52 protein-coding genes and 2 pseudogenes (2 of these 54 running past the window's edge) are annotated in these 55,132 nt (G+C 71.1%); 17 read left to right on the top strand and 37 right to left on the bottom strand.

The features are described from left to right. Positions 1–302: the 5' portion of a VOC family protein gene (locus LJ657_RS29750; protein WP_232651923.1), read on the bottom strand. Its footprint begins 91 nt before the window's first position; only the first 302 of its 393 coding nucleotides appear in the window; the start codon lies at positions 300–302; its stop codon lies off the left edge, out of view. A gap of 291 nt (positions 303–593) precedes the next feature. On the opposite strand from LJ657_RS29750, the gene LJ657_RS29745 reads away from it, so the two are divergent. Both LJ657_RS29745 and LJ657_RS29740 read left to right on the top strand, forming a co-directional pair. Beyond that, on the top strand, positions 594–1,691 hold the full coding sequence (locus LJ657_RS29745) for a bile acid:sodium symporter family protein (RefSeq protein ID WP_269787082.1): 1,098 nt from the start codon (positions 594–596) through the stop codon (positions 1,689–1,691). Positions 1,692–1,739: 48 nt separating this feature from the next. Further along, positions 1,740–2,198, top strand: a complete 459-nt coding sequence (locus LJ657_RS29740; protein ID WP_232651921.1) for a pyridoxamine 5'-phosphate oxidase family protein — start codon at positions 1,740–1,742, stop codon at positions 2,196–2,198. A gap of 46 nt (positions 2,199–2,244) precedes the next feature. On the opposite strand, the gene LJ657_RS29735 is transcribed toward LJ657_RS29740, so the two are convergent. The 6 genes from LJ657_RS29735 to LJ657_RS29710 all read right to left on the bottom strand — a co-directional run bounded on the left by LJ657_RS29735 (position 2,245) and on the right by LJ657_RS29710 (position 7,428). After that, positions 2,245–3,150 carry an aldo/keto reductase gene (locus LJ657_RS29735; protein ID WP_232651920.1) on the bottom strand — a complete coding sequence of 302 codons (906 nt, stop codon included), beginning with the start codon at positions 3,148–3,150 and terminating at the stop codon, positions 2,245–2,247. Positions 3,151–3,297: 147 nt separating this feature from the next. Next, positions 3,298–3,963, bottom strand: coding sequence for an SRPBCC family protein (locus LJ657_RS29730; protein ID WP_232651919.1), 666 nt, complete (start codon positions 3,961–3,963; stop codon positions 3,298–3,300). Beyond that, positions 3,960–4,322 (bottom strand): ArsR/SmtB family transcription factor, encoded by a 363-nt coding sequence (locus LJ657_RS29725; protein WP_232651918.1) that lies wholly within the window; start codon positions 4,320–4,322, stop codon positions 3,960–3,962. The genes LJ657_RS29730 and LJ657_RS29725 overlap by 4 nt, the downstream gene beginning before the upstream one ends. A 101-nt stretch (positions 4,323–4,423) precedes the next feature. Next, the gene (locus LJ657_RS29720; protein WP_232651917.1) at positions 4,424–5,746 is read right to left on the bottom strand and encodes an aldehyde dehydrogenase family protein; all 1,323 of its coding nucleotides are present in this window, start codon (positions 5,744–5,746) and stop codon (positions 4,424–4,426) included. A 129-nt stretch (positions 5,747–5,875) separates the two neighbouring features. Continuing rightward, entirely contained in the window at positions 5,876–7,072 is a 1,197-nt protein-coding gene (locus LJ657_RS29715; protein ID WP_232651916.1) for an RNA polymerase sigma factor, read from the bottom strand. Further along, positions 7,072–7,428 (bottom strand): YciI family protein, encoded by a 357-nt coding sequence (locus LJ657_RS29710; protein WP_232651915.1) that lies wholly within the window; start codon positions 7,426–7,428, stop codon positions 7,072–7,074. The genes LJ657_RS29715 and LJ657_RS29710 overlap by 1 nt, the downstream gene beginning before the upstream one ends. Before the next feature lie 98 nt (positions 7,429–7,526). Between LJ657_RS29710 and LJ657_RS29705 the strand changes: the two genes are divergently transcribed. After that, positions 7,527–8,573 carry an acyl-CoA dehydrogenase family protein gene (locus LJ657_RS29705; RefSeq protein WP_232651914.1) on the top strand — a complete coding sequence of 349 codons (1,047 nt, stop codon included), beginning with the start codon at positions 7,527–7,529 and terminating at the stop codon, positions 8,571–8,573. Between the two features lie 106 nt (positions 8,574–8,679). Here the strand turns inward: LJ657_RS29705 and LJ657_RS29700 are convergent, their stop codons facing one another. From LJ657_RS29700 to LJ657_RS49090, 6 genes are all read right to left on the bottom strand, one after another. Continuing rightward, positions 8,680–9,825 carry an LLM class flavin-dependent oxidoreductase gene (locus tag LJ657_RS29700; RefSeq protein WP_232651913.1) on the bottom strand — a complete coding sequence of 382 codons (1,146 nt, stop codon included), beginning with the start codon at positions 9,823–9,825 and terminating at the stop codon, positions 8,680–8,682. 83 nt (positions 9,826–9,908) lie between these two features. Continuing rightward, positions 9,909–11,093 (bottom strand): SfnB family sulfur acquisition oxidoreductase, encoded by a 1,185-nt coding sequence (locus LJ657_RS29695; protein ID WP_232651912.1) that lies wholly within the window; start codon positions 11,091–11,093, stop codon positions 9,909–9,911. Between the two features lie 5 nt (positions 11,094–11,098). After that, positions 11,099–11,653 carry an NADPH-dependent FMN reductase gene (gene ssuE, locus LJ657_RS29690; protein WP_232651911.1) on the bottom strand — a complete coding sequence of 185 codons (555 nt, stop codon included), beginning with the start codon at positions 11,651–11,653 and terminating at the stop codon, positions 11,099–11,101. 76 nt (positions 11,654–11,729) lie between these two features. Further along, the gene (locus LJ657_RS29685; RefSeq protein ID WP_232651910.1) at positions 11,730–12,947 is read right to left on the bottom strand and encodes an acyl-CoA dehydrogenase family protein; all 1,218 of its coding nucleotides are present in this window, start codon (positions 12,945–12,947) and stop codon (positions 11,730–11,732) included. 30 nt (positions 12,948–12,977) lie between these two features. Then, positions 12,978–14,099, bottom strand: a complete 1,122-nt coding sequence (gene sfnG, locus LJ657_RS29680; protein ID WP_232651909.1) for a dimethylsulfone monooxygenase SfnG — start codon at positions 14,097–14,099, stop codon at positions 12,978–12,980. A gap of 110 nt (positions 14,100–14,209) precedes the next feature. Then, positions 14,210–14,287, bottom strand: coding sequence for a putative leader peptide (locus LJ657_RS49090; RefSeq protein ID WP_353962852.1), 78 nt, complete (start codon positions 14,285–14,287; stop codon positions 14,210–14,212). A 144-nt stretch (positions 14,288–14,431) separates the two neighbouring features. Between LJ657_RS49090 and LJ657_RS29675 the strand changes: the two genes are divergently transcribed. Beyond that, a complete protein-coding gene (locus LJ657_RS29675) occupies positions 14,432–15,343 on the top strand; it encodes a LysR family transcriptional regulator (protein WP_232651908.1) in 912 nt (303 codons plus the stop codon). A gap of 11 nt (positions 15,344–15,354) precedes the next feature. Here LJ657_RS29675 and LJ657_RS29670 read toward each other — a convergent pair whose 3' ends face one another. Then, positions 15,355–15,519 (bottom strand): DUF8839 family protein, encoded by a 165-nt coding sequence (locus LJ657_RS29670; RefSeq protein ID WP_505016522.1) that lies wholly within the window; start codon positions 15,517–15,519, stop codon positions 15,355–15,357. Positions 15,520–15,754: 235 nt separating this feature from the next. On the opposite strand from LJ657_RS29670, the gene LJ657_RS29665 reads away from it, so the two are divergent. Beyond that, a complete protein-coding gene (locus LJ657_RS29665; protein WP_232651906.1) occupies positions 15,755–16,198 on the top strand; it encodes an SPW repeat protein in 444 nt (147 codons plus the stop codon). Between the two features lie 76 nt (positions 16,199–16,274). Here LJ657_RS29665 and LJ657_RS29660 read toward each other — a convergent pair whose 3' ends face one another. The 3 genes from LJ657_RS29660 to LJ657_RS29650 form a co-directional block, all read right to left on the bottom strand. Further along, positions 16,275–17,045: an ArsR/SmtB family transcription factor gene (locus LJ657_RS29660; RefSeq protein ID WP_232651905.1), complete on the bottom strand. Its 771-nt coding sequence runs from the start codon at positions 17,043–17,045 to the stop codon at positions 16,275–16,277. Between the two features lie 345 nt (positions 17,046–17,390). After that, on the bottom strand, positions 17,391–17,948 hold the full coding sequence (locus tag LJ657_RS29655; protein WP_232651904.1) for a GNAT family N-acetyltransferase: 558 nt from the start codon (positions 17,946–17,948) through the stop codon (positions 17,391–17,393). Positions 17,949–18,079: 131 nt separating this feature from the next. Then, the gene (locus LJ657_RS29650) at positions 18,080–19,534 is read right to left on the bottom strand and encodes an APC family permease (RefSeq protein WP_232651903.1); all 1,455 of its coding nucleotides are present in this window, start codon (positions 19,532–19,534) and stop codon (positions 18,080–18,082) included. 158 nt (positions 19,535–19,692) lie between these two features. On the opposite strand from LJ657_RS29650, the gene LJ657_RS29645 reads away from it, so the two are divergent. Beyond that, the gene (locus LJ657_RS29645; RefSeq protein WP_232651902.1) at positions 19,693–20,877 is read left to right on the top strand and encodes an ROK family transcriptional regulator; all 1,185 of its coding nucleotides are present in this window, start codon (positions 19,693–19,695) and stop codon (positions 20,875–20,877) included. A 207-nt stretch (positions 20,878–21,084) separates the two neighbouring features. Here LJ657_RS29645 and LJ657_RS29640 read toward each other — a convergent pair whose 3' ends face one another. Further along, positions 21,085–22,539, bottom strand: coding sequence for a M6 family metallopeptidase (locus tag LJ657_RS29640; RefSeq protein ID WP_232651901.1), 1,455 nt, complete (start codon positions 22,537–22,539; stop codon positions 21,085–21,087). A gap of 281 nt (positions 22,540–22,820) precedes the next feature. Here LJ657_RS29640 and LJ657_RS29635 point away from each other — a divergent pair, with 281 nt between their 5' ends. Then, positions 22,821–23,084: a GlsB/YeaQ/YmgE family stress response membrane protein gene (locus LJ657_RS29635; RefSeq protein ID WP_232651900.1), complete on the top strand. Its 264-nt coding sequence runs from the start codon at positions 22,821–22,823 to the stop codon at positions 23,082–23,084. A 364-nt stretch (positions 23,085–23,448) separates the two neighbouring features. On the opposite strand, the gene LJ657_RS29630 is transcribed toward LJ657_RS29635, so the two are convergent. Together LJ657_RS29630 and LJ657_RS29625 are read right to left on the bottom strand one after the other, a co-directional pair. Further along, the gene (locus LJ657_RS29630; protein WP_232651899.1) at positions 23,449–24,369 is read right to left on the bottom strand and encodes an NAD-dependent epimerase/dehydratase family protein; all 921 of its coding nucleotides are present in this window, start codon (positions 24,367–24,369) and stop codon (positions 23,449–23,451) included. 57 nt (positions 24,370–24,426) lie between these two features. Beyond that, complete coding sequence (locus LJ657_RS29625) at positions 24,427–25,203, bottom strand: GNAT family N-acetyltransferase (RefSeq protein WP_232651898.1); 777 nt, start codon at positions 25,201–25,203, stop codon at positions 24,427–24,429. Between the two features lie 416 nt (positions 25,204–25,619). On the opposite strand from LJ657_RS29625, the gene LJ657_RS29620 reads away from it, so the two are divergent. Both LJ657_RS29620 and LJ657_RS29615 read left to right on the top strand, forming a co-directional pair. Continuing rightward, complete coding sequence (locus tag LJ657_RS29620) at positions 25,620–29,915, top strand: aminotransferase class I/II-fold pyridoxal phosphate-dependent enzyme (protein WP_232651897.1); 4,296 nt, start codon at positions 25,620–25,622, stop codon at positions 29,913–29,915. A gap of 7 nt (positions 29,916–29,922) precedes the next feature. Then, positions 29,923–30,651, top strand: coding sequence for a class I SAM-dependent methyltransferase (locus LJ657_RS29615; protein ID WP_232651896.1), 729 nt, complete (start codon positions 29,923–29,925; stop codon positions 30,649–30,651). Here LJ657_RS29615 and LJ657_RS29610 read toward each other — a convergent pair. Together LJ657_RS29610 and LJ657_RS29605 are read right to left on the bottom strand one after the other, a co-directional pair. Then, the gene (locus LJ657_RS29610; RefSeq protein WP_232651895.1) at positions 30,648–31,502 is read right to left on the bottom strand and encodes a GNAT family N-acetyltransferase; all 855 of its coding nucleotides are present in this window, start codon (positions 31,500–31,502) and stop codon (positions 30,648–30,650) included. The genes LJ657_RS29615 and LJ657_RS29610 overlap by 4 nt on opposite strands. 122 nt (positions 31,503–31,624) lie before the next feature. After that, positions 31,625–32,278 carry a chaplin gene (locus tag LJ657_RS29605; protein ID WP_232651894.1) on the bottom strand — a complete coding sequence of 218 codons (654 nt, stop codon included), beginning with the start codon at positions 32,276–32,278 and terminating at the stop codon, positions 31,625–31,627. A 351-nt stretch (positions 32,279–32,629) separates the two neighbouring features. On the opposite strand from LJ657_RS29605, the gene LJ657_RS29600 reads away from it, so the two are divergent. Further along, on the top strand, positions 32,630–34,216 hold the full coding sequence (locus LJ657_RS29600; RefSeq protein ID WP_232651893.1) for an alpha/beta hydrolase: 1,587 nt from the start codon (positions 32,630–32,632) through the stop codon (positions 34,214–34,216). Here the strand turns inward: LJ657_RS29600 and LJ657_RS29595 are convergent. Then, entirely contained in the window at positions 34,150–34,515 is a 366-nt protein-coding gene (locus tag LJ657_RS29595; RefSeq protein WP_372487985.1) for a MarR family winged helix-turn-helix transcriptional regulator, read from the bottom strand. The two genes, LJ657_RS29600 and LJ657_RS29595, sit on opposite strands and share 67 nt — an antisense overlap. Between LJ657_RS29595 and LJ657_RS29590 the strand changes: the two genes are divergently transcribed. Further along, on the top strand, positions 34,496–34,762 hold the full coding sequence (locus LJ657_RS29590; RefSeq protein WP_372487984.1) for a PaaI family thioesterase: 267 nt from the start codon (positions 34,496–34,498) through the stop codon (positions 34,760–34,762). The two genes, LJ657_RS29595 and LJ657_RS29590, sit on opposite strands and share 20 nt — an antisense overlap. A 12-nt stretch (positions 34,763–34,774) precedes the next feature. Here LJ657_RS29590 and LJ657_RS49085 read toward each other — a convergent pair whose 3' ends face one another. The 3 genes and pseudogenes from LJ657_RS49085 to LJ657_RS29575 form a co-directional block, all read right to left on the bottom strand. Continuing rightward, positions 34,775–34,930, bottom strand: coding sequence for an arginine deiminase family protein (locus LJ657_RS49085; protein ID WP_232651891.1), 156 nt, complete (start codon positions 34,928–34,930; stop codon positions 34,775–34,777). 77 nt (positions 34,931–35,007) lie between these two features. Further along, a pseudogene (locus LJ657_RS49080) lies at positions 35,008–35,090 on the bottom strand (hypothetical protein); the annotation flags it as partial. A 281-nt stretch (positions 35,091–35,371) separates the two neighbouring features. Further along, a pseudogene (locus LJ657_RS29575) lies at positions 35,372–35,781 on the bottom strand (arginine-ornithine antiporter); the annotation flags it as partial. A 152-nt stretch (positions 35,782–35,933) separates the two neighbouring features. Between LJ657_RS29575 and LJ657_RS29570 the strand changes: the two are divergent. Then, positions 35,934–37,031 (top strand): baeRF3 domain-containing protein, encoded by a 1,098-nt coding sequence (locus LJ657_RS29570; protein ID WP_232651890.1) that lies wholly within the window; start codon positions 35,934–35,936, stop codon positions 37,029–37,031. A 106-nt stretch (positions 37,032–37,137) separates the two neighbouring features. Beyond that, entirely contained in the window at positions 37,138–37,746 is a 609-nt protein-coding gene (locus LJ657_RS29565; RefSeq protein WP_232651889.1) for a DJ-1/PfpI family protein, read from the top strand. A gap of 18 nt (positions 37,747–37,764) precedes the next feature. On the opposite strand, the gene LJ657_RS29560 is transcribed toward LJ657_RS29565, so the two are convergent. Then, positions 37,765–38,178, bottom strand: a complete 414-nt coding sequence (locus LJ657_RS29560; RefSeq protein WP_232651888.1) for an SsgA family sporulation/cell division regulator — start codon at positions 38,176–38,178, stop codon at positions 37,765–37,767. Between the two features lie 396 nt (positions 38,179–38,574). Here LJ657_RS29560 and LJ657_RS29555 point away from each other — a divergent pair, with 396 nt between their 5' ends. After that, positions 38,575–40,008 carry a PP2C family protein-serine/threonine phosphatase gene (locus tag LJ657_RS29555; protein ID WP_232651887.1) on the top strand — a complete coding sequence of 478 codons (1,434 nt, stop codon included), beginning with the start codon at positions 38,575–38,577 and terminating at the stop codon, positions 40,006–40,008. A 68-nt stretch (positions 40,009–40,076) separates the two neighbouring features. On the opposite strand, the gene LJ657_RS29550 is transcribed toward LJ657_RS29555, so the two are convergent. Beyond that, positions 40,077–41,567: a DNA-binding protein NsdB gene (locus LJ657_RS29550; RefSeq protein ID WP_232651886.1), complete on the bottom strand. Its 1,491-nt coding sequence runs from the start codon at positions 41,565–41,567 to the stop codon at positions 40,077–40,079. 244 nt (positions 41,568–41,811) lie between these two features. Here LJ657_RS29550 and LJ657_RS29545 point away from each other — a divergent pair, with 244 nt between their 5' ends. After that, positions 41,812–42,954: an aminoglycoside phosphotransferase family protein gene (locus tag LJ657_RS29545; protein ID WP_232651885.1), complete on the top strand. Its 1,143-nt coding sequence runs from the start codon at positions 41,812–41,814 to the stop codon at positions 42,952–42,954. Positions 42,955–43,242: 288 nt separating this feature from the next. Then, complete coding sequence (locus tag LJ657_RS29540; protein ID WP_232651884.1) at positions 43,243–45,213, top strand: N-acetylmuramoyl-L-alanine amidase; 1,971 nt, start codon at positions 43,243–43,245, stop codon at positions 45,211–45,213. A gap of 6 nt (positions 45,214–45,219) precedes the next feature. On the opposite strand, the gene LJ657_RS29535 is transcribed toward LJ657_RS29540, so the two are convergent. Together LJ657_RS29535 and LJ657_RS29530 are read right to left on the bottom strand one after the other, a co-directional pair. Further along, complete coding sequence (locus tag LJ657_RS29535; protein WP_232651883.1) at positions 45,220–45,717, bottom strand: hypothetical protein; 498 nt, start codon at positions 45,715–45,717, stop codon at positions 45,220–45,222. A 122-nt stretch (positions 45,718–45,839) separates the two neighbouring features. Beyond that, entirely contained in the window at positions 45,840–48,710 is a 2,871-nt protein-coding gene (locus LJ657_RS29530) for an ATP-binding protein (RefSeq protein WP_232651882.1), read from the bottom strand. A gap of 264 nt (positions 48,711–48,974) precedes the next feature. Between LJ657_RS29530 and LJ657_RS29525 the strand changes: the two genes are divergently transcribed. Continuing rightward, positions 48,975–49,415 (top strand): copper-binding protein, encoded by a 441-nt coding sequence (locus LJ657_RS29525; protein ID WP_232651881.1) that lies wholly within the window; start codon positions 48,975–48,977, stop codon positions 49,413–49,415. 4 nt (positions 49,416–49,419) lie between these two features. On the opposite strand, the gene LJ657_RS29520 is transcribed toward LJ657_RS29525, so the two are convergent. From LJ657_RS29520 to LJ657_RS29490, 7 genes are all read right to left on the bottom strand, one after another. Further along, entirely contained in the window at positions 49,420–50,022 is a 603-nt protein-coding gene (locus LJ657_RS29520) for a CGNR zinc finger domain-containing protein (RefSeq protein WP_232651880.1), read from the bottom strand. Positions 50,023–50,330: 308 nt separating this feature from the next. Then, the gene (locus LJ657_RS29515) at positions 50,331–51,236 is read right to left on the bottom strand and encodes a universal stress protein (RefSeq protein WP_232651879.1); all 906 of its coding nucleotides are present in this window, start codon (positions 51,234–51,236) and stop codon (positions 50,331–50,333) included. Positions 51,237–51,387: 151 nt separating this feature from the next. After that, positions 51,388–51,630 (bottom strand): DUF397 domain-containing protein, encoded by a 243-nt coding sequence (locus LJ657_RS29510; protein WP_232651878.1) that lies wholly within the window; start codon positions 51,628–51,630, stop codon positions 51,388–51,390. 93 nt (positions 51,631–51,723) lie between these two features. After that, positions 51,724–52,890 (bottom strand): thiolase family protein, encoded by a 1,167-nt coding sequence (locus LJ657_RS29505; RefSeq protein ID WP_232651877.1) that lies wholly within the window; start codon positions 52,888–52,890, stop codon positions 51,724–51,726. Then, positions 52,887–53,933: a thiolase family protein gene (locus LJ657_RS29500; protein WP_232651876.1), complete on the bottom strand. Its 1,047-nt coding sequence runs from the start codon at positions 53,931–53,933 to the stop codon at positions 52,887–52,889. Before LJ657_RS29500 ends, LJ657_RS29505 begins: the two co-directional genes overlap by 4 nt. Beyond that, complete coding sequence (locus LJ657_RS29495) at positions 53,933–54,874, bottom strand: Zn-ribbon domain-containing OB-fold protein (protein ID WP_232651875.1); 942 nt, start codon at positions 54,872–54,874, stop codon at positions 53,933–53,935. The genes LJ657_RS29500 and LJ657_RS29495 overlap by 1 nt, the downstream gene beginning before the upstream one ends. A 117-nt stretch (positions 54,875–54,991) precedes the next feature. Beyond that, positions 54,992–55,132, bottom strand: partial view of a crotonase/enoyl-CoA hydratase family protein gene (locus LJ657_RS29490; RefSeq protein ID WP_232651874.1) — the 3' end only. 660 nt of this gene lie beyond the right edge of the window; 141 of the gene's 801 nt are visible here — the last part of the coding sequence; the start codon falls outside the window, past its right edge; the stop codon is at positions 54,992–54,994.

Here is a 55,132-nt window from a genome sequence, read left to right as displayed (position 1 = left end):
AGGAAGGTCACACCGGCGGCGAGCATGCGGGCATGGTCGCGGGCGAAGTCGTCGGTGTGCAGGAAGAAGCCGACGCGCCCGCCGGTCTGGTCCCCGACCCGGCCGCGTTGCGCCTCGTTCCTGGCCCGGGCCAGCAGCAGGGCCGTGCCCGGCGCCTCGGTTCCGGGCTGGACGACGACCCAGCGGGAGCCGTCCGGGCGCGGCGCGTCCTCGACGAGCCGGAATCCGAGTGCCTCGGTGTAGAAGCGGATCGCCTCGTCATAGTCGTCGACGACGAGGGTGACCAGGGCGATGCGTCTCATCGGGGCCTTTCGCGGAGTCGGAGAGGGTGGTTGACGGGTGAGGTTATACGTAAAACCTGGGGTACGCCAGTCGGCCTCTGTCACCGCCTTCGTCTACAGTTCAGAAGACCGTCTACATGGCTGTAGACGCTCGGCTGCGGCATCCCGTCGCGCCCGCGCCCACCACACGAAAGAGGCAGCCCACGATGACCACAGGGCCCCGCGCACACACGCATCAGAGCACCCCCGTGCGCCGATTCGCGATACCAGCGCTCCTTCCTTGCCCCACTCCCACGACGGAAGAGCGCCGCCATGTGCCCCCGACCCGCGAAGACCACAGCCGATCACCAGCCGCGACCGCCGCGGCGACCTCGCGTGTACACCCTGATCCGCCGCCATCTCGGCGCGGCGATCGCCCTGGCCTACGCCGCCGCGGCGCTGCTGCCCGCTCCCGGCCTGTGGCTGCGGCACCCGCACCCGATCGGCGTCCCCGGCCTCGCTGAACTCCCGCTGAGGACACCCCAGTTACTCCTGGCGCTCGTGGTGTTCAGTGCCGGACTCCAGGTGCCGCTGCGTGAGCTGCGGCAGCTGCTGCGGCGCCCGGCCGCTCTGATCGCCGGGCTCGCGCTGCACGTGGTGGTTCCGCTGCTGATCGTCCCCGGGGTCGCGTTCGCGCTGCGGCACTCCCCCGACCAGGACGGCGGCAGCGGCATGGTCGCCGCGATGATCCTGATCGTCGCGATGCCGGTGGCGGCCGGGGCGACGGTGTGGACCGCCAAGGGGGACGGCGACCAGCCGACGGCCGTCGGACTCGTCCTCGCCTCCACACTGGTCAGCCCGCTGACGGTGCCGCTCACGCTGGCGGTGCTGTGCCCGCTGCTGCGCGGCGAGTACGCGGGCCGGCTGGCCGACGCGGCGCAGACCGCCGGGCACGCCTTCGCGCTCACCTCGGTCGTGCTGCCCTGCGGCGCGGGCCTGCTGTGCCGGCTGGTGTTGCCCCGGCCAGCCTCGGACGGGCTCGTCGGCGCCGGCGTCGCCGTGGCACTCCCTGCCTCGCTGCTGCTGACCTACGTCAACGCCAGTGGCGTGCTGGGGCCGTTCCTGCGTCATCCGCGTCCGGTGCTGCTGGCGGCCGCGCTGGCCGTCGCGGCGACGGTGTGCGGACTGTCCTTCGCGCTGGGACGGATCGCCGCGCACATGCTGGGGCTGGATGCGAGAGCCGGCGCGTCCGTGACGCTGGCCTGCGGGATGAACAACAGCAGCGCCAGTGCCGTGCTCATCACGACGACGCTGCCCGACCGGCCGCACATCCTGCTGCCGGTGCTGGCTTACGGGCTGTTGCAGAAGGTGGCGGCGGGGCGGGTCGTGCGCGGGCCCGGTCCCCGGAGAGGAGGAGGCCGACAGACTTAGGGCTGCGGCCCGAGGTGCGATCCCGGACGGGCCGGTAGCGTCCCGGACATGAAGATCACCGAGCCGTCCCGCGGCCCTGAGCAGCGCAAGCAGGACGTTCTGGGCCGACTGACACGGGAGTCGGACATCTGGGTCGCCACCGCCGACGAAGGCGGGCTGCCGTGCCTGGTGGCGCTGTGGTTCGCCTGGGACGGGGAGTCGGTCTGGATGTCCACCCGGGTCACCAATCCCACGGGCCGCAATCTGTGCGACGGCGGGCGGACCCGGCTGGCGCTCGGCGACACGCGGGACGTGGTGCTGATCGACGGGGAGGTGGATGCGTTCACCGCACAGGGTGCGCCGGCCGCGGCGGTCGACGCGTTCGTGGCGAAGACGGGGTGGGATCCACGCAGGGACAACTCGTCGTACGCCTTCTTCCGGGTGCGCCCGCGCGGCGTGCAGGCGTGGCGCGGGGTGCACGAGCTGCCGGAGCGGCATCTGATGCGGGACGGTGTGTGGGCGGTCTGAGACGACCGGGCAGAGCGGTGAGGGGCCCGGCAAGGGTCTCTCGACCTCAGTCGGCCTTGGTGTGCAGGGTGTTGAGTCGCTCCAGTTCGTCGGCCGTGAGGCGGAGCACACCGGCGGCCACGTTCTCGGCGAGGTGGTCGGCGTTGCCGGTCCCGGGGATGGCCAGGACGTGCGGTCCCTGATGCAGCGTCCAGGCGATGCGGACCTGGCTGGGGCTTGCGTCATGGGCGCGGGCGACGGTGAGCACTTCCTCGTCGTACGTGGTGCTCGCGCCCATCGCCCCGCCCTGGCCCGCGACGGCGAAGAACGGCACGAAGGCGATGCCCTGCTCGCCGCAGATGCGCAGTACCTCGTCGGTGGCGGGGTCGCGGTGATCGAGCCCATAGCGGTTCTGCACGCACACCACCGGCGCGATGGCCTGCGCCTCGGCGAGATGCCGGGGCTCGACGCCGGAGACGCCCAGGTGCCGGATCAGACCCGCCTCGCGCAGCTCGGCCAGCGCGCCGAAGTGCTCGGCTATCGAATCCTGCTCGGTGCGGCGGAAGTTGACGACGTCGAGGTGGTCGCGGCCGAGCTGGCGCAGGTTCTCCTCCACGTGGCCGCGCAGCTGGTCGGGGCGGGCAGGGGAGCCCCACTCCCCGTGGTGGTCGCGGTAGGGACCGACCTTGGTGGTGATGACGAGTTCGTCCGGGTACGGGGCCAGCGCGCCGTTGATGATCTCGTTGGCCGACCGCAGCCGGGAGAAGTAGAAGGCGGCCGTGTCGATGTGGTTCACACCGAGCTCGATCGCCTTGTGCAGCAGGGCGATCGACCGTCCGCGGTCGCTCGGCGTCCCGTGGTGGAACGCGGCGCTGCCCGTCAGCCGCATCGCTCCGAAGCCGATGCGGTTGACGGTCAGGTCGCCGAGTTTCCAGGTTCCCGCGGCGTTGGCGGTGATCGCTTCAGAGGTCATCGGCGGAGTCTCACACGGGAAGGGCGCCCCGCCGCGGGGACTTTACGGATATGTGTATGAGTCGAGGGCGATGGTCGGCAGCGGAGGCGCGGGGAGTCGTCAGGACGCCTCCGGGACGCGGCGGGACCGGGACCGGATCCGCTGGGGTCAGCTCGCGTCCTCCTGGCCCGGGTCCCCGCCCTCCCCCGCTCCCGTGTAGGCCGCCGTGGTCCGGTCGGCCGCCTCACGTGCCGTTTTCTCGTCCTCGCCGCCCGCGACGTTCGCCGCGTACCAGGCTTCGCTACTGGACGTCATGAATCGGCGGCCCTCGTCCGAGCCCATCCAGCCCATGAACTTCTTCGGGTCGACGGCAGCGCCGCCGCTCGCGAGGTGGAGGGAGAGACCGCGGACCATCAGGTCCCATCCCACGCCGACCGCACCCGGGCCGAACTCGGCCCACTTCGTGTCGTCGACGTGGGCGATGTGCTCCAGCTGGAAGCGTGTGCCGCCCTCCTCGGAGGTCAGGCGGAGCTCGATCCAGCTGACCTCGCCGCCGTACTCCCACGTCGCGGAGAAACTCTTGGGCGGGTCGCAGCGCTCGATCACACCGCCCGCATTGCCCTGGAGCTGGTAGCGGCCCCCCAGCCGCAGTTCTCCCGTCACCGGCAGGAGCCAGCGGGGGATGCGCTCGGGGTTCGTACAGGCGTCCCACACGTCGTCGAGCGGGGCGTCGTAGGACCGGGTCACGGTCACCACGCGTGCCTCGCCCGCCTTGAAGGTGCGCTTGCCGACCTGCCGGCGCACGGCGCTGATGTCATGTGTCACGTCGGTCATGGGGTGCTCCTCGGGGTTTCGTCGGCATCCCGGAGTCGGCGCGCGCGCTTGCCGCGAGCCAGCTCGGTGGCCAGGGCGTCCAGATGCGGGGTCCAGAAGCGGCGGAACCGGTCCAGCCAGGCGTCTATGTCCTGCAGCGGCCCGGCATCGACCGCGTACAGCCGCCGGGTTCCTTCGGGGCGCACGGTCGCGAATCCGTTCTCCCGCAGCACCTTCAGATGCTGCGACACCCCGGGCTGCGAGATGCCGAACTCCTCCCCGATGACCTCACAGAGCGCACCCGAGGTCATCTCCCCGCCGGCCAGCAGCTCCAGGATCCGCCGGCGTACCGGGTCTCCGAGCACATCGAAGGCGTGCATGCGGCAACTATATCAGTGAACCCTTATATAAGTGGTAGCCGATATTATGCCGCGGACAACGCCCGGCCGCGTGGCGCGGCCGGGCGCTGTCCCCGCCGGATTCAGCTCAGCGGCTTCTGGAGCACCGCCTTGCGGTGGCTGAACGTCTCGATCGAGTAGCGGCCGTGGTAGCTGCCCATACCGCTCTCCCCCACACCGCCGAACGGCAGGTCGGAGACGGTGAGGTGGGCGAGCGGCAAGCCGTGGCCGAGGCCGCCGGAGGACGTCTCGGCGGCGATCCGGCCGCGGGTCCCCTCGGACTCGGAGAAGACGTACAGGGCGAGGGGCTTCTCGCGGTCGTTGATGAAGTCGATCGCCGCGTCGAGGTCGGGCACGGTGACGATCGGCAGGATCGGCCCGAAGATCTCCTCCTGCATGACGGGCGACTTGGGGTCGACGTCGGCCAGGACGGTCGGTGCGATGTACTTCTGCGTACGGTCGCCGCCACCGCCGACGACGACACGGCCCGAGTCGAGCAGGCCGGCGAGCCGGTCGAAGTGCCGTTCGTTGACGATCCGGCCGTATTCGGCGGACACGGACGGGTCGTTGCCGTACAGGGCCTCGACGGCGCGGGCGAACGCGGGCTCCAGGGCGGCGGCGGTGGCCGGATCGGTCAGGACGTAGTCGGGGGCGACACAGGTCTGGCCGGCGTTGAGGAACTTGCCACGGGCCAGCCGGTCCGCGACGACGTCGAGGTCGGCGTCGCGGTCGACGAACGCCGGGGATTTCCCGCCGAGTTCGAGGGTGACCGGGGTGAGGTGTTCGGCGGCGGCGCGCATGACGATCCGGCCGACGGCGCCGTTGCCGGTGTAGAAGATGTGGTCGAAGCGCTCGGCGAGCAGGGCCGTGGTCTCAGGGATGCCGCCCTCGACGACGGCGACCGCGTCGGTGTCCAGGTGGGCGGGCAGCAGACGGGCGAGCGCGGAGGAGGTGGCGGGGGCCAGTTCGCTGGGCTTGGCGACCACCGCGTTGCCCGCGGCGAGTGCGCCGACGAGCGGGGCGAGCAGGAGCTGGGCGGGATAGTTCCAGGGGGCGATGACCAGGACGACGCCGAGCGGGTCGTACTGCGTCCAGGCGCTCGCGTCCGCGCCGAGGTGGGCCGGGACCGGGGCGGGTTCGGGGCGCAGCCAGTCCGCGAGGTGGTCGAGGGCGTGGTCGATCTCGCGGATCGTGAAGTCGATCTCGGTGCGGTGCGCCTCGGTGGAGCTCTTGCCCAGGTCGGCGTGGAGGGCGGCGGCCAGGTCGGGGCCGTTCTCCGTGAGCAGTTCGCGCAGGCGGCGCAGCTGGGCGGTACGCCACTCGACGGGCTTGGTGCGGCCGGTACGGAAGGTGGCGCGCAGCCGGGCCACAACGTCGGCGGGCTGCTCGGGGATGGAGTGGGTCACGGTGCCTCGCTGCTGGAACGGTCAAGGTCGGGTCAGTCAGGTGTATATGGCAACCTTTCATACACCAAAATAAATTCCGGCGCCGCCGGGCTACTTTCCGCCGTGGACCCTCACCCGCGGGTGAGCCCGTCACATACGGCCGAGTTCCCGCCGCCGCCGTTCGAGGAAAGCACGCTCCTGCGCACTCTCCGAGCGTGCGATGGCCGCCTCGTACGCCCGTACCGCCTCGGTGTCCCGGCCCAGGCGGCGCAGCAGATCGGCGCGGACGGCGTGGAAGACGTGGTAGCCGTCGAGGTCCAGCGCGTCGACGAGTTCCAGGGCTTGGCGGGGCCCCTCGGTCTCAGCCACGGCGACCGCCCGGTTCAGCGCCACGACGGGGCTCGGCGCAAGGGCCAGCAGCTGGTCGTACAGCTGCCGGATCTGGCCCCAGTCGGTGGCATCCGCCGTGGCCGCATCGCTGTGGACGGCCTGGATCGCGGCCTGGACCTGGTACGGCCCCGGCCGGCTTCGGCGCAGACAGCGGCGCACCAGCGACTGGCCCTCGGCGATCAGCTCCCGGTCCCAGCCGCCGCGGTCCTGCTCCGGCAGCGGCACCAGTGCCCCGTGCACGTCCAGCCGTGCGGAGCGCCGGGAGTCCACGAGGAGCATCAGCGCGAGCAGGCCGGTGACCTCGGGCTCGTCCGGCATCAGCTCGGACAGGAGGCGGCCGAGGCGTACGGCCTCCGCGCACAGCTCCGGGGCGCCGGTGTAGCCCTCGTTGAAGATCAGGTAGACGACGGCCAGGACGCCCTGCAGCCGGTCCGGGAGGTCGGCGTCGCGCGGCACCCGGTACGGGATGCGGGCGTTGCGGATCTTGGCCTTGGCGCGGACGAGGCGCTGGGCCATCGTCGGCTCGGGCACCAGGAAGGCGCGCGCGATCTGCGGTGTGGTGAGCCCGCCGAGCAGGCGGAGGGTCAGGGCGACCTGCGCCTGGGGGGCGAGCGCCGGGTGGCAGCAGGTGAAGATCAGGCGGAGCCGGTCGTCTCCCACGGGGCCCTCCTCGGCCGGTGCGTCGGGGGTGTGCAGCAGGGCCGCCTCGGCGTGGCGGGCCTCGCGGAGGGACTCGCGGCGCAGCCGGTCGATCGCCCGGTTGCGCGCGGTGGTGATGATCCAGCCGGCCGGGCTCGGCGGCACGCCGGTCTCCGGCCAGCGCCGCACGGCCGTCATGAAGGCGTCCTGCACCGCTTCCTCGGCGAGGTCGATGTCGCCGAGGAAGCGGACGAGGACGGCGACGGCGCGGCCGTACTCCGCACGGAAGACGGCCTCGACGTCGACGGCAGGAGACATCATTCCTCGGCCTGGTGCATGAACGGGCGCACCTCGACGGGCAGGGTCGTCGCCCGGGTCGCCTTCCTGCCCCATTCCAGGGCCGCGTCCAGGTCGGGGGCCTTGATCAGGCAGATGCCTCCCAGGTACTCCTTGCCCTCGGCGTACGGCCCGTCGGTGACCAGGACGTCACCGTCCCTGGGCCGCAGCACGGTGGCCGTCTCGGGGCCGTGCAGCCCACCGGCGAAGACCCAGGCGCCGGCCTCGCGCAGTTCGGCGTGGAAGGTGTCGAGGTTGCGGACGATCTCCGCCATGGCCTCGGGCCCGGGCGGCGTTCCGTCGGCCGGTGTGATCACGCTGAGCAGGTAGTACTGCATGAGGTCCTCCTTGGCACAGTGTCGTTCTCTCACCTCCTACACGAACGGCGCACCCCCGGATCGACACCGCGCATGACGACATCGGGAGAATCTTCTGCATGGCCGCCGCACCGCACCCCCTCGTCTCCACCGCCCAGTCCCTCGCCGACAGCCTCCTCGCCCCGAACGCGTCGCGAGTCGACCAGGAGGAGGTGCCCGCAAGTCATGTCGAGGCCGTCCGGCGATCGGGGCTGCTGGGCGTGAGCGCACCGCGGGAGTACGGCGGGGCGGGCGCCCCCGACTCGGTGGCGCGGGAGGTCCAGCAGATCCTGGCCGGCGCGTGCTGCTCGACCTGGTTCGTGCAGACCCAGCACCACACGCCGGTGCGCCTGCTGGCGAAGTCCGAACTCCCGGTGCGGGAGCGGCTGTTGGGCCCGCTGGCGTCCGGTGAGCTGCTGGCCGGGATCGCCTACGCCCATGTCCGTGCCTTCCCCCGCGTTCCCGTCCGGGCCACGGCGGAACGGGACGGTTGGCGCTTCGACGGCACGGTGCCCTGGTATACGGGCTGGGGCCTGAACGACGTGATACTGCTCGCGGGCGTGACCGACTCCGACGAGATCGTGTTCGCGTTCGCCGACGCCCGTGAACAGCCGGGACTGCGCGCCTCGGAGCCGATGCGGCTGGCGGCACTCACCGCCGCGCGCACGGTCTCGCTGGACCTGGACGGCCTGTGGCTGTCCGAGGAGAGCGTGGTGCTGCGCACCCCGCAGGAGAAGTTCGCCCTCGTCGACCTGCCCCGGAGCACGAACACGTCCCCGGCCGTCTTCGGGGTGGCGTACGCCGCGCTGCGCGTGCTGGAGGACACCGGAGAGGCGCAGACCGCCCAAGGGCTGCGCGGCCGCCTCGACGAGGTGCGGCGACTCGCGTACGAGCTGGCCGATCACCCCGTCCCGCACGAGCGCGTCGCGGAACGGCTGGCCCTCAAGACGCAGTCCTACGACCTCCTGCGGGCGGCCACGACCGCGGCGGTCGTGGCCGGGGGCGGCCGCGCCATGGACGTACGCCACCCTGCCCAGCGACTGGCCCGCGAGGGGATGTTCCTGCTGGTGCAGGGGCAGACGTCGGTGGTTCGGCGGGCACACCTCGACGCGCTGGCGGGGATCTGAGGGGAGCGGTGGGCTGGTGCTGTGTGACATCCCACCGGCAGTGCCATGTGACATCCCACCGGCAGTGCTATGTCACATTCCACTTGGCGTGGTATATGACATAGCACTAGCTCGCGAACGGCACCTGCGCCAATGGCGCAGCCTCCGTCCCGAACGGATGCCTCCACACCCCCTGCTCCGCCAGTCGCGGCAGAACCCCCTCGCCGAACCAGTAGGCCTCCTCCAGGTGCGGGTAGCCGGAGAGTACGAACTCGTCGATGCCAAGGGCGTGGTACTCCTTGATCCGCTCGGCGACCTCGTCGTGGCTGCCGACCAGGGCGGTGCCCGCACCGCCGCGAACCAGGCCGATGCCCGCCCAGAGGTTGGGGTGGATCTCCAGGCCGTCCCGGTTGCCGCCGCCGTGCAGGGCGAGCATCCGCTGCTGTCCCTCGGACTCGCTGCGGGCGAGGCCGGCCTGAACGGACCGCACGGTCTTCGGGTCGAAGCCGTCGAGGAGCCGGTTCGCCTCCGCCCACGCCTGCTCGGACGTGTCGCGGGTGATGACGTGCAGCCGGATGCCGAACCGCAGGGTGCGCCCCTCCTTGGCCGCGAGCCCCCGGATCCAGGCGATCTTCTCGGCGACCTGCGCGGGCGGCTCGCCCCAGGTGAGGTAGGTGTCGACGTACTTGGCGGCGACCTCGCCGGCGATGGGCGAGGACCCGCCGAAGTAAACCTCGGGGACCGGGTCCGGCACCCTGGCCAGCTTCGCGTCCGCGACCTGGAGGTGCTCGCCGTGCAGGTCGACGGTCTTGCCCTCCCACAACCCCCGTACGATCTCCAGGAATTCGCCGGTACGGCGGTAACGGGCGTCCTTGTCGAGGAAGTCGCCGTAGGCCCGCTGCTCGTGGCTCTCGCCGCCCGTGACGACATTGAGGAGCAGCCGTCCGCCGCTCTGCCGCTGGAAGGTGGAGGCCATCTGGGCGGCGAGGGTCGGCGAGACGAAGCCGGGACGGAAGGCGACCAGGAACTTCAGCCGTTCGGTGTTCTGGCTGACCATGGCGGTGGTCAGCCACGCGTCCTCGCACCAGGCGCCGGTCGGGGTGAGCGCACCCACGAAGCCCAGGTCCTCGGCGGCACGGGCGATCTGGCTCAGATAGGCCACCGTCGGCGGCCGGTCCCGGCCGGAGACGGTGGCGGGGGTGCCGTGGCCGCCGCCGACGACGTGCCGGCTGTCGCCGTTCGTGGGCAGGAACCAGTGGAAGGTGAGGGACACGTGGGGTCTCCGATCAGAGGTGTCGCAGATGTCGCTGGTGTTACTGGTGTCGCTGATGTCGCCAGCTGCTAACGCTGCTGTCGCTAGAGGAGGCCGTGGCGGGGCGGGCGGGTGCCGTTCAGCACGTGACGGCCGATGTGCTGGATCTTCCAGCGGGCCGGGTCGTGCAGGGTGTGCGTGCGGGCGTCGCGCCAGTGCCGGTGCAGGTTCGGAGAGTTGAGTGCTGACCGGGTGCCGGACACCTCGAACAGGGCGCTCGCCACCTCGACCGCCGTCTGCGCCGCCTGGACCTTCGCGGCGGCGACCGCGAGGGACGCCTCGGCCGCCGTGTCGTCGGTGAGATCCGTGCGCGCCGCGTCGACCGCGCGGGCGGCTTCGCGGAGCAGCGCCTCGGACGCCCGTACCTGGACGGCGAGTTCGCCGAACCGCTGGATCAGCAGCGGATCCTCGGCGGCTGTGTCGACGCCGCTCTCGAACCAGGGGCGGCTCTTGGTGCGGACGAACTCGGCGGCTTCGGCGAGCGCTCCCCCGGCGATCCCCGCGTCGATGGCCGCGTGCAGCAACTGGGCGACAGCACCGTGCAGTTGCGGCCCCCGGAAGGTGAGGTGGTGCGGGAACACACGGTCGGCCGGCACCTCGACAGCCTCCAGGCGCACGGTTCCGCTGGCGGTCGTGCGCTGCCCCATGCCGTCCCAGTCGTCGACCACCGTCAGGCCGGGGGCGTCCCGGGGGACGTACGCGACATGGAGGTTGTCGTCCTCGGCGCGGGCCAGGACCGGGATCCAGTCGGCGAAGAGCGCCCCGGTGGAGTAGTGCTTGACTCCGGCGAGGAGGAAGGAGCCGTCCGGCTGGGGTTCGAGGCGGGTGCGGATGTCCTGGACGTGCTTGGTGCCCGCCTCGGACTGGGCGTTGCCGAAGCGGCGGCCTGCGAGCAGCTCGGCGAAGAAGAACTTCCTCTGGTCCTGCGTACCCTGACGGCGGATCACATTGACGTAGGCGAAGTGGCTCTGCGGGATCTGGGCGAGGCTGCCGTCGGCCGAGGCGAGCAGCCGGAAGATCTCGGCGAGGGTCAGCGCTGTGACATCAGCGCCGCCGTGCTCGGCGGGCACGGTGACGGCGAGCAGTCCGGAGGCGGACAGCCGGTCCAACTCCTCGCGTGGGAGCCTGCGTTCGGCGTCTCTGGCGGAGGCGCCGGTGCGGAATTCCGCGGCCAGGGCGGCCGCGGCCGCGAGGGCCTCCGCGTCGTCGGCGATGACGTGGGCGGACATGGCGCTCAGCTCGCCGCGGCCAGGAGCGGGGTACGGCCCAGGGCCGTGGAGAACTGGTCGACGACCTGCGCGAGGGCCTCGGTGGCGGTCGGGGTGACGGTCAGCGAGCCGTCCTCGTGCACGGTGATGTCCTTGTCGAGGGTGAACCAGCCCTGCACGATGTGGCCGGCGCCCATGGAGCTCAGGACCGGGCGCAGGGCGTAGTCGATGGCCAGGACGTGGGCGGTGGAGCCGCCGGTGGCCAGCGGCAGCACGGTCTTGCCGGCCAGGGCGTACTGCGGGAGCAGGTCCAGCAGCGCCTTGAGGACGCCGGAGTAGGACGCCTTGTAGACGGGAGTGCCGACGACGACGCCGTCGGCCCGCGCGAACAGTTCGGTGGCCTCGACGATGGATGGGTGCCGGAAGTCGGCGCCGAGCAGGGCCTCGGCGGGGATGGTGCGGACGTCGAGCGGGATCACCCGGTGGCCCTGGGCGATCAGCCGCTGGTCCAGGTGGCGCAGCAGACGGTTGGTGCGGGAGGAGGCGGAGGGGCTGCCGGAGACGGACAGGACGGTGGCCATGGGTCCTCTTTCGGGGGTGCGTCCTCTGTGGAGGAGGCGGGGCGCCCGTGCGTGGCGGGCGCGCCGGGGGAAGCGGTCAGGAGTACCAGGTGGGTTCGGGCAGTTCGCCTTCCAGGACCCAGCGGCCGACCTCGCGGCGCTTGTAGGCGACGGGGTCGTGCAGGGTGTGGGTGCGGATGTTGCGCCAGAACCGGTCGAGGCCTTCGGAGGTGGCGGTGGAGCGGGCGCCGGTGACCTCGAAGATGCGGTTCGCGATCTCCAGGGCGACGTCGGTGGCGCGTGCCTTGGCGGCGGCCACCCGCACCTCGAAGTCGCCGCGGGTCTGCTCGGTGACGGCGTCGGGGTCGTCGTGCAGCTTCTGCCCCTCGGCGGCGACGGCGTCGGCGAGTGCCTCGGCTGCCCAGAGCTTCGCGGTGAGGTCGCCATAGGCGTCGATGACGTGCGGTTCGTCGACCGCGCGTTCGTGGCCGCCGTGCAGCCAGGACCGCGCCTTGGTGCGGGTGTAGGTGGCCGCGGTCTCCAGGGCGCCGCCCGCGATGCCGAGGTAGAAGTTGACGAAGACCAGTTGGATGGTGGGGACGTTGAGGGTGTTGTACGTCCGCGGCTGGAACTGCTTGTCGACATAGCCGGCCGCGGAGGCCCACGGTGTGCGTACTCCGTCGAGGGTGACGCCGCCGCTCTCGGTGAGGCGCTGGCCGATGTTGTCCCAGTCGTCGTGGAAGGTCAGTCCCTCGCTGTCGGACGGCACGATGGCGAAGACGTGGTTGTCGGTGCCCTCCAGGACGCCTTCGAGGACGGTGACGTCGGAGACCTTGCTGCCGGTGGAGAAGGACTTGCGGCCGGTGAAGACGAGGTCGTCGCCGTCCTCGCTGACGATCACGTCCTTGTCGCGGGGGTTGACCGCTCCCCCGAAGAACCAGCGGTCGCGGCTCGCCTCGGCCTCCACGTGTTCCCACTGCTCACGGGTGCCGACCAGGCGGGCGGCCCAGAACCAGAGGTAGTGGTAGCCGAGGAGCTGGCCGATGGAGCCGTCGGCCTTGGCGACCTCGCGGACGACGCGGTAGGCGGTGGGCCACTCCTGGCCCGCGCCGCCGTGCTCGGTGGGGCCGAGCAGGGTGACGAGGCCGGCGTCCTTCAGCAGTTGGACCTCGGCGTACGGGGTGGCTCCGGCGCGGTCGCGTTCGGCGGCGTCGGTGGCGAGGACGGCGGCGACCTCGGCGGCGCGGGCGATCCAGTCCTGGGCGGTCCCCGGGGCGGGGAGAGTGGTCCAGTCGGTGGGCGTGGCGGTGCTCATGCTGATGGCCTCTTTCGCGGTGGGGGGCGGTCAGGCGTGAACGGCGACGGGCTCGGGCTCCGTGTCCGGTAGCCCGGCCTCAAGTTCACGCACGAGCGGCAGCACACGCTTGCCGAAGTACTCGACCTCCTCGTGGTAGTGCAGGAAGCCCAGGAGCAGCAGGTCGACGCCGAGCTTCTTGTAGGCGACGATGCGCTCCGCGATCTGCTCCGGGGTGCCGATTAGCCCGGTACGGAAGCCGTCGTTGTACTGGACCAGGTCCTCGAAGGACGAGTCCTGCCACATGCCCTTCTTGTCGGCGGTGGACTGTCCCGCCTGCTTCACCGCGGCGCCGAAGCCCTCGACGGCCTCGGTGTCCGCCTCGGCGACGATCTCGCGGAGCGTCTCGCGGGCCTCGGCCTCGGTGTCACGGGCGATGAGGAAGCCGTTGAGGCCGAACCTCGGTGCCGTACGTCCGACTTCGGCGGCGGACTTCCGTACGTCGTCGATCTGCTCGGTGACCCCGTCGAAGTCCTTGCCGTTGGAGAAGTACCAGTCGGAGACCCGGCCCGCCATCGCGCGGGCGGCGCTGGAGTTGCCGCCCTGGAAGATCTCCGGGTGCGGGCGCTCGGGGGTGTTGAGGGGCTTGGGCTTGAGGGAGAAGTCGCGCAACCGGTAGAAGTCGCCGGAGAGTTCGGTGTGGTCCTCGGTCCAGATCTGGCGCAGGGCGCGGATGAACTCCTCGGAGCGGCGGTAGCGCTCGTCGTGTTCCAGCCAGGGCTCACCCAGGGCGGTGAACTCGCCCTTGAACCAGCCGGATACGACGTTGACGGCGAAGCGGCCGTTCGAGAGGTGGTCGGCGGTGGCGCCGAGCTTGGCGAGGACGCCGGGGTGCCACAGGCCGGGATGGACGGCCGCGATGACTTTCAGGCGCTGGGTGGCGAGGAGCAGGGCGAGGCTGAAGCTGGTCGACTCGTGCTGGTACTCGGCGCCGTAGCTGGCCATGTAGCGGACCTGGCTCAGCGCGTAGTCGAAGCCGTTGTTCTCGGCGAGGACGGCGAGTTCGCGGTTGTACTCGTATCCCCAGTCGGTGCGCTGCTCGATCTTGCTGGTGACGAGTCCCCCGCTGACGTTGGGGACCCAGTAGGCGAATTTCACGGGCGCGGCAGGCATGCGTGACTCCTGTTGCGGAATGTTTCCGGGCACGCCGAATTCAAGAGGTGCGCGGGCACGGCGAATTCAGGCGGAGAAAGGGAAAAGGGCGGCGGATCCAGAGAGGTTGATCAGGCCGCGGGGCAACAGGAGGCGCTGGAGACGCGCGCGAGGTCGACATGGCGTCGCCGCGTGAGGTCCAGTCGCATCTTCATGCCGTCGATCGTGGCAGTCGGCGCCGCGGGCCGTCAAGGAAAACCCGACCGGTCTCGTATCCCGGACCATTGAATTTCACGAAGGTGTGACAGGGAAACCCTTGAACACACCGTGAAACGGGCCGCATTCTGCTGGACGTGCGGACGGAACAACTGGAATACATCGCAGCCGTCACCCGCCTCGGTTCGCTGCGCCGGGCCGCGGAGGAACTGCGCCTTTCGCAGCCCGCGTTGAGCGAGACGGTACGGAATCTGGAACGCGAACTGGGAGTCGACCTGCTGGAGCGCAAGCGGTCCGGGGCGACGATGAGCGCTGAAGGGCAGGAACTGCTGCCGCGCATCATCGATGTGCTGGACGCGGTGGACCGGTTGCGGTCGGCGGCGGGCGAGCAGCACCGCATCAGCCGGATGGTGCGGGTGGGCACGGTGAACGCGGCGACCGTGCCGCTGCTCATTCCGGTGGTCCGCGAGTTCCGGGCGGCGCATCCGCTCACCCAGGTCGAGGTGGTCGCCGCCCAGCAGACGGAGATCCACCGGGCCCTGTCGGAGGGTGGTTTCGACCTCGGTCTGGTCAACCATCTGGACGGCGACGACGTGCCGGCCGGCTTCGAGTCCACCGAACTGCTGAGCGGGCGGCCGGTGGTGTGCGTGCGCCCCGACAGCCCGCTCGCCTCGCTCACCGCCGTGACGGTGGACGACCTGCTCGCCCAGCCCGTGATCGCGATGCGCTCGGGCTACGTCATGCACCGCTACGTTCACCGGCTTCTGCAAGGCCGCGGCCCGTCCTTCTCGTACTCCACCGACGGCGCCGAGATGGGCAAACTGATGGTCGCCGAGGGGCTCGGCGCGACGGTCCTGCCGGACTTCAGCGTCATCGGGGATCCGCTGGAACGGCAGGGCACGATCACCTACCGGCCGATCACCGGCGACACGACGCGTGTGCTGCTGATGCTGCAGCGCCGGCGGGCCGAGTCGGTGCCGCGGGCGGCGCAGGACCTCTACGAGGTGTTCGTACGCAGGGCGCGCGAGTTGGGCGGCTCTCCGCCGTGACCGGGCGCCGGTCAGTCCTCGTCGGCCGGAACCACCACGAGGAACGCGTCCGACTTGAGATCCATGATCACCGTCGCGGGCCGGCCCTCGGCGCGGCACCGCGCCGCGTACTCCTCTGCCGGCCACGATCCGCGCGGAGCTCCCGCAGGAAACCGCCCCAACACCTTCGCGCCCATAGCGGCAGCCACCTCCACCTGCGACATGCGGTTACGTCCCTCTACGGTCCGCATGCCCGCGATCCGCGCAGACATGTACGGGAGACGGGAGGGTGCCCCTCGGGCGCCCTCGCGCCTCTCGCAACCCGCCGACCACTACACATAAAGATGAAATAAGCGCAGAATGTACTTACGCGGCGCTTACCCGCATACCGCAACAGACGCGGTCAGGCCTGCGAGTCAAAGGAGACGAGTCATGGCCAACGTCTCGCCCACCAGCAGGGGGGACATCTCCACCCACCCTGATGTTTCCGAAATGCGGGATCGCTATGCCCGCATGCTTGGCGGTCGCGATGTGACGCTCTTGGACGGACCGGTGTTCCTGCTCGGTCTGTACTGCGCCGTATCCCCGTGGATACTCCACTACACGACGAGCCAGCCCCCGCTCGTGACGCACAACCTCGTCGTCGGCATCGCCATCGGCCTGCTGGCCCTCGGATTCACCCGGGCTCCCGAGCGCATGTACGGCCTCAGCTGGGCGTTCTGCGCGGTGGGCATCTGGATGATCATCGCACCCTGGGTTGTCGGGACCAGTCCGGACGCCGGTGTCGCCCTCAACAACATCATCATCGGCGGGCTCGCCGTGATCCTGGGGCTGATGTGCGCCGGTACGGCGGCGAGGAGCGCCCCCATGCCATAGGAACGGTTCAGGAAAGGACGGCATGGCGGCCGGTCCGCGGTTCTCGCGGACCGGCCGTCCCGCGTTCCGCCGCCCTTCAACGACCTCGGACCGACCAAGGCTCCTGCGGCAGCGGACTGCCCGTCTCCAGCAGCGACTTGAGGTTCGAGAGCACCGCCGGCCAGCCGTCGGAGACATCGGACAGCGCGCCCTCGTCCCAGAGGTCCTCGTGGGTGACGGTGAGGCGGACGATGTCCTCGTGCGGCGTGATGTCGAAGGTCACCCGGGAGTACTTGTCCTCCTGCCCCTCGTTCTCGGGGTCGATCCAGGTGGTGACCAGCCGGGTCGGGTGGTCGCTCTCCACGACGGTGCCGACGACGTCGGCGATGCCGGAGCCGTCCGTACGGACGTGTTCCCAGCGTGAGCCCTGCCGCCAGTCCGATTCGTTGCGGTGGCCCCAGTAGGCGGCGGTCAGGTCCGCGTCGGTGAGCGCCTCCCAGACCTTCTCGGGCGTGCTGCGGATGTAGGTGACGTACACGAATGTGGGCCTGTCGCTCATGGCGGCTTCCTCGGCTCGTCGTTTCACGGCGCTCAGCGCGCTCAGGCGCGGGCGCTCGAACTTGTCGATCCACCGCTCCTGGATCTCGTGGAGCGGGACCGGGTTGAGGTAGTGCAGCTTCTCTCTCCCCCGCCGCACCGTGCCGACCAGGTTGGCGTCCTCCAGAACAGCCAGATGCTGGGTCACCGCCTGGCGCGTCATGGCGATGCGCTCGCACAGCTCGCCGAGCGTCTGGCCGTTCTGTTCGTGCAGCCGGTCCAGCAGCCGTCTGCGGGTCTCGTCGGACAGCGCCCTGAAGACCTTGTCCATCCCGGAGCCACTCCCTGATCGCACACTCAACGTTATGCAGGCAATTACTTGCATGTCAAGGATGACGGAAGCCGGACCGGCTACGGCCGGCTGAACGGCCTTTCCGCCGTCCTTCGGCCGGACGGCCAGCCGTCGCCGTGGGCCGACCAGGTCCGGGCCCCGCAGCCCTGCGACGCGCCGAGGGCTGCGACTGACGCCTGCCGAGGCCGACCCCGTGCGCCGGAGCGCTCGACTCGGTCACTCCCCGGCGCGCACGGGTGCGCCGGGCGAGGGTTCGACTCGCCGCAGACACATGCCGGTTCGCGGGCGATGCCGAGCACCGCGATCAGTGAGCTCCGGCCCTGTTCACCGGTCCCGACGCGACACCTGGCTCACGGAGTCGCCGTGCGGCAACGACTCCCCGGCGGCCGACCCGGCACGGAACGAGATCCACACGTCCGGCGTGTGGTCGGGCCGGTCGGGTACCGGTCGGGTCTCCTCCGACCAGGCGTCCGGGGCGAGTTCGGCAGCGACACGGCGCCAGAAGCGGACCGCGGGCTCGTTCTCGTACTGGAAGGCGATCTCCCAGGATCCGGGGTGCCTGCCCACGATCTCGCGCACCGCCCCGCTACCGAGGCCCTCACGGCGCACACCCCGTACCACGAAGAAGCTGTTCATGACGCGTGTCGGCCCGTCGATCCCCCGGACGAACGCGAACCCGACGGGCCGTTCCTCGCGGACGAACAGGTACGGCACCCAACCGGCCTCGGTGAAGGCCGCGTCGAGGCGCTCACTGCGGAAGGTCCCGTCGGGGTTGGGCAGGACACCCATGAAGCCCGAGAGGTCGTGACGGAACATCAGCCACAGACGCTCCACGGCGGGGCGGTCATCGGCCGTGGCGAGACGAAGGGACATGTCGGACATGATGGTTCCTCTGCAGGGGAGTGGTCGGATTCCGGACATGAGAAAAGCCTCCCTGGCGGACATGTGTCCGGCCGGAGAGGCTTCACGAATGACGAAACTCTAGCGCAGGTACAGTAGTTGCGGCGGCCTTTTCACGCCCCCGCGGGCTCCGCGTCCGACACCTCCGCGGCCAGGTAGTCCTCCGCGATCTCCTTCGGGCCGAACGGCCACACCTTCTCGAAGCGTGCCCAGAGCACGTACGCGATGCAGCCCAGCGCCAGCCAGGCCAGCGACCACTCGATGGGATGGCGGCCAGGAGAGTTCTTGTCCGCATAGCCGTAGATCACGCACCAGCCGACGAAGGCGATGATGCCCGGCACCGGGTAGAGCCACATGCGGTACGGCCGGTGCAGGGTCGGCCGGCGCCTGCGCAGCACCGTCAGCGCGATGATCTGGGCCAGCGCCTGCACGATCACCATCACCGTCGTCAGCAGCTGGATCAGTGTCGCCAGGTCCGTGTGCCGGCCGATCAGGAAGCCCACGGCCGTGATCACGCCCATGGTGGCGAGACCCAGCATCGGGAACCTGTGCCGGGGATGGAGCTTGGCGTAGGGGCTGAAGAAGACGCGCTCGCGGGCCGCGTCGTACGGCACTCGCGAGCCGCCCAGCAGGCCGGTGAAGACGGAGGCGAAGGCCGTGATCAGGATGAGCACCGTGACGGTGTCCGCCGCGCCCCTGCCCCAGGTCTTCTCCAGGACCGCCGAGGCCACCGACGTGGACGCGATGTCGTCCGGGTTGGTCATGCGGTGCCAGTCGATCACGCCGAGCGTGCCGATCTGCAGCAGCAGGTAGATCGCCATGATGCCGAGGATGGAGAAGATGATCGAGCGCGGCAGGGTGCGTCCGGGGTCCTTGATCTCTGCGCCCATGTAGGCCGTGGTGTTGTAGCCGAGGTAGTCGTAGATGCCGATGGTCAGGCCGCCGGCGAAGCCGAGCCAGAAGTGGCTGCCGCCCAGGTCGAAGGCGTGCGCCGGGTAGGTGAAGGCGAGGTGCGTGCTGAAGTCCGTGGCGGCGGCCAGGATGACCAGCACCACCGAGGTGATCATGACGGCCCACATCACGGCGGTGATCCGGGCGATGTGCTCGATGCCCCGCCAGAGCAGGATCACGACCAGAGCGATCACGCCGAGGCCGATCAGGTCGCCGGAGGTCTGCCCCAGGTGGGGGGCGAGATAGCCGAGGTACTGGACGAAGCCGACCACGCCGGTCGACATGATCAGCGGGATGAACAGCATCGCCGTCCAGACGAACAGGAACGGCATGAGCCGGCCCGTGCGGTACTGGAATGCCTGGCGCAGATAGACGTAACTGCCCCCGGAGCCGGGCATTGCCGCGCCCAGTTCGGCCCACACCAGTCCGTCGGCGAGCGCGAGCAGCGCCCCGGCGACGAAGCCGATCACGGCCTGCGGGCCACCGAACGCGGCGACCATGAGCGGGATCGTGACGAACGGCCCGATGCCGCACATCTGGCTCATGTTGATGGCGGTGGCCTGGAACAGACCGACGCGACGGACGAAACCACCCGTGGGTGGCGGACTACCTGACATGAGGACTCCTGAAGCACCGTGCGCTGGGCTGCCGTTGGCCGGCCTCGGCCGGCCGGGCTCGCCCGGCGAGGCTGTTGGCCGATAAAGTTAAGGAGCCTTACTTGATGCGTCAAGAGGTCCCATCGGACGGCCCCCCTCGGATACGTGAGAATGGTGCGATGCCCGCCAGTGACGCCGTGGTCCAGCAGGAACAGCCCTGGAACCGCCAACGGCTGCGCAGCACCAACGAGCGGCTGCTGCTCGACCGGCTACGCAGCGGCGGCGCCGCGTCGCGCGCCCAGCTGGCCCGTGAGACCGGCCTGTCCAAGCCGACCGTCTCCAGCGCGCTCGCCGCGTTGGAGACGGCCGGGCTGGTCCACGAGGTCGGCACCCTCGCCCCGCAGCGGGGCCGCACCGCCGTCCTGTACGCGCCGGACCCGGCGGCGGGCTACGCCCTCGGCATCGACGTGGGCCGCAGCTGGCTGCGGGTCGCCGTCGCCGACCTGGACGGCACCGTCGTCGCCCGCTCCGACGTGCGCAACCGGGCCCGCAGCTCGGGCGCGATGGCAGACCTCGTGGTGGCTACGGCCCGCCAGGTGGTCACCGGCTCGGGCGTGGCCGCGGACGGGGTGGTGCACGCGGTGGTGGGCACGCCGGGGGTGTACGACGAACGGCAGCGCCGAGTGCGCTTTGCGATGCACCTGCCAGGCTGGGGGCGCGCCGGGCTCTTCGACCGGATGCGCGAGGAGCTGGGCGTTCCGCTGGAGGTGCACAACGACGCCAATCTGGCGGCGCTCGGCGAGTACACCTACGGCGTCGGCGCGGGCAGCCGGCTGTTCGCCTACATCCTGATCGGCACCGGTCTCGGGATGGGCGTGGTCAGTGAGGGGCGGCTGTTCACCGGGGCGCACGGGCTGGCCGGGGAGATCGGATTCCTGCCCTGGCCGGGGCAGCAGAAGCCGGAGCGGCTGGAGGACGCGGTGTCGGGGGTCGCCGTGGTGGAGGCGGCGCGCCGGTTCGGCATGAACGGGCAGCTCACCGCGAAGGCCGTGTTCGACGCGGCCCGGCAGGGAAACGACGCCGCGGTCAAGGCGGTTCGGCTGGAGGGCGAGCGGATCGCGCACACGGTGGCCGCGGCCGCGGCCGTGCTCGACCCGGATCTGGTGGTCCTGGGCGGCGGGGTGGGCCACAGCGTGGACCTGCTGCTCCGCCCGGTGCGCGACCGCCTCCGGTCGCTCACTCCTCTGCGGCCCAAGGTCGTCCCCAGCCGGCTCGGCGAGGACGCGGTGCTGCTGGGCGCGGTGGCCACAGCGCTCGGGACGGCGCGGAACGTGGTGTTCGAGCGCCGGTCGGCCGCGCCCTGACCAACTCGCATACGGAACGCGGTGATTGGCAGGGGCCAGTCGGCGCCCCTGGCGTGACTCAGGTCAGTTCTGACCGTCACCTGCCGTACGGCGGATCTGCACGGGCCGATGCCGGAGGTGCGGGTCTCCGGCTGGAACGCGCCGGAGCGGACGGTCCCGGCCGGATGACCGTGCGGGGCCCGGCGCGGAAACCGGGCCCCACGGGCGTCAGCTGACGTTGAGCGCCGTGTCGTCGATGACGAAGGAGGTCTGCAGCGTGGAGCCCTCGGTGCCGGTGAACTTGAGGGTGACGGTCTGGCCCGCGTAGCTCGCCAGACTGAAGCTGCGTTGGGTGTAGCCGCCGGCGGCGTTCAGGTTCGAGTACGTCGCCAGTGTGCCCAGCACCGTCCCGGAGCTGTTGAGCACCTGGACCTTGAGCGTGTCGTACGCCGTACTGGTGCTGGTCTCCGCCGTGTCGACGTGCAGATAGAAGCTGAGCGCGGCGGTGGTGCAGCCGGACGGGATGGTCACCGGCTGGGAGAGCGTGTCGGTGGTGGCGGTGCCGTAGCCGTCCAGCCAGGCGTAGTACGAGCCCGTACGGGCCGACTCGCTGCTGGAGTTGGTGATGACGCCACTGGAGCCGCTCCAGGTGGTGTTGCCCGACTCGAATCCGTTGTTGCCGAGGAGTTGGGCTGCGGTGCAGGTGCCGGAACCGCCGCCGCCGTCGCCGCCGCCGCTGCTGCTGCCGTCCCCGGCGAGCCAGGCGGTGGCGTTGAGGGCGAGGGCGGCGTTGGTGGCACTGGTGTCGTTCCAGCCGTCGTAAAGAGTGTTGCCGGACTGGCCGGTGCCGTCGTCGATCGGCGAGCTGTCGCCCCAGAAGGCGACCCGTCCGCTGCCGAAGGTGCTGGTGAGGAAGAAGGCGCCGGTGTTGCCGGAGTAGCCCGTGCGGTAGAGCAGGCCCTTGACGGCGGAGTTGTCCGAGGGTTTGAGCGTGGCGGTGGTGCCGTTGGCGATGAGGCTCTTGGTGACGGTGCCGAAGGAGCCGTGCAGCACGGGGTTGCTGCTGTCACTGATGGCGGCCGGGTGGTCGGAGCTGATGTTGAGCGAGTCGATGGAGAAGCCGAACGGGTCGGTCGAGTCGACGCTGTTGTTGGTCATCAGGTCGTTGAGGATCTCGACCGCGTCCTCACCGTCGTTGTTGCGGTCCGCTCCGGTGTGGTCGGAGATCATGAACAGTCCGCCGCCGTTCTTGACGAAGGTCATGATCGCCGTCTTCTCGGCGGTGGTGAAGAGGGTGTTGGGCTCCGGCAGGACGAGGGTGTCGAAGTTCGACAGGTCCGTGGAGGACGAGCCGCCGTAGGTGAGGGCGCCGGTGGCGGTCTTGAGGCTGTAGCTCCCGGTCTTCTGCAGGGCGACACCCCACGAGGACAGCGCGCCCGTCCAGTCGGTCTCGGAGGACGGGGACGAGTCCTGGGCCAGCGGGTCGGGCTTGCTGGTGGAGATGATCCAGTCGGCGTTGCCGGCCTCTTCGGCATGGCCGTCGTCGAACAGGACGCGGTGGGTGGTGGCCGCGTGGGCGGGCGTGGCGACGACCGTCGCCTGAGCGGCCGCGGCTGCGGTGAGCAGGCCGAACGCGGCCAGGGCAGTGGTGAGTCTTCGGCGGGATCTGGTGAGTTGGAGCATCCGGCGTACCTCCGTGTGGGGTTGGGGAAGAGCGGGCGGTGCGGGGCCGGACCTACGCGCGTAGACATAGGGCATCTGCGCGCGTAGACACTCGGCCGTACGACTACCGTGCGGCCGATTCGGTTGAACCGTACATGGCAGAAGCAGTGGTGAACAGGCGTCACCAGGACCATGGGACCGGAGATTGACCCGGCGTTGACCCTTGGTTGAAGCGGAACGGACTGTCTCCCGCGGCAGCGGGCATCCGGATGATGCGGGGGCATTCACAAAGAGGGGCGGAGATGGAGATCTCAGGCATCATCAGTGCCATCGTGATCGGCATCGTCATCGGTGTGCTGGGCCGGCTGGTCGTCCCGGGGCGGCAGCACATCGGCATCGTGCTCACGATTCTCGTCGGCATCGCGGCCGCGCTGATCGGCTCGGCGATCGCCAACGCCTTCGGCGTGGCCGACACCAAGGGCATCGACTGGATCGAGTGGCTCATCCAGATCGGCCTCGCCGCGCTCGGCGTCGCCGCCCTGGACCGGTCGAGGGCCCGCCGCTGACACGACAACAGTCGTGACGTACCGATCATTTCGAGCCTGGGCGGGGGTGGCACGCGCCACGCCCGGGGCTGTCCATGCCACTCGGCGGCTCGCGGAGCGTAGCCGAATTCCGCGATCCGCATCCTCCCGCCGGCCGACGGGCGTGTCGGCCGGCGGGAGGGAGTCAGGCCCGCCGACGCGGCTCCCCTCGGCAGTCGGCGGGCCTGCCGCCTCGACCGAGCACCCTCAGCGGGAGAGTCGGGCACGTCGGGAGGCTGTTCCCCCCTGGGCGGCTGTTTCCTCTCACGAGGTTTCCAGCCGGAGCGGCCCGTGACGCGGGGCCGTTCGGCCCTGGACAAGGGTCCGAACGGCCCCAGTGGGGAATTCACCCTCGCGCCGCCAGTGCGGCGAGGCCGTCGCGGCAGGACGGGTAGCGGGGCGTCCAACCCAGTTCCTGCTCCGCCTTCGCCGACGACACGCGCATGCTGGTGAGGAACATCGTGTGCGCGTAGGACATCGGCTTCGTGAACCACCGCGGCACGGTCATGGGCTTGGGCAGGCCGAACTGCTCTGCCACGCACAGGACATGGGCCCGGAAGCCGAGCGGGCTGCGGTCCGCGATGTTGTACGCCTGGCCGGGGCGGCCGTGTTCGACCGCGGCGGCCACCGCGTGTGCCGCGTCGGTGAGTTCGGTCCACGGCAGGACCCGGCCGTGGTCGTCGGGGGCGGGCAGCTGCCGCTTGCGCAGCATGGGCAGGATGGCGTCGGTTCCGCCGGGACCGTAGAACAGGCCGAAGCGCAACGCGATGCCCGCCAGTCCGGTTGCCTCGAAGGTGAGTTGTTCCTTGATGCGCATGCCCTCGACGTGCCGTTCCAGCTCAGGCGTGGTGCCGCGGGGGCCGAACGGGTCGTCCTCGGTGATCACGTGCCCGCCGAAGTCCCCGTAGCCGTAACCGAAGACCATCGACTCACTCACGAAACGGTCGGCGCCGGTGGCCCGCGCGGCCTCCACCAGGTGGGCGGTGCCGGCGATACGCAGGGCGTCGGTGGCATGCATGTCGCGGTGGCGCATGGGGGCCCTGCGCAGGGCGGTCGCGGCGTGGATGACGGTGTCGAAGTGCTGTCCGTCGACGGCGCGCAGCAGCGCGTCGCGGTCCATGAGGTCGGCTTGGACGCCGTTCGCGGGTCCCCGGCCGAGGCCGGTGACCTTGTGGCCGGCTTCGGTCAGGGCGCGGGTGATGTGGCCGCCGAGGATGCCGCTGGCTCCGGCAATGAGGATGCTCTGGTTCTTCTGGTTCGTCGTCATGACCGTGCGACGGATCGGGCGCCCGCGGATGTGACATCGCGGTGGGTGTGACCCCGGCTACGGCACGTAGGTGTACGGCGTCGTCGTGGTCAGTGGCTCGAAGCCCAGGCGTTCGAGGATGGGGCGGCTCTGGCTGGAGGCGTCGACCTGGAGATAGCGGTAGCCGCGCTCCGCGGCGGCGCGGGCCCGGTGGGCGACCAGCGCACGGTAGACCCCGCGGCCGCGCCAGGCCTCGACGGTGCCGCCGCCCCACAGACCGGCGAACCGGGTGCCGGGCACGAACTCCATACGGGCCGCGCTCACCGGTTCGTCACCGGCGAGGGCGACGGTGGCGACGACCGTGTCCGGCTCCTCCGTCAGCCGGGCGAGCAGTTGGTGCCGTATCCGGGAGCTGTCGGTGCCGAAGGCCTGCCCGTGCACGTCGGCCACGAGGTCGACTCCCGCCGCGTCGGTGACGGACAGCAGACGGATCCCCTCGGGCGGCTCGGCCTTGACGTCGAGGCCGGCCACCTCGGCGATCATCAGCGTCTCCTCGGGCTCGGCCTCGAAGCCGGCGGCCCTCAGCCGCTGCCCGAGATCGAGCGGCCGGTCGTGCCCGTACAGCTTCCACTCGAACTCGTGGCCGAGCCCGGAGAAGTACGCGATCTGCTCGGCGATCGCCGCGTCGGCGCCCGTCTCGTCCAGGCCGGACCACAGGACGCCGTTCCAGCCGCGGGCCGAGGAGACGTGGCGGACCACGCCGCCGACCCGCTCGACGCGCGCGTCGGGGCCGTCGGGCTGGGCGCCTTCGCGCACGTCACGGTCGAAGAGGGCGAGCACCCCGGCATGATCCATGAACTCACTCCAGCATCCGGGGACAGGCGCGGCAACAGGTTTTCGGGGCGCCGTCCGACGGTACCGCCGCCCGGTGGCGCTCAGCCGGTCCCGGTTGCCGGCCCTGCTCGGTGGGGGTGGGTCCCCGCGGATCGCGTCCGCGGCGTCGTCGCAGCAACCGCCGTACCGGCGTGTCGGGACCCATGCCGCCGGCGCGGACCTTCCGCCCGGTCGCACCGGGGACGGCGGCGGACGAGGTACGCCGCACGGCCGCTGCCACGGCCCCAGCGCCCGATGGTCGCGGCCCGCCCTCCCGAGATGCACTCGTCCGGCCGCAGTGCCTACGATCTAGGAAGCCAGGACGACCAGACCAGGTGGACGGCCCGGTCTCCTCCAACGGGGGGAGGCGTTTGCCCTTGCTGCCGGCGAAGCGGCTGATGGCCGCACATGTAGCGCTGGTCGCCGCCGCCACGGCCATCTACCTGACGGTGCCCGCCGCGCGCGCCCCGGTGTGGGCCGTCATCGGCCTCTCCGGCACCGCCGCCGTGGTGATCGGCAGCCACGTCAACCGACCCGCCCACCGCTGGCCCTGGTGGGTGCTCGCCGCCGCACTGCTCACCTTCATCGCGGGCGACACCTACTACAACGTCGTCGAGGAGTACTTCCACGCCTCCAACCCGTTCCCCTCCCCCGCGGACGCCTCCTACCTCACGACGTATCCGCTCTTCGCCATCGGGCTGTCCGGCCTGGTCAGATACCGCTGGGCGGGCCACGACCTGCCGAGCCTGCTCGACGCGCTGATGATCACCGCGGGCCTGGCGCTGCCCGTGTGGGTGTACCTGGTGCAGCCGCTCACCAAAGTGGAGGGGCTGACCTGGCAGCAGCGGGCCATCAGCATCGCCTATCCCCTCGGCGACGTGCTGGTCCTGGCCCTGCTGGCACGGCTGCTGACACCGAATCCGGTCGACCGGCACAACCGGTCGGTGCAGTACCTGGTCGTCGGCACGGTGACGCTGCTCGGCTTCGACATCGCGTACGGGATCCTGCAGCTCAACAACAGCTGGCAGGCGGGCACGGTGCTGGATGCCGGCTGGATCGTCTTCTACACGGCCTGGGGCCAGGCCGCACTGCACCCGGACATGGTGGAACTGACCGCCGCCGTGCCCCAGCAGGGCTCCCTGCTGCCGCCGCCGCGGCGGCTGGTGATGCTGGCCGCGGTCACCCTCATCGCGCCGGGGATCCTGCTGTACGAGGGACTGACGCGCTCGGCGCACGACGCGGCCGTGATCGCGGCCTTCTCCGGCCTGCTCTTCCTGCTGGTGATCCTTCGGCTGTCGGGCATGGTCGTGGCCCACCGCAAGGCCGTGATGCGGGAGCTGGCGCTGCGCCGGGCGGCCGCCTCGCTGGTCTCGGCGGTGCGGCAGCAGGAGGTCGCGCGGTCCTGCGAGGCCGCCGTCGACCGGCTCCTCGGCACCATGGTCGGCCACCGGACCCTGCTGCTGCCCGCCGAGCGCGCGCCGGATCTGGCGTTCCATCACGCGCAGATCGTGCACGCCGGCGAACTGGGTACCGACACCCGCGCCGAGCTGGACGACTCGGCGACCGTCCTGGTGTGCCTGATGATCCCGCCCGACCGCCCCTACGGAGACATCCCGGGCGTCCTGCTGGTCGCAGGGCCGGCCGGGCCGCTCTCCGAGACGCGCGGCTCGATGGAGATCCTGGCCTCGCACGCCGGGCTGGCCATGGAGCGCATCGCCCTGCGCCAGGAGATCGTCCGCAGGGAGAGCGAGGCGTACTTCCGCACGCTGGTGCGCAACACCTCGGACGTCATCCTCATCGTCGAGGACGACAACACCATCCGGTACGCCAGCCCCTCGGCGGCGACCGTCTTCGGCACCTCCGACGTGGCCGGCGCCTCGCTGCCCGATCTGGTCGACCCGCGGGACCGGCACCGGGCGGCCCGGGAGCTCACGGCCGTGCGGGAGACCGGGCCGCGGGCCACCCACGACCACTGGTGGGTGCGGCACCGGGCGGGCCGCGTCGAGGTGGAGGTGCGGTGCAGCGACTTCCGGGACGAGCGGACGGTGGCCGGACTGGTCGTCACGCTGCGCGATGTGACCGAGCAGCGCCGGCTGGCCCACGAGCTGACCCAACGGGCCTTCCACGACTCGCTGACCGGCCTGCCCAACCGCACCCTGCTGCTCGAACGGATCGAACGCGCGCTGCTGCGCGGCCGCCGCGAGTCGTCCATGACCTGTCTGCTCTTCATCGACCTGGACGACTTCAAGCTGGTCAACGACACACTCGGGCACTCGGCAGGCGACCACCTGCTGATCGCCGTCGGCGACCGCCTGTCCAAGACGCTGCGGCGCACCGACACCGCGGCCCGGCTGGGCGGCGACGAGTTCGCCGTCCTGATGGAGGACGCCCGCGAACCGCTCGACGCGGAGCTGCTGGCGGCCCAGGTGATACAGACACTGACCAGGCCGTTCGCCCTCGCGGACGAGAAGGTGACGGTCTCCGCCAGCGTGGGGGTGGCCACGGCCCGCGACAGCACGGACGCGGAGGAACTGCTCAGCCACGCCGACCTCGCACTGTATGCGGCGAAGTCGGCCGGCAAGCGGCAGTGGCGGCGCTTCCAGCCGCTGCTGCACACCCGCATGGTCGAGCGGCACGACCTGCAGAGCCGGCTCGCCGAGGCGGTCGCCGGCAAGGAGTTCGCCCTGCGCTACCAGCCGGTGGTGGACATCGTCGCGGGCGAGGTCGTCGGCTTCGAGGCACTGATCCGCTGGCCGAAGGCGCCCCACCGGCCCGTCAGACCGGAGCAGTTCATCTCGCTGGCCGAGGAGACCGGGCACATCGCGGTGCTGGGGGCGTGGGTCCTGGAGAACGCGGTCAGCGACATCGTGGGACTCCAGCGGCTGCCCGGACCCGTCACCCCGCCGTACGTCAGCGTGAACGTGTCCGCCCGCCAGTTCCGCGACGTGGGGTTCCTGGAACAGGTCGGCGAGGCGCTGCGCACGCCCGGACTCGCCCCCGGTTCGCTGCAGTTGGAGCTCACGGAGACGGTGCTGCTGCGCCGCGACACCCAGATCCAGTCGGTGCTGCGCTCCCTGAAGGAGCTGGGCGTGCACATCGCGATCGACGACTTCGGCACCGGCTTCTCCTCGCTGCGCTATCTGCGGGACTTCCCCATCGACGCGCTGAAGATCGACAAGACGTTCATCGACGACATCACGCGCGACGCCCAGCAGGTCGCGCTCGTCGAGGGCATCGTGCGGATCGCCGACACCCTGGGCCTGCAGGTGATCGCCGAGGGGATCGAGGACACCGCTCAGCGCGACCTGCTGGCCGGCATGGGCTGCCGGTTCGGGCAGGGCTATCTGTTCGCCAAGCCGATGACGCTGGAGCAGAGCGAGCGCGTGCTGCGGGAGAGCGAGGGACGCTGCTACGCGCCCGGCTCCGAGGCCACCAAGGCGGTGGCCGTACCGGCGGCACGGCCCGCGTCCCGGGAGCGGCGGGCGGCGCTGTGGGCGGACCTCGAGCACCTGCGGCGGACCAGCCCCATGAGCGACGCGGTACTGGACGAGGTTCGCGGCCGGCACATCCGCAGCCGTGGCCACTGGCTGGTCGACTTCGCGTCCTGCAACTACCTGGGCTTCGACTGGGATCCGGAGATCATCGACTCCGTGGATCCCGTTCTGCGGCGCTGGGGCACGCACCCCAGCTGGTCGCGGCTGCTGGGCAGCCCCCGCCTGTACCCGGAGATCGAGGCACGCCTGGCGGGCCTGCTGGGCGCGCCGGACACACTGCTGCTGCCCACGCTGACCCTGATCCACGCCGCGGCGATCCCGGTGCTGGCGGGGGCGGGCCATGTGTTCGTGGAGGCGACGGCGCACAGGACGGTGTACGACGGCTGCGTGGTGGCCCGCGGCCAGGGCGCCACTCTGCACCGCTTCCACGCCGAACGCCCCGACGAACTGGAGACCTTGCTGGCCTCGGTGCCGGCCGGGCTGCCGCGGCTGGTGTGCCTGGACGGCGTGAACAGCATGACCGGCAACCTGCCCGACCTGCCCACGCTGGCCGCGGTCTGCCGCGCCGGGGGCGCGACGCTCTACGTCGACGACGCGCACGGGTTCGGGGTGATCGGGGAGCGCGGGCCCGAGGAGCTCTGTCCCTACGGCTCGCGCGGCAACGGCGTGGTGCGGCACACCGGCGAGTCGTACGAGGGGATCGTGCTCGTCTCCGGTTTCTCGAAGGCGTACTCGTCGCTGCTCGCCTTCCTCGCCCTGCCCACCGAGCTGAAGAACCGCCTGAAGACAGCGGCCGGACCCTACCTGTACTCGGGTCCCTCTCCTTCGGCCTCCCTGGCCACGGCTCTGGCCGGGCTGGAGGTCAACGACCGCCGCGGCGACGTCCTGCGCGCCGAGCTGTACCGCAGGACCACCCGGGTGCTGGATCACCTCGACGGGCTGGACATCACCACCCTGAACAGTGACCGGCTGCCGATCATCGAGATCCCGCTGGCCAACGCTGACGACCTCGACGCGGTCGCGGCGTTCCTGTGGGAGGAGGGCATCTACGTGACGCTGGCCGCCTATCCGCTGGTGCCGCGGGACCGGGTGGGCTTCCGGGTCCAGATCACGGCCCTGAACTCGGACGACGACATCGAGCGGCTGAACGGCACCCTGACCCGGCTGGCCGCGCGGTTCCCGCTGAGGGCGAAGGTCTGAGCCGGCCATGGCGACGCACAACGACGACGTCGACTGGGACAGCTGGCCGGTCGCGGACTATCTCGCGGAGAACTACCGCGATCTGCATCCCTCCGACGCCGCGGTCATCACCCACCACTCGGCGTTCTACCGCCGCCTCGCACCGGGCTCCGTCGACCGCTCGGTGGAGTTCGGGGCCGGACCCAACCTGTATCCGCTGATCCTCGCTGCCGCCGCAAGCCGCAGGATCGAGGCCGTCGAGGCGGGTACGAGCAACGTCGCCTACTTGGAGCGGCAGATCCTGTGCGGCCCGGACGCCAGCTGGCGGCCGTTCCACGCGCTGTGCCGACGCCTCAATCCCGACCTGCCGGCCACACTGGCCGGGGCACTCGCGCACGTCAACGTCGTCCACGCCGACGTCAGGGAGCTGGAGCCCGCCGGGTACGACCTCGCGTCCATGCACTTCGTCGCCGAGGGCGCCACCGAGGACTACGCGGAGTTCACCGACTTCTGCCGAGCCTTCGTCCGCTGCGTGGTCCCCGGCGGGCACCTGGTGGCCGCCTTCATGGAGAACATGCCCACCTACCGCATCGGGCCGGTGTCGCGCTGGCCGGGCTGCCCGGTGGACCCGGAGATCGTCACCAGGGTGTTCACCCCCATGACCCGCGACCTGTCCGTCAACCACATCGACACCGACCCGACCCTGCCGGACTACGGGGACTCGGGGATGGTGCTGCTCACGGCGGTGGCGCGCTAGCCCAGTTCAAGGGTCGTGACGCCGAAGACGCGGTCCTGCGCGTGGCGGCGGACCGGGCCCGTGTACATGCGGGCCGTCTCGAAGGAGGGGGTGAAGCCTGCCCGTTCGGCCAGGGCGATGCCCGGCGCGTTCGTCTCGGGCACGTCCACGGCGACCTCGCTGCCGGCGGCCTCGGCGGTCAGGGCGGTGAACAGGGCCTGTGCGTCCTCGGGGGTGTCGGCGAACAGCGGGCCGATGCGGAGCGAGTCATGGCCGGGCCGGATCACTCCGTAGCCGGTGACGCGGTCGCCGGTACGGCGGACGAGGGCGCGGTGTCCGGTGCCGGTGAGCCAGTGGGCCAGGAAGCGCGGGCGGTCGGCCGGGTGGCAGGCGCTGTCGTAGGCGAGGAGGTCGGCCAGGTCGCCTTCCTGCACCGCGTACACGCCGGCCGGCGTCCCGGCTGCGGGCACGCTTCCGGTGAACCGGACGGTGCGGTGGGCGAGTTCGAAACCGGAGCGGCGGTAGTTGTCCTGCTGGGCCACCACCCCGTCGAGCCCGATGGTGCGACCGCCGGCGTGGGCCAGCGCGGCCTTCCAGGTGGTGAGCCCGTGGCCACGGCCGCGCAGGTCGGGCCGGACGAGGTAGCAGCCGAGGAAGGCATAGTCGGGGCCGTAGTTGACGACGGAGATCGCCGACACCGGTTCGCCGTCGATCCGGCCGAGGAAGAAACCGTCGGGGTCCTGCGCGAAGAACGCCGCTTCGTCGGCCGCTCCCGGGTTCCATCCCTCGTCCGCGGCCCATCCGCTGATCACCGGCCAGTCCTCGGGTCGGGCCTGGGTGACGACGAGGGCTTCGAGGGCAGCGGAGGTCATGCGCGCGCTCCAATCCGTGGTGGTACGGCGGACAACGGGCGCGGTGATCGACCGCGCCCCGCAGCATCCTTGCGGATCTTGCGGGGCGCGTCACGGTGGGTTTGAGCCGTTGCCGAGCGAGCTCAGCGCCCCGGACCTGGACGGAAGCGCCGGCGGATGGCGGCTCCGCCCAGTACCAGCACGGCGCTCGCCAGGGCGGCGGGCAGTGTCTGGTCGGTGCCGGTGTGGGCGAGGGCGGCCGGCGCCTTGCGGGGGGCGGCGTGCTGGACGGGCACCGACCGCGTGTGTGCCTTGGGCGGGGCGGTCACAGGCTTCGGATGAACCTTCGCCGGGACGGTCACGGGCTGTGGCGGCGCCTCGGACGGGACGGTCGGCTCCGGGTCGCTGCAGGAGCAGGCGTGAGCGCCGGAGTTGTTCGTGGACTCGTCGTCGGTGGCCGCGTCGTCGGCGCCGGCCACGTTCCCCGTGTTCCCGTCGGCATTCACCGGGAGGTGGACCGGGAGCTGGGCGGCGTCGCCGGAGAGCACGCCCGGCGAATCCTCACTGCTGCCGTGGGCTGCGCCGTCGTCGGCCGAACGCTTGCCGACCGCGCTCTTGTTGCTGCAGCTGCTGCCCGCGGCCGGGTTGAGGACCCCCGCCACGTTCGTGGTGGTCCCGCACACGTTCGCCGGAACGTGGGCCGGGAGCTGGGCGGTGTTGCCGGAGGTCACACCGGGCGAGCCGGCGGTCGCGCCGTCCGCCCCGGCCACGGCGTACGCCGGAACCGTCAACGCCATCGCTCCCGATGCAGCGGCGACGGCGATCACACCGTTTCGGGTAACCCTTCTCATAGGTTCCCTGCCTTCCAGACATGGCTGCGGGCACATACCCGCGCCGGAGAAACGGGCATTCACCCGCACCGGATAGAACGCCGAGGAACCGTCCGAGTTATGGCTTATTCACCTTTCAGCCCATCGGGTGGCACGGTGGTCGAACTGGCAGCAGAACCGCCCTGTCGGCAGCGAAGGAGCGCAGGGTAGGGCGTCCCGCGCGGTCCCGCCCGCCCGGAGGCGCGCCCTGCGGCATCCCCTTATCGTGATCGAGGGCGCCGTTCTCCCGGTCCCCGGCGGGCGCCCCGGGAGGCATTGATGCTGGTCAAGCTGTCAACGCGGCCCGCTGTCCGACGCTGCGCCGTCACCGGAGCCGTAGCTCTGGCCCTGCTCGCCGCCGGGCTGCCCGCTGCGTCCTCGGACGGCGCCGGGCCCGACCTGTCGCGGTTCTACCGGCAGAAGATCACCTGGTCCGGGTGCAAGGGCGAGGACATGCCCAAGGACCTTCAGTGCGCCAAGGTCACCGTCCCCCTCGACTACGCCAGGCCCAAGGCGGGCACGCTCGACCTGGCCCTCGCCCGCTACCGGGCGACGGGCAGGAAGCGGGGGTCGGTGCTGCTGAACTTCGGCGGCCCCGGTGCGGGGGGCGTCAGCGAACTCGCCTCCGGCGGCGACGACTTCATGGGCCTCACGAACGGCTACGACGTGGTCACCTTCGACCCGCGCGGTGTCGGCAGGTCCTCGCCGGTCAGCTGCGGCGACGGCTCCGACGAGGCATCAGCCGCGGCCGACGACATCACGGAGAGCGGGAATCCACGGACCGCGCTGCGGCAGTTGGAGCAGGCGGCCACCCAGTGCGCCAAGCACTCGGGCCCGGTACTCCCCCACATCGGCACGGTGAACGCCTCGCGCGACCTGGACGTGATGCGCCAGGCGCTCGGCGACAGGAAACTCAACTACCTCGGTTTCTCCTACGGGACCCGGCTCGGCGCCGTGTACGCGGCCCAGTTCCCCGAGAAGGTCGGGCGGTTGGTGCTCGACGGAGTGGACACGCTGACCGAACCCATGTCCGAGCAGGGAGTGGCGGGCGCCGAGGGACAGCAGACGGCACTGGACGACTTCATCACCTGGTGCACCAAGGACATCGCCTGTCCGTTCGGCCAGGATCCGCGCGATGCCCGGCAGCAGGTCGTCCAGCTCGTCGGCTCCCTCGACAGGGACCCGCTGCCGACGGACTTCGGCCAGGAGTTCTCCGGGCAGGATCTGGTGGGCGCGATCGGCCAGGCGCTCTACAGCAAGGAGCTGTGGCCGTCGCTGGAGCGCGCGATCGCCCAGCTGGTCGAGGACGGCGACGCGCGCGGGGTGATGGCTTTCTCGTCCGGCGGTGACGCGCTTCCCTTCCGGCAGCACGCCGGCGGCGGCCTGGTCGACGAGAACGACGTCCCGCTCGACAACCTTCCGGCGGCACTGATGGCGATCAACTGCGCGGACGATCCTGATCGCCCCGGTGCCGACCAGATCGTCAAGGACCTCGGCCGGCTGCGCGCCGAGTACGAGCAGGCCTCCCCCGTCTTCGGCCGCTACCGCCTCACCGAGCTGCTGATGTGCTACGGCCGCCCCAAGGGCACCGACTTCATCCGCGACCGGGTGCGCGACGTCCACACCCCGAAGATGCTGCTCGTCGGCACCCGCGGCGATCCCGCGACGCCGTACCGCTGGACCGTGGAGACGGCGAAGCGGTTGGGCCCCTCGGCCGTGGTGCTCGACAACAAGGGCGAGGGTCACACCGGTTACGCGTCCTCCAAGTGCGTGCACGGCAAGGTCGACGACTTCCTGCTCTACGGCAGCCTGCCGCCGACCGGCAGCTCGTGCGGGCCCGCGGAGGACGACACCCCGGCCACCTGACGTGTCAGCTCTCCCCGGGAGGCGAGCTGCCGCAGCGCCCCCGCCGTCCATACGAACCCGTCGTCCCCCAGCAGCGCCCGCAGTTCCGCGTTGAGCAGGTCGACCTCCGGCTGTGCGGCGCGCAGGGCAGCGGTGCCCGCCTCGGTCAACTCCAGCCGCACGGCCCGGTGTTCACGGGGGTGCGCCTGCTTCAGCAGGAGACCCGCCGCGGTGAGCCGTCCCACGAGTGCGGTGACGGCGGATTCCCGCAGGCCGAGGACGCGGGCCAGCTCCTGCTGGGTGAGTCCGGGCTCGGACAACACGCTGACGCTCGCCGCGGGGACCGTCGTGGGGTCGGGACTGATCACATCCGGGTTCACCATCGACTACCTGCGCCCGGCCACGGGCGTGATCCTGCGCGCGCACGGCCAGGTGGTAAGGGCCGGCCGTACCCGGGTGGTCACCCGCTGCGACGTGATCACGGTCGACGCCGCCGGGATGCAGACCCTGTGTGCCGTGACGCAGGGGAACATCGCGGTGATCGAACCGGACAACGAGCCGCGCTAGTCGAAAGCCAGGTCAGAATTCGACGGGGTCCCACACGCTCGGGCATGTCATGCGGTGCCCGCCACCCCGTCCGCGCCCCAGTTCCGCGCCCACGGTGGTGATGACCTCGATACTGCCTTGCGCAGCAGCGTGTCGGCCCGGGTGTTGCGGGTCGTAGGGGAAGACCACGCCGGGCTCCACGATCCGTCGGCGAAGGTGAACACGGTGTCGAGGTGCATCGCGGAACGCGGTTTGGGCACGCCGGCGACGATGACGTGGTCGGCGGCGCATCCTCGAACAGCGCCGTGGCGACCTGGGTGACGGCCTGACGCAAGGTGCGCTCGCCCATCCCCATCAGGACGACACCATCGCCGACGGCATCATGTCGCCGCCGTCCGACGTCGCCTGCCCCCAGTCGAGTTCGGGGTCGCCCCACCACACGGTGGAGCACGTGCAGTCGGGGTCCTCGGTGCGGTACTCATCCGGGCCAGCCGCCCGGGTTCGAGAAACTCCAGGTGGGCGCGTGTGGTGTCGATGAGTCCGATGCCGACCTCGTCGGCGATGATCTCGCGGTCCAGGAGCCGGTCCCGGGCGCCCGGGCGAGCAGGTCATGCAACTCGACGATCTCCGCACCGTGTCGCCCTCGCCGAGCGCGGAGGTGATCGCACCCATCGACGACATGATCAGCACCCGTTACGTCGCGTTGCCGGCGCAGGCGCTCGCCCAGTAGCCGAACGCCGGAAGAGACCCAGGTATTCGCCTGAGCCCGCCCTGGCGTAGGCGTACACGCCCGCGTCGAGGTCCGGCCTGCGGACCACGAGGGTCTGGAAGACGAAGGCCGGCAGCGGCATGCCGGTGCCGGCCACCGCCCACGCGATGAGGGCACCGGCCACATTCGTCTCCTGGGCGAAGCGGCGCGGAAGGGAGAAGACGCCGACTCCGACCATCGAGCCGGCCGGCATGGTGGTGAGCGCCGGAAAGATGAGCTCGGCGGCGGCCGGGGCCCGGGCTCCCCGGGCTTCCTTCTCGACCTGCTTCATGAAACGTCCTGCGACAGTCGGGCATCGGCCTGGACCGGCGATGCGGGGAGCGCCATCCGGCGACCCGAGCGAGATCAGCAGTGAATTATCCCGATTGCCCGGTGTGGCTGCCCCTAATGCCCTCTGGGCGAAACGGTCCTATCGTGCTTGGTATGGAGCACGACCTGAGTCCCTCAACGCTGTCCGAGCTCCGGCGCCCGCGCGCCTATCCGGCCGTGTCGGTGCTGACGCCCACACACCGCCGGGAGCCCGAAAACGCCCAGGATCCGGTCCGGCTGCGCAATGTGGTGGCCGAGGCCAAGAAACAGCTGGAGTCCGATCCCGCGGTCACCCGCGAACGGCGCTCCGACGTGGTCCGCCAGCTCGACCAGGCCCTCCGGGAGGTGGATCTGGCGCATGCCGAGGACGGCCTGGTGATCTTCGCGGCCCCGGGTGAGCACCAGGTGTGGTCGCTCGGCCGCACGGTGCCGGAGCGCGTGGTGCTCTCGGACACCTTCCTGACCCGCAACCTCGTCTCCGCGCACGCCGCCGAACGGCCGTTCTGGGTGCTGTCGGTCTCCTCCGACCAGGTCACCCTGTGGAGCGGCGGCACCGACCGCGTCACGGAGGACCGAACCGGCGGATTCCCCCTGACCAGGCCCCCGGTGAACTTCGACGCCGAGCGGCAGGAGCAGATCGGCGACATGCCGAGCACCTTCCGCGACGAGGGCACCCGCCACTTCCTGCGGGAGGCCGACGCCGCGATGGGCATGGTCCTGCGCGAGCACCCCCGGCCGCTGTACGTCACCGGCGAGCAGGCGGCACTGTCCGCCATGGACGAGGTCGGCAGCGTCACCAAGGAGGCGGTGCACGTGCCGCACGGCGGCCTCGCGCACGGCACTCCCGACGCCGTGTGGCAGGCGGTACGGCCGAAGGTCGCCGCCGAGGCCCGCAGAAGCACCGAGGCCGTGGCCCGGGAGCTCGAGACGGCCCGTGGCCGCAAGGCGTTCGCCGCCGGGGTCGACGAGGTCTGGCAGAGCGCCCGAGAGGGCCGTGTACGGCTGCTCGCGGTCGAGGAGAACTACCGCGTGACGGTGCGTGACATCCTCGGCGGTCATCTGATCCCCGCCGAGACCGGCGAGCTCGATTCACGCGAGGACATCGTGGACGAGATCGTCGAAAAGTGCCTGGAGACGGGCGCGGACGTCCGGTTCGTCCCGGACGGAACGCTTGGTGACGCCCACGGGATCGCGGGAATCCTGCGCTACTGACCTCGCCCGCCTCGAGACGGGCCACCGCTGACCGATTGGCCCGCGATCCGGGCACGGCACCACTGGGAAACTGCGAGCCCCAGGTGCCGTGCCTCGAGGAGATGCCATGCAGGTCGCCGTGGTCACCTTTGACGGATTCAACGAGCTCGACAGCTTCATCGCCTCGGCCCTGGTCAATCGGTGCCGGAAGGACGGCGTGGAGGCCTTCATCACGACGCCGACGCGGGCGGTCACTTCCATGAACGGGATGGAGGTGACCGGTCAGCGCCCCATGGAGTTCGTGACCGAAGCCGACGTCGTACTGATCGGCAGCGGGGTGAAGACGCGGGACGTGGTCGCCGACGACCGGCTGGCATCCCGGCTCGCGCTCGACCCCGCACGGCAACTGATCGGTGCGCAGTGTTCGGGAGCGCTGGTGCTCGCCCGGCTCGGACTGCTGCATTCCATGCCCGCCTGCGCGGACGTGAAGAACCGGCCCTTCGTCGAGGCCTGCGGCGTCACCGTGCTGGACGCGCCGTTCCACGCCGAGGGGAACATCGCCACGGCGGGCGGCTGTCTGGCCTCGCGGTATCTCGCCACCTGGGTCATCAGCCGCATGCTCGGGGAGGACGCCGCCCGCGGCGCCCTCGACTACGTGGCCCCGGTCGGCGAGAACCAGGAGAGCGTCGAGCGTGCCCTGCGTGCCGTCCGCGCGGGCGGGGCCGCACTGCGCTGACGCCCCGCGAACGGGCGCTCAGACACTGCCGAACAGCGAGTTCAGCCCCTCCTCGACGGCCGCGCCGATGTCCTCCTGCCCGGCCGCCACCACGGCATAGGTGCGCAGCAGGAACCGGCGCAGGGCGGCGGTGTCGAACTGGAGCAGTGCCAGGCCGTAGGGAGAGTGGAACTCCACGACCGTACGGGCCTGTCCGCACGGCCAGATGTGTACGTCACCGGTGCCGGCGGGACCGCGCAGCCCTTCCTCCAGCAAGGCCCGGCCGAAGGTCCAGGTGACCCCCGTGCCGTCCAGGGCGACCTCGGGCGGGAAGTCGAGGTGCACGGCCAGCGGGTCGGTGGAGGCATAGCGCAACGTGGCGGGAACCGGGAGCTCCCGCTCATCGGCGGTCATCAGACGGCCGCGGGCGGGCTGCTCGAGGGTGATGTCCATGGTCGGTCTCCACTACGGTCGGAGGTCGGCCGGTTTTCCGGTGTGCTTGTACGACCCCGCAGGTGCCGTTCGCATTACGTGGAAGCGCTTGCGGATTTTTGTGACCTGCATCACATGGAGACGGCTAGAACAAGTGGCCGTCGAACGCGCGACTCAACGCGCATCTGAAATTCTCAACAACCCTTTAAATCGCGTACGCTGCCTACGACTTGACCGACCAACGATGTACGCCGTTCGCACTGTACGACCACCCCGTGAAGACTGTGGCATATGCCAGAAGCACCACCGGATCGTGTGTTGCCAAATCCCTTACGGGGCGTCGCGGGCTGTGCAACAGTCGTAACGGTCCTTCAAGCCGCCGGCCCCGGTCGTACCGTCCCCGCATCGGAGTGCGTCATGCCGTCCCACCTCTCTGCGGATCACCCAGCCGCCCAGCCGCCAGGACGCGGCTCGGTCGAGGCGCTGATATCGCAGACGCGGCGACTCAAGGGCGACGTGGACGCCGTACGGCGGGACGCCCACGGCGACGGTTCGGACCCGCAGGAGCGGTGGCAGCGCGCGCTGTGCGATCTGGCACTGCACCAACTCACCGATCTCGACACCCACTTGGGGCAGCTGCGGGACGGCCCGCCGCCCGTGCCCCCGACCGCGGACGCGGCCCACATCGCCCGGGCCGTGCCCTCCGCTCCCCGGCACGACTCGTTGCTCAGCCGGGTCGGCAGCGCCGAGTGGAACCTGCTGACGGACGAAGCGAGCTGGTCCGCCGAGCTCTACCAGATCCTGGGCCGCGACCCCGCCACTCCCGCACTCACCCTCGACGAACTGCCGTCCCTGGTACTGGACGAGGACCGCGCCAAGCTGACGGCGATGGTCACGGACTGCCTCATCGACGCCAAGCCCATCGACGGCGAGTTCCGCATCGCGCGCCCGGACGACGAGGTACGCACGGTGCACATGATGGGCGAGCCCGTGCTCGACACCGACGGCAGCACCGCGTCGATGTGGGCCGTGCTGCGGGACGTCAGCGAACTGCGCCGCAGCCAGAAGGTGGTGAGCGAGACCCGTGACTCGCTACAGCGCCACCAGCACCGCGCGCAGACCGAGCACCGGCTCGCGGTCGAGCTGCAGGAGGCCGTGCTGCCGCCGTGGCGTGGCTCCCTGCGGCTCCCGCAACAAGGGCCCGCGGCGCTGGATCTGGCGGCGCACCATCTGCCGTCGTCGGCCAGTGCGCTGATCGGCGGCGACTGGTACGACGCGCTCGAACTGCCCGACGGGCAGACTCTGCTCAGCGTCGGTGACCTCACCGGACACGGCGTCGCGGTCGCCTCAGGCATGGCGACGCTGCTGGGCGCCGTGCGCGGCATGGCGATGGCCGGCACCGAGCCCGGGCAACTGGTGTCCTGGCTGAACCAGTTACTCGACGCCAACGAGCAACCCGCCCTCGGCACCGCCGTCTGCTGCCGCTACCGCCCCGAGACCCGCACGCTGACCTGGGCGCAGGCAGCACACCCCGCCCCGCTGCTGTTCCGCGACGGGACGGGGCGCAGGCTGCACGCACCGAACGGCGTTCTGCTCGGCGCCACCTCGCGTGCCTCCTACCAGCAGGCGGAAGAGACCCTTGAGCCGGGCGACCTGCTCCTGCTGCACACCGACGGGCTGGTGCCCGGGCGCAGGAGCGCGGAGCCCGTGACCGTGGAGCAACTCCTCGACCTCGCCCCCCGCTTCGGCGAGGCAGCGACCGCGCAGGACTGCGTGCGGATGGTCATGGAGGAGTACGGCGAGACCGACCGCGAGAACGACGCGTGCCTGCTGGTCGCCAAGGTGAGGTGAATCGCCAATGTGAGGTGAATCGCCGAGGTGTGTGGATGAGATGAAGCGGCGACAGCTGCACGGGCCCCCTATGCCCGTGCGCTGTTGCCGCCCTTCGCCGTCCTGGGCAGCGCGAGTTTGATCTCCTCTCGCAGCTCGTGGATCTTCGGGTAGCTGGAGTACTCGGCGGTGAGCCGGTACATCTGGCGCAGCCGGTCCCAGGTGCGGTGGGAGGAGTTGGATCCCATCGACATCAGGGCGAGGCGCGCGTACCGGTCGGCCTGTTCGGGGTCGTCGGCGATGAAGCAGGCGGACGCCATGGACAGGAAGTCGAAGATCTTCGACCGCTGCCGCCCGTCGACCCGCAGGGACAGCGCCTTCTCCGCGTAGTGCTGGGCGTGCACAGCCGCTCCCGGGTCATGCTCGGCCAGGGTCCGGTAGGCCAGGGCCTGCATGCCGTACAGGTCCTCCTCCTTGAACATCTGCATCCAGCTCGGCGGCGGCACGTCACCCTTGTCGGATACGAAGAGGTCCTCCGCCTGGCCGAGGGTGCGGCGCATCGCCTGACCCTTGCCCATGGATGCCTGCGCCCAGGCCTCGATGGTGTGGAGCATCGCCCGGGTGCGCGGCAGCACCTCGTCGCCGGAGCCGGACTGGGCGAGCTTCATCAGGTCCAGTGCGTCGTCGGGCCGGCCCAGGTGCACCATCTGGCGAGCCGCGCGGGACAGTGCCTCTCCGGCGCGGGGCCGGTCGCCGCCCTCCCTCGCGGCGTGGGCGGCGATCACGAAGTACTTCTGGGCCGTGGGCTCCAGGCCGACGTCGTGCGACATCCAGCCGGCGAGGACGGCGAGGTTGGCGGCCACGCCCCACAGGCGTCGCTGGAGATGGTCGGGGTGACGGTAGGCGAGCATGCCGCCCACCTCGTTGAGCTGGCCCACGACTGCCTTGCGCTGCAGCCCGCCGCCGCGGGCGGCGTCCCAGGCCCGGAACACCTCGACCGAGCGCTCCAGTTCCTCGATCTCCTGAGACCCGATGGGGGCTGCCTCGTAGCGGTCGAACCCGGCGGGGTCGGCGTGCAGGGGATTGTCGAAGTCGGGAGCGTCGGCGGAGAGGGTCGGATCGGTGTGCAGCCAGTCGTACATGGCGCTGCTGAGTGCGGATCCTGCGGTGAGCGCGACACCCGCGCCCACCAAGCCGCGTCGGTTGAGCATGAGGTCCATTCCCGTGAATTCGGTGAGGACCGCCGCGGTCCGCTCGGGCGCCCACGGCACACCGTCGGGATGTTCCACAGTCCCGGCGTCCTGCCGTTTTCCCGCACGCCCGTGCCGGACCAGACCGAGGTCCTCGATGGTCACGACACGGCCGAGACGCTCGGTGAACAGAGCCGCCAGCACCCGCGGCACCGGATCGCGCGGGATCTCTCCCGTGTCGATCCAACGCCGCACCCGGGAGGTGTCGGTCGACAGCTGGGGGTGGCCCATGGCCGCCGCCTGCCGGTTGACCAGCCTCGCGAGTTCACCCTTGGACCAGCCGGCCAGGCCGAACAGGTCCGCAAGGCGGGTGTTGGGTTGTCCGCTCACGTCAAGCCCCCAGGTTCTCGGCTGAGTTGACAGTAGCCCGGTGCAAGTTGCCGGGCGACTATTCGCCAGGGTTCGCCAGGGTGCGCCAGATGGTGTGCCACTGGGCATCGGGTGTCAGGTAGGAAAGCGCCACCCCGACCCGGTCGCCTTCTTGAACAAGGGATGCATTCCCCAGGGTGCACCCGAGGTGCCGGGCCGGGTAGCGCATTGTCGTCGCAGGCACACGAAGGGATCTGTTTCGCCCATGTACGCAGCATCGTCCTCCGTGTCCGCCCCGCCCCGGTCGCTGCACCCCCGCCCGGCGGGCAGCGGCCCCTACCTCGATCCCGCCGCGCGTCCGGCGGCCCCCGCGCTCGGCGCGGCCCGGACCCGGCGCGTGCCGGGTCTCGGCACTCAACCGCTCAGCGGGAGACTCGACTTGTCCGGCCCCCAGGGCGCCCAGCTGCGTACGGCGATCGCGTCGGTGCACCGGATCTGTCCGGAGTTCGCTCCGGTGCAGGTGCTGCGCCGCAGTGGCCGGTCCGTGCTCCTGGTCGGGACGACCGGGCGCAGCACGGCCGTCGCCAAGTGTTTACTGGACCAATCCCCCGCGTGGGCCGAGCGGATCCGCCATGAAATAGCGGCATACCGCTCGTTCGTCCGGCACCGCCCTCCAGTGCGGGTGCCGAGGCTGATCGCGGCGGACCCGGACAACTGCACACTGGTCATCGAGCGGATGCCGGGACGGGTCGCGGCGCTGCAGCGGCACCCGGCCGAGGCCCCGCCCCGCGCGGACATCAGGGCGGCACTCGGTGCGATCTGCCGGCTGAACGCCTGGCGGCCGCCGGCGGGCACCTTCGACGCCCCGCTCGACTACGCGGCCCGTATCTCCCGCTACCACGAACTGGGACTGCTCACCGACCGCGACCTGGGCGACCTGCAGAAACTGCTGCACGGCATCGCGCATTCGGCGGGTCGGCAGGGTATGGGCCAGTTCTGCCACGGCGACGCACTGCTCTCGAACATCCTGCTCTCACCGGCCGGTCCAGTGCTGGTGGACTGGGAGCACGCGGGCTGGTACCTGCCGGGCTACGACCTGGCGACGCTGTGGTCGGTGCTCGGCGACGCGCCGGTGGCCCGCCGCCAGATCAGCCAGATCGCGCAGTCGGCGGGCCCGGCCTCGCGGGACGCGTTCCTGGTGAACCTGATGCTGGTACTGACCCGTGAGATCCGTACCTACGAAACAGCCGTGCAGCGTTCGATGCACGACACGACCCCGGCGGCACCGGGGGTGGCCCACCCGAGTGCTGCGCCGTCCGGCGAGGAACAGCGGCTGCTGCTGAGGCGGCTGCACGACGACTGCCAGCTGGCCCGACGGGCCGTACGCGCGGCGGTCGGCACTCGCTGACGGGGACGAAGGTCCGCGGTGCGCCCGGGACAGCGGCGTACCGCGGACCTTCGTGTGTTCGCACCCGCGGCAGACCTGCTGGAAAAGCGTTCGCCATGGGCCATTGGTGTAAGCCACTGACGCCCCGCAGGCCCGCACGCTGCCGCCCGGAAACTCCTCCACGCTCGTGTTGACATGGGAAATCTCCTGGCTCTGGGCATGATTGACGGATCGTCGGCCAGCGGGTACCACTGACCCACCGCTCGGCCCTGCACGCCCCGCCACGCTCGTTCGTCCCAGGAGGCTGCATTGCGAGGCTCTGCCACCGACCCCACGTCCGCGCCCGGCCACAGACGCGCCCGCAGAAGCGCCGGCGCCCTCGCCGCGGCGGCCCTGCTGCTGCCGCTGCTCGGCGCGGCCCCGTCCGACGCCCGGCCCTCCGAGGACCGGCTCCAACAGGCGTTCGCCTCGGCGTCAGCCGAGTACCACGTGCCGCAGAGCGTGCTACTGGGTGTCTCGTATCTCCAGTCCCGCTGGGACACGCACGCAGGCGCGCCGAGCGTGTCCGGCGGATACGGCCCGATGCACCTCACCGACGCCCACACCGCGATCGCCCGGACCGCGCGCCTGAGCGACGGCACGGGCGACGCCCGCGGGGACACGGCCCGCGCCGCCCTGCACCCGGACACGAAGGTGCCGGAGAACTCCGAACTCCCGCCCCGGCTCAAGACCTTGCCGAAGGCGGCACGCCTGACCGGGCTGAGTGCCGAGCAGCTGCGTACGGACCCCACCGCAAACGTGGCGGGCGGCGCCGCGCTGCTGGCCGCCGCGCAGAAAGATCTGGGCGAGCCGCTCAGCGCGAACCCGGCGGACTGGTACGGCGCTGTGGCCGGCTTCTCCGAAGCGGACGACACCGGGACGGCGGCGGCCTACGCGAACGACGTCTACGAGGTGATGCGCACCGGCGAGCAGCGCACGACGGACGCCGGGCAGCAGGTCGTCCTGAAGGCCCAGCCGGACCTCGCCCCCGACACCGCGCAGCTGGCGAAGGCCGGCCTGCGCACCGTCTCCGACAAGGGCACGGAATGCCCGAAGTCGGTGTCCTGCCAGTGGATCCCGGCACCGTACGAGGAGTTCGGCGACAACGACTACGGCAACCACGACCTGGGCGACCGCCCGGCCTCGGAGAGCATCAAGTACATCGTCATCCACGACACGGAGGGCACCTGGGACGGGGTCCTGAAGCTGGTCCAGGACCCCACCTATGTGTCATGGAACTACACCCTGCGCTCCACGGACGGGCTCATCGCCCAGCACGTCAAGGCGAAGGACGTCGCCTGGCACGCGGGCAACTGGTACATCAACGCCAAGTCGATCGGCCTGGAGCACGAGGGCTTCCTCGCCGCGCCCGACGCCTGGTACACGGAGGCGATGTACCGCGCGTCGGCACGCCTGGTGCGGTATCTGGCCGCGAAGTACCGCATCCCGCTGAACCGGCAGCACATCCTCGGCCACGACAATGTGCCGGGACCGACGACGTCCGCCATCCCGGGTATGCACACCGACCCCGGCCCGTTCTGGGACTGGCGGCACTACTTCGAGCTGCTGGGCCACCCCTTCCTCAAGACCGCCGACCGGAGCGGCGGGCTGGTGACGATCCGGCCCGACTACGCCGCCAACCAGCCGGAGTACACCGGCTGTGTCGCCAAGGACGATCCCTGCGCGCCGCACGGCTCCAGTGAGGTGCGGCTGTACTCCGACCACGACGAGCACTCCGCCCTGATCAAGGACGTCGGCCTGCACAAGAGCGCCGACTCGACGATCGACGTCAATGACGTGGGCTCCCGGGCCTCCACCGGCCAGCAGTTCGCGGTAGCCGGCCACTACCGCGGCTGGACGGCGATCTGGTACCTGGGCCAGAAGGCATGGTTCAAGAACCCGAAGAAGCACCGGACAGCGGTGAACGCCTCGGGTCTCGTGGTCACCCCCAAGCCGGGCCTGGACAGCGTCCCCGTCTACGGGCGGGCCTATCCGGAGGCCCAGGCCTACCCGGCCGAGGTGCCCGCACAGGCGGTGTCACCGCTGCCGTACACACTGCCGAAGGGGCAGAGGTACGTGGTCGGCGACAAGGTGCCGGGCGAGTACTACTACGCGGTCACCTTTACCACCGACTCGCACCGGGTCGTGGTCGGCAAGGACCTGTACTACGAGATCCAGTTCGGACACCGGGTGGCGTTCGTGCGCGCCGCGGACGTGAGGGTGGTGCCGTCCCGCCGGTAGCCGGTGTCAGCCCTGCTGGAACAACTCCGCCGGGAGTGGTTTCAGCAGGGCGTACAGGTCGTCGGTGATGGGGCGGTCCCAGGCGGCGATGGTCACCAGGACGTTGTCACTGCGGTCGAACTGCACGCAGGAGATGCGGCTCTCGGAGAGCTTGAGGCGGCGCACGATCAGGAGATTGTCGCCCTGCATGACCGGCATGTCCTCGACTCCTACGACGCTCACCTCCTCCTCGTTCTCCAGCGCGATCAGCAGCTGGGCCACCTCGAAGGGGATCTCGGCCTCGGCGGTCTCACGCGCCGGGGAGCCCTCGGGCAGATTGCCGATGATCATCGCGGGGCCGCGGCCGCCGAACAGGTCGTAGCGCAGGAAGACGCCCTGGCAGGAGCCGTCGGGGGCGGGCAGCAGGCCGGCGCCCAGATTGCCGGGCCAGTCGCCCGGGTCCATGGCCAGGACGTCGAAGTCGGGCCCGGCGGGGGTGGCGCTGCGGCGGCGGAGGAACGACATGTCGCCAATGGTACGTGGTGCCGTTCGGCGATGTGCGGGAGGTCACGTGGGGAGCGTCCGTTGTCCGGGTGCGGGTTGTGGGGCTGGTCGCGCAGTTCCCCGCCCCCCTGGGACGGCATGTGTCACGTTGGCTTCAATGTGGACGCCAGGCCGGTGATCTCCGTGCCCATCTTTCGGTAGACCGCGGAGAGGAGGCGTACGACGGTTGGCTCCTCCATGTGCAGTTCCCTGGCTATCTCCGGCTCGGTGCGGCCCTCGGCGGCCAGGGTCGCAACCGTGCGTTCTCGGGACGTCAAGGTGTCCGTCTCGGTGCTGTGGAGGCGGCGGGGGCGGAGGCCTGCTGCGGCCAGTTCGTCTCGGGCTGTTTCGGCAAGGCCGTCGGCGCTGCACTGGACGGCGGCGTCGAGGCCGCGGTAGAGGTGTTCGGCGGCGTCCCGGGGTCGGCCCGTGCGGCGGAGTTCGGTGCCCAGGGATACGAGGGCGCAGGCGAGTTCGTAGGCGGCCGGGGAGCGCTCCAGGTGGGCGACGGACTCCTCCAGGTATTTGATGCGGGCCGATCCCGAGGAGACCTCGGCGGCTGTGCGCAGGGCCTGGCCGATGGCGGACGGGGTTCCGAACTGGCGGGCGCGGGCGACCGCTTCGAGCGCGGTGGCGACGGCGCGTCCGGGGGTGTCGTGGCTCTCGGCGCGGGCGAGGTGGAGCTGCCAGGGGCACCAGGCGGGGTTGCGCATGCCGCGCGGTTCCAGGCGGCGGCCGGCGGCGGCCAGCTCCTCGGCCGCCTCCTTGGTGCGGCCGCGGGCGAGCAGGAGTTCGCCGTGCACGGTCTGGGCGTCGGGGAAGACGACGGCGGCCGGGAAGGGTGCCCCGAAGGAGTAGTCCTCGGCGACCTGCGCGGCCTCGGTGATGCGGCCGCGGGCGAGGAGGACCTCGATCAGGATGCCCACGGCGTACCAGTGTGCGGGGGTGCCGGGGCCCACACGCTCGGCGAGCCGCAGTCCCGCCATGACGAAGTCCTGGGCCTCGGAGAGCCTGCCGCGGCGGTAGCGGACGTAGGCGAGCAGCGTGTAGGCGAAGGAGAGGTGGGCGCCGCGCCAGCCCTGGCGTTCGAAGTCGGCGATGCCGGCCGCGAACAGTTCCTCCGTCCGCCCCGGCCGGTCGGCGTACATGAAGGCGAGCGCTACCAGGACGGGCACCTCGAAGCCGCGGTCGGGTTCGGCCCAGCCGAGGCCGCCGGCCAGGGCGCGTTCGGCGTGGTGGAGGGCGACGTGGGCCGGTTCGCCGCGCAGGACCGCGTCCCAGGTGCGCAGGCCGATGATGTAGCGCTCGGTGAGGTCGCGTCCGCTGAGGCGGTCGGCGAGCCTGGTGAGGCGGCGGGAGCGGGAGGGGTGGTCGGGTTCGTCGGCACGGAAGGCGTCCCACATGAACTGTTCGGCGACCATGCGCAGCTTGACGCGGGCGTCGTCGGTGACGCGGATCTCGCGGGCGAGGGTGTCGGAGGCCTCGGCGAGGCGGTCGCTGTGGGCGAGGACCTGGGAGAGCCGGTAGACGATGTGCTGGCGCAGGTGGGCGTCGGCAATGGGTTCTTCCAGGGCGGCGCGCAGGTGGTTGACGGTGGTGGCGGGTTCGGTGAGCAGGGAGGCGGAGCCGAGTTCGTACAGGACGGCGGCGCGGTCCTCGTAGGGCGGGGGTTCGCGCAGGGCGCGGGCGAGGTAGCTGCGGGCGGCATCGGGGGCGCCGGCCCGGAGGGTTTCCTCGGCTGCGGCGCGCAACTGCTGTACGACCCAGTTGTCGCCGTCCGGGTGGGTCTCCAGGAGGTGGCGGGCGGCGGCGGAGGGGCCGTGCCCGTCGTTGATCACGCACCAGGCGGCCTGGCCGTGCAGGGCGACGCGGATGCCGGGCGGGATGGCACGGTAGACGGCGGTGGCGATCAGCGGGTGGACGAACTCGAGGGTGTCGGCGCCGGTGAGGATGCGGGCGCCGCGCAGGGCGTCGGCGGCGTCGGCGGCCTCCTCGTGGCCGAGCCCCGCGACGGCTGCGGCGAGCAGCGGATGGATCTCGGTGCCGAGGACGGCGCAGGCCCAGGCGAAGCGCACGGTGGAGGTGCCGAGGCGTTCGAGGCGGGCGACGAGGCCGCTGCCCTTGACGGCGGCGGCGAGGTCGCGCAGCAGATGGGCGCCGGTCTCGGTCGGGGTGAGGCCGCGGTCGCGCACCTTGGCGATGAGCTCGACCGTCTCGAACGGGTTGCCGGCGGTGACGGCCCAGCACTCCCGGCAGAACGCGTCGTCGGCGTGCGCACCGAGCGTCTCCCGTGCGAGGCCGGCGACGGCGGCGGCACTCAGCGGTTCCAGGTCGAGGGGGCGTCCGCCCGCGCGCCCGGGCAATCCCCTGAACGACTCGGCGTGGTCCGGGAGTTCGTCGGGCCGGTAGGCGACGACGACCAGCAGCGGGAGCTGTTCGGCGCGGGGTGCGAACGCGGCGAGCCAGCTCAGGGATTCGGGGTCGGCCCAGTGGGCGTCGTCGAGGACGAGGACCATCGGGGCGCGCAGCACGGCGAGATGGGTGAGCACCCAGTCGAGACCGTCGCGCAGTCCCTGCTGGTCGGGCGGGGCGCCGTCGGTCGGGGCGCACAGGCCGAGGGCGGGGCCGACGATGTCGTACCAACTGCCCAGCGAGGCCCGCAGATCGGTCTCCGCGGAGCCGGCCAGTTGGGGTTGCAGCAGCTGGCGGGCCACGTGGAAGGCGACGCGCTGCTCCTGTTCGCCGCCGCGGGCGGACAGTACGGTGCAGCCCCGGGTGGCGGCGCGCCGGCGTACCTCGGCGAGGAGGGTGGTCTTGCCGATGCCGGCGCGCCCGGCGAAGGCGAGCAGGGCGCCGCGGGGGCGGTCGGAGGGTTCGGCGCCGTCCCTGCGCAGCCCGGTGAGCTCTCCCAACGCCTCGTCCACTGTGGCGAGTTCGCTCTCGCGCTCGAAGATCGTGCGGCTGCTCTGCCCCATGGCCTACCCCCCGCCACGGTGGTGCGCCCGCGCGGGGAGCGGGCGCGCACCGTGACCTACAGGCACCTCAGCGTACGCCTCGCGGGGGTCGCGCGACCCGGTCTGCGAAGTACTGACCGAACCGCTTCAGGAGCTGTTCGCCATCGCGGTGGAATCGCCCTGAACACCGGGGCATCCCCATCCGTATCCCCCATAGAGGGTCTCCCGTGGCAGACGCGGACAAGCCCGACGGGTGGCGGGCAGACCCGGAAGGGGATGAGCCACATGGCACTCACGGCACGCAAGGCCCGTACGACAGGTACGGCACTCGGGGTCACGGCGTCGGCCTTCGCCGCCGCCCTCGTCCTGGCCGCCTGCTCCAGCGGAGGCGGAGGCGGCAGCTCGGCCTCCTCCGGCGCCTCCTCCGACGCGAGCAAGGCCGGCTCGGGGACCAAGGTGACGGTCACCGAGACCGAGTACGGGCTGAAAGTGTCCCGGTCGTCCTTCGCACCGGGCACCTACACCTTCGTCGCCGACAACGCCGGCAAGGTCACGCACGCCCTGTCCGTCGACGGCCCTGGCGTGGAGGACGCCAAGACCAAGAACATCCCGAGCGGTCAGCAGGCGACACTGACGGTGACCTTCAAGAAGGGCGCGTACGACATGTACTGCCCGATCGACGGCCACAAGCAGCTCGGGATGAACAAGCACATCCAGGTCGGCTGAGCCGTCACGCCTGGACGGTCCTGTGCCGGTCGTGGTGCCGGGCGACCCGTGCGCGGTTGCCGCAGGAGGGCTTGCACCACTCCTGGCGCGGGTGCTCCTTGAGGAAGTAGCGCACACAGCGGGGTGCGTGGCAGGCGCGCAGCCGCTGCCGGTCGGGGCCGGCGAGGAACGCCATGGCGGCGTGCGCGAGGGCCGCGGTGAGTTCGTGCGCGCCGTCGACCGCGTTTCTGCGTACGGCGGGTTCGGCGCCCTCGGGCCAGTGCAGCACGGGGATGGTCGGGGTGCGGGCGGCCGCGGCGTTGAGGCGGGCGACGGCGTCGGGTACGGGCAGCAGGCGGGCCGCGTCGGCGCGGCTGGGTTCGCCGGGGCGTACGGCATGGGCGAAGAGCGCACGGACGGCTGCGCGCAGGTCGCGTACGGCGGTGAGGCTCGCGTCGTCGGCGACGAAGGCGGCGGCTTCCGGCACGGCGTCGGGGTGGGCGCGGACCCAGGCGGTGAGCCCCGCGGGATCCGCCAGGTCGTCGGCGACGCCGCCGTGTCCGTCGTGACGGATGGTGAGGGCGAGATCGAGAGCGAGGCGGGCGTCCCTCGTGAGCGATTCCTGCATGCGACTAATGATAGGTTCGCCGCTTCCCATTAGCACAGGCATCGTGCTCCGCCACCCGGCCTCACCGCACCTGGCGGGGACCTGGCCGCACTGCGAAACACTGCGAGCGCACCACACCGCTGGACGAACACAGCACCGGCAAGTCCATCCCTCCCTGCCTGCGCAGCTGCCGCCCGGCCCTGTCCCGGTGGCTCGCACGGGCATCGTGCTCCGGCGCCCCGCCGACGGGCCTCACCACGGCTGGTGTGGGCACCGCACAGCACCCCGCACGCGCCCCGCCGCGGGACGAGCCCGGCGCCCCTGGGCCCTCACTCCTCCCCCGTGGTCGGCGGGACCACAGCCACCGGGGCCGCCGCGTGCAGCAGGACGGCGTGGGCGACCGACCCCATCATGCGGGTGGGGGCCAGCAGGCGGCGGCGGTGGCGGCCCACGACGACCAGGCCGGCGCGGTGGGAGGCCGCGACCAGCTGGCCTGCCGCGTCACCCGGCATCGCGTATGTGTCGACGGGCACGTCGGGGTGTCTCGAACGGTGCGGTGCGAGGAAACCCTCGGCGAGGGTGGACGTCTGGTTCTCGACGGCGTTCTGGTCGACCATCGGCGGGACGAGTTCACCGGGGGCGGCCCAGGTCTGCACGGGCCACATGTAGGCGGCGACCACGTGGAGACGGGCGCCGCGGAGTCCCGCCTCGGTGAAGGCGAAGGCGAGGGTCGCCTCGTCGGGGCCGTCCACCTGCAGGCCGACGACCACACGCGGGCCGGGCTCGACCGGTACCTCCGCGTGCACCTCACGTCCGGGCCGGGGCACCACGACGACGGGGCACTCGGCGTCGCGGGCCGCGGCCATGCCGTTGGAGCCGAGCAGCAGACCGGCGAAGCCGCCGCGCCCTCGGGAGCCGAGTACCAGCAGCTGGGCGCCGGAGCCCAGTTCGGGCAGCAGCGCGCCCGGAACCCCCTCCAACCCGTGGTACTCCACGACCGGTGGGTCGGCCCGCCCCTTCAGATACGCGCGCACCTCGCCGAGCACCGGATCGTCACCGGGCTCCGGCGGCCCGGCGGCAAGGACGTCGGGCCGCGCCCAGAGGGCGTACTGCCGGACATGGACCACCCGCAGCGGCACCCCGCGTCTGCAGGCGTCGTCGAGGGCCCAGTCCAGGGCGCGCAGGCTGTCGTCCGAACCGTCGACCGCCGCGACAACCGGCAGGGTGCTGCTCATGGCGTTCCTCACCTCCGGGAGACGACCTTCCCTTCCCGGAGCCAGCCTCGCTCAGGCATCGGCCCCGGAAGGGCGCTCAAGGTCGCGTGTCCGGAAAGACGGGTGGAACACCCCCGGATCGGCCCGTCGGCTCAGCCGCACGGCCGCCGGGTCACGTCAGGTCGAACTCTCCTTCCCGCGCCCCCGACACGAACGCGCCCCATTCCGCGGGCGTGAAGATCAGGGAAGGGCTTTCCGCGCGGCCGCTGTTGCGCATCGCGATGAATCCCTCGACAAAGGCGATCTGGACATCCCCCAGGCCACGGCTGCTCGAGTGCCAATCGGCGGTGCTGAGGTCCAGCTCAGGCTTGTCCCAGCCCGCAAGCGGGTGCTGCTGGATGGTGCTCTCGGCCACGTCCGTGCTCCTCCCGACTCGTCGTCCGCGGCCAGCCTAGCGACCGGTTTCTGATGCCGACAGGCCACGTGAGGAGGACCTTTCCGGAGTCTTTTACGACTGCGGAGGTTCGCTTCCCACGAGCCACATGGAGAAGAACTGGGATCCGCCGCCGTAGGCGTGCCCGAGGACCCGCCTTGCCCCCTCCACCTGGTGTTCTCCGGCCTGTCCGCGTACCTGCAGCGCCGCCTCCGCGAAGCGGATCATGCCGGAGGCTCCGATGGGATTGGTCGACAGGACGCCGCCCGACATGTTGACGGGCAGGTCCCCGCCGAGCTCGGTCACCCCGGATTCGGTGAGTTTCCAGCCCTCGCCCTCGTCGGCGAAGCCGAGGTTCTCCAGCCACATGGGCTCGTACCAGGAGAAGGGCACGTACATCTCGACCGCGTCGATGTCGCGGCGCGGATCGGCGATGCCCGCCTGCCGGTACACGTCGGCGGCACAGTCCTTGCCGGCCTGCGGCGACACGGCGTCCTTGCCGGCGAAGAGGGTGGGCTCGCTGCGCATGGCGCCGCCCAGCATCCAAGCGGGCGGCCGGGGCGCGCGTGCCGCACCCGCCCGGTCCGTCAGCACCATGGCGCAGGCGCCGTCGGAGGACGGACAGGTCTCGGAGTAGCGGATCGGGTCCCACAGCATGGGCGACGCCTGGACCTTCTCCAGGGTGATGTCGTGCTCGTGCAGGTGGGCGTACGGGTTCTTCAGCGCGTTGCGCCGGTCCTTGTAGGCCACCAGGGAGCCGACCGTGTCGGGCGCCCCGGTGCGCCGCATGTACGCGCGCACGTGCGGGGCGAAGAAGCCGCCGGCCCCGGCGAGCAGCGGCTGCTGGAAGGGGATCGGCAGGGACAGGCCCCACATGGCGTTGGACTCGGACTGCTTCTCGAACGCCAGGGTCAGCACGGTGCCGTGGACGCGCGCCGCGACCAGATTGGCGGCGACGAGCGCGGTCGAGCCGCCGACGGAACCGGCGGTGTGCACCCGCAGCATCGGTTTGCCCACCGCGCCGAGCGCGTCGGCGAGGTACAGCTCGGGCATCATCACGCCCTCGAAGAAGTCGGGTGCCTTGCCGATGACGACGGCGTCGATGTCTGCCCAGGTCAACTCGGCGTCGTCAAGCGCGCGTTGGGCGGCCTCGCGCACAAGTCCCGCGATCGACACGTCCCGCCTCGCCGCCACATGCTTGGTCTGGCCGACGCCTACGACGGCCACGGGCTCCTTGCTCATCGCGGATCCCCTTCGAGTACGGCGACCAGGTTCTGTTGCAGACAGGGCCCGGAGGTGGCGTGGGCGAGCGCCCGGTCGGACTCCCCCCGGTGGATGCCGGCTGCGGCCTCACCGATGCGGATGAGCCCGGCGGCCATGATCGGGTTGGCGGCGAGGGCGCCGCCGGACGGGTTGACCCGCACCTCGTCGCCGAGCCGCAGCGCCTTGCGCAGCACGACCTCCTGCGAGGTGAAGGGTGCGTGCAACTCGGCGGTGTCGACGGGCCGTTCGAAGGCGCCGGCCTTCTCGGCGGCCAGGCGGGTGGAGGGCGAGTCGGTCAGGTCGCGGACGCCGAGGCCGTGCGCTTCGATGCGGTGGTCGATGCCGCGGATCCAGGCTGGCCGTCGGCACAGTTCCCGGGCCCGCTCCCCCGCCGCGAGGATCACGGCGGCCGCTCCGTCGCCGATGGGCGGGCAGTCGCCGGTGCGCAGGGGCCGTACGAGATAGTCCCCCTGGGGCACCGAACCCCGCAGCTGGGCATGGGAGTTGGCCACTGCGTCCGCACGACTGCGGGCGGCGACGGCGGCGAGCGCGGGCTCGTCGGTGTCGCCCGCGTCGATGAGGGCCTGCGCCTGCAGGGCGGCCAGGGCGACGGAGTCGGGCCACAGGGGCGCCACGTAGTACGGGTCGAGCTGCCGGGTCAGGACGTCGCGAACGGAGCCGGGTGAGGACTTGCCGTACGAGTAGACGAGCGCCGTGTCGGCATCGCCCGTCAGCAGCTTGGTCCATGCCTCGTACAACGCCCAGGCGCCGTCCATCTCCACGTGCGACTCGGAGATCGGCGGCCAGGCGCCGACGCCGTCGAGGGCGAGGGTGAAGGAGAAGGCGCGGCCGGCGAGGTAGTCGCTGGAGCCGGAGCAGGTGAAGCCGATGTCGGCGGTTTTCAGCCCGGTCTGGTCGAGGACGTCGTGCAGGACCGGCATGAGCATCTCGACCTCGGAGAGGTCGTCGCTGGTGCGGCGGTGGTCGGTCTGGGCGAAGGCGACCAGTGCTATGTCACGCATCACAGCAGCTCCTTGTAGGTCTCGTACTCCGCGTCGGGCTCGCCGGTCGGCCGGTAGTGGTCCGGATAGCGGGCCCCTTCGGTCCACACCGGTACGACGCGCAGCCCCATGCGCACCTGGTCGTAGGGGATGCCGCCGATCCGGCCGTGCAGCGCGAGGCCGGCGCCGTCGAGGGCGATGTGGGCGTAGACGTACGGGACTTCGATGTCGAGGTTCTTCGCCTTGATGTTGACGATGCAGAAGGTGGTGACCGTGCCGCGCGGCCCCACCTCGACCTGCTCCGCGGTGGCGACGCCGCAGGTGGGGCAGGCACCCCTGGGCGGCACGTACACCTTGCGGCAGGAGGGGCAGCGTTCGCCGACCGTCCGCCGCTCGGAGAGGGCGTGGATGTAGGCGGTCTGGGCGCGGCCGGGAGAGTAGGTGTAGTCGAGGCGGGCGGGCGCCACGATTCCGGTGATCGCGTCCTCGAACTCACCGGTGTGGCCGGTGGCTTGGGCCGGTCCGCCGTCGTACGGCTCGAAGCAGGCGATGTCGGTGATGGCGCCGGAGCGCTCCTCGGCCCAGCGGATCCGGACCCGCATGCCCGTGTGTACGGCGCCGGGGCCGGGGACGTCGAGGGCGTGCAGGAGGCCGGTGTCGGCGCCGTCGAGGCGGACCAGGACCCACGCGAAGGGGGTGTCGAGCGGCTGTCCGCGCCGGGGTTCGTGGTTCCAGGCCCAGGTGGTGACCGTGCCGGTGGCGGCGACTTCGACGAGGTCGCGGATCTCCTCGGCGGTGACGGGGTCGTACTCGACGGGAGGGACGAGAACACGCCCGTCACCGGTCCGCACCCCGAGGACGACACGCTCACGCAGGCCGGTCAGAAAGGCACTCTGGACAGGCCCGAGGGATCGGGTGAAGGGGAATTCAACGGCGAGGGGAGCCTTGAGGATCTCGGCCACCGGGGCTACCTCCTTGAGACGACGACGGTGAGGACGCGCCCCCAAAAGGGGCGCGGTGAACTGCGCGACCAGCCACACTCGACCGCACCCTGCGAAGCCGGCCCGGCCGGCGCAGCGCTACGCGCGCCTGTAAACAGGCGGCCGCTTCTCCGCGAAGGCGCGAGCCCCCTCCTTCGCGTCGGCCGTGTCGAAGACCGGCCACCCCCGCTTCAGTTCGGAGGCAAGGCCGTCCGTCTCCGTCATCTCGGCGGTCTCGTA

Origin of the sequence: Streptomyces guryensis, assembly GCF_021261325.1 — a bacterium.
Classification (GTDB): Bacteria; Actinomycetota; Actinomycetes; order Streptomycetales; family Streptomycetaceae; genus Streptomyces; species Streptomyces guryensis.
The sequence above is the reverse complement of the archived record's forward strand: the minus strand, read 5'-3'. Positions and strand labels throughout refer to the sequence as shown.

Excerpts from the sequence above, each read along its gene's own strand:
- LJ657_RS29500 (WP_232651876.1), bottom strand. The coding sequence starts at position 53,933 with ATGCGTGACATAGCACTGGTCGCCTTCGCCCAGACCGACCACCGCCGC.
- LJ657_RS29520 (WP_232651880.1), bottom strand. The coding sequence starts at position 50,022 with ATGCAGGAATCGCTCACGAGGGACGCCCGCCTCGCTCTCGATCTCGCC.
- LJ657_RS29565 (WP_232651889.1), top strand. The coding sequence starts at position 37,138 with ATGCAGGTCGCCGTGGTCACCTTTGACGGATTCAACGAGCTCGACAGC.
- LJ657_RS29525 (WP_232651881.1), top strand. The coding sequence starts at position 48,975 with ATGGCACTCACGGCACGCAAGGCCCGTACGACAGGTACGGCACTCGGG.
- LJ657_RS29670 (WP_505016522.1), bottom strand. The coding sequence starts at position 15,519 with ATGGGCGCGAAGGTGTTGGGGCGGTTTCCTGCGGGAGCTCCGCGCGGA.
- LJ657_RS29710 (WP_232651915.1), bottom strand. The coding sequence starts at position 7,428 with ATGCAGTACTACCTGCTCAGCGTGATCACACCGGCCGACGGAACGCCG.
- ssuE (WP_232651911.1), bottom strand. The coding sequence starts at position 11,653 with ATGGCCACCGTCCTGTCCGTCTCCGGCAGCCCCTCCGCCTCCTCCCGC.
- LJ657_RS29645 (WP_232651902.1), top strand. The coding sequence starts at position 19,693 with ATGCCCGCCAGTGACGCCGTGGTCCAGCAGGAACAGCCCTGGAACCGC.
- LJ657_RS29505 (WP_232651877.1), bottom strand. The coding sequence starts at position 52,890 with ATGAGCAAGGAGCCCGTGGCCGTCGTAGGCGTCGGCCAGACCAAGCAT.
- LJ657_RS29725 (WP_232651918.1), bottom strand. The coding sequence starts at position 4,322 with ATGCACGCCTTCGATGTGCTCGGAGACCCGGTACGCCGGCGGATCCTG.
- LJ657_RS29650 (WP_232651903.1), bottom strand. The coding sequence starts at position 19,534 with ATGTCAGGTAGTCCGCCACCCACGGGTGGTTTCGTCCGTCGCGTCGGT.
- LJ657_RS29660 (WP_232651905.1), bottom strand. The coding sequence starts at position 17,045 with ATGGACAAGGTCTTCAGGGCGCTGTCCGACGAGACCCGCAGACGGCTG.
- LJ657_RS29545 (WP_232651885.1), top strand. The coding sequence starts at position 41,812 with ATGTACGCAGCATCGTCCTCCGTGTCCGCCCCGCCCCGGTCGCTGCAC.
- LJ657_RS29695 (WP_232651912.1), bottom strand. The coding sequence starts at position 11,093 with ATGTCCGCCCACGTCATCGCCGACGACGCGGAGGCCCTCGCGGCCGCG.
- LJ657_RS29630 (WP_232651899.1), bottom strand. The coding sequence starts at position 24,369 with ATGACGACGAACCAGAAGAACCAGAGCATCCTCATTGCCGGAGCCAGC.
- LJ657_RS29640 (WP_232651901.1), bottom strand. The coding sequence starts at position 22,539 with ATGCTCCAACTCACCAGATCCCGCCGAAGACTCACCACTGCCCTGGCC.
- LJ657_RS29745 (WP_269787082.1), top strand. The coding sequence starts at position 594 with ATGTGCCCCCGACCCGCGAAGACCACAGCCGATCACCAGCCGCGACCG.
- LJ657_RS29615 (WP_232651896.1), top strand. The coding sequence starts at position 29,923 with ATGGCGACGCACAACGACGACGTCGACTGGGACAGCTGGCCGGTCGCG.
- LJ657_RS29715 (WP_232651916.1), bottom strand. The coding sequence starts at position 7,072 with ATGTCTCCTGCCGTCGACGTCGAGGCCGTCTTCCGTGCGGAGTACGGC.
- LJ657_RS29570 (WP_232651890.1), top strand. The coding sequence starts at position 35,934 with ATGGAGCACGACCTGAGTCCCTCAACGCTGTCCGAGCTCCGGCGCCCG.
- LJ657_RS29655 (WP_232651904.1), bottom strand. The coding sequence starts at position 17,948 with ATGTCCGACATGTCCCTTCGTCTCGCCACGGCCGATGACCGCCCCGCC.
- LJ657_RS29620 (WP_232651897.1), top strand. The coding sequence starts at position 25,620 with ATGGCCGCACATGTAGCGCTGGTCGCCGCCGCCACGGCCATCTACCTG.
- LJ657_RS29625 (WP_232651898.1), bottom strand. The coding sequence starts at position 25,203 with ATGGATCATGCCGGGGTGCTCGCCCTCTTCGACCGTGACGTGCGCGAA.
- LJ657_RS29730 (WP_232651919.1), bottom strand. The coding sequence starts at position 3,963 with ATGACCGACGTGACACATGACATCAGCGCCGTGCGCCGGCAGGTCGGC.
- sfnG (WP_232651909.1), bottom strand. The coding sequence starts at position 14,099 with ATGCCTGCCGCGCCCGTGAAATTCGCCTACTGGGTCCCCAACGTCAGC.
- LJ657_RS29515 (WP_232651879.1), bottom strand. The coding sequence starts at position 51,236 with ATGAGCAGCACCCTGCCGGTTGTCGCGGCGGTCGACGGTTCGGACGAC.
- LJ657_RS29535 (WP_232651883.1), bottom strand. The coding sequence starts at position 45,717 with ATGTCGTTCCTCCGCCGCCGCAGCGCCACCCCCGCCGGGCCCGACTTC.
- LJ657_RS29635 (WP_232651900.1), top strand. The coding sequence starts at position 22,821 with ATGGAGATCTCAGGCATCATCAGTGCCATCGTGATCGGCATCGTCATC.
- LJ657_RS29610 (WP_232651895.1), bottom strand. The coding sequence starts at position 31,502 with ATGACCTCCGCTGCCCTCGAAGCCCTCGTCGTCACCCAGGCCCGACCC.
- LJ657_RS29600 (WP_232651893.1), top strand. The coding sequence starts at position 32,630 with ATGCTGGTCAAGCTGTCAACGCGGCCCGCTGTCCGACGCTGCGCCGTC.
- LJ657_RS29555 (WP_232651887.1), top strand. The coding sequence starts at position 38,575 with ATGCCGTCCCACCTCTCTGCGGATCACCCAGCCGCCCAGCCGCCAGGA.
- LJ657_RS29685 (WP_232651910.1), bottom strand. The coding sequence starts at position 12,947 with ATGAGCACCGCCACGCCCACCGACTGGACCACTCTCCCCGCCCCGGGG.
- LJ657_RS29665 (WP_232651906.1), top strand. The coding sequence starts at position 15,755 with ATGGCCAACGTCTCGCCCACCAGCAGGGGGGACATCTCCACCCACCCT.
- LJ657_RS29735 (WP_232651920.1), bottom strand. The coding sequence starts at position 3,150 with ATGACCTCTGAAGCGATCACCGCCAACGCCGCGGGAACCTGGAAACTC.
- LJ657_RS29530 (WP_232651882.1), bottom strand. The coding sequence starts at position 48,710 with ATGGGGCAGAGCAGCCGCACGATCTTCGAGCGCGAGAGCGAACTCGCC.
- LJ657_RS29740 (WP_232651921.1), top strand. The coding sequence starts at position 1,740 with ATGAAGATCACCGAGCCGTCCCGCGGCCCTGAGCAGCGCAAGCAGGAC.
- LJ657_RS29705 (WP_232651914.1), top strand. The coding sequence starts at position 7,527 with ATGGCCGCCGCACCGCACCCCCTCGTCTCCACCGCCCAGTCCCTCGCC.
- LJ657_RS49090 (WP_353962852.1), bottom strand. The coding sequence starts at position 14,287 with ATGCGACTGGACCTCACGCGGCGACGCCATGTCGACCTCGCGCGCGTC.
- LJ657_RS29605 (WP_232651894.1), bottom strand. The coding sequence starts at position 32,278 with ATGGCGTTGACGGTTCCGGCGTACGCCGTGGCCGGGGCGGACGGCGCG.
- LJ657_RS29560 (WP_232651888.1), bottom strand. The coding sequence starts at position 38,178 with ATGGACATCACCCTCGAGCAGCCCGCCCGCGGCCGTCTGATGACCGCC.